Source organism: Pedobacter sp. ASV28 (assembly GCF_016428855.1).
Lineage (GTDB): Bacteria > Bacteroidota > Bacteroidia > Sphingobacteriales > Sphingobacteriaceae > Pedobacter.
The window spans coordinates 1-57,671 of the sequence record NZ_JAELTN010000005.1; the positions used below are offsets into that span (position 1 = coordinate 1).

Consider the following 57,671-nt stretch of genomic DNA (forward strand, 5'->3'; position numbering starts at 1 on the left):
CCCCCCCCCCCCCCCCCCCCCCCCCCCCCCCCCCCCCCCCCCCCCCCCCCCCCCCCCCCTTTTCGGCTCGATCGTCGGCAGCGTCAGATGTGTATAAGAGACAGATCTAATAGAAACCAGATATTTCGTGAGTAGAAAAATCCAAAAATAAGCGCGTAAGCACCAAAAAGTACAGCATAATTATCGGTAAACCGGGAAATAAGAAAGGTGGTTACAGGTGCTGCAAAATCTAGGTAGCTGCTCTCTTCATCAGAAAAGAACAGATCCAAAAAGTTATCTGTAGTAATTTCCGTCTCATGTAGGTTTTTTAACTTTTCTGCATATCTATTTGCATCCATCAACTCATCGTAGATAAAAAAATTAACCCCATAAAATATGATGAAAGCCCAAGCTACATTTTTAACCCAAGGCGCCCTATAATTCCTAAAAGCGACAAAAAGAGATATGATGGGCGATAGAAGAAAAATCACCCAAATAAATATATTCTCTCTAAATTGCTTATACATTGCTATTTAAATTAGGTTAATGAACTTATTGCATACATTTTCTATCCTATACTGATCAGGATCGGGTATATGGAGCTGACCATCATAGTTACCGTTTAGAAATTCCAAGAATGGTCTATTATCAAAACCAAATGTTTTAACCGATAGGATGGGCTTATTAATAATAGCATAGTCTATCAGTTTACTTGGCGATTGTTTAGGTCCAATGTTCTCGAAATTAACCACAAAATCCATCTGCTGCAGCTCGGTCAATAGGGCTAAGCGAGGTAAAAAAGGCTTGAGTTCAATTCTGCCATTTGATTGCTCTTGATATTTTCTAACGTGATCTGGATTATTGGTGTAAACAATAAATTTATAATCGGATTCTATATGACTGATGAATTCAAAAAACTCATGTGGATCCCTGATTTTTGGGATTAGTGTACCTGCATAAGCAAAAGTAGGCACTTTGTTCTTTGATACCTGATCGACAATTTTAACGTCCTCAAACCTAAAACCTTGAGGAATTACCCTTATTTTATGTCTAAACTCCGGATAATAAGCTGTTATAGAGTCGGCTATTGGTACGGTAATGAAATTTGCTTTGCGGCAGAACCATTTTTCGAAGTATTTAAAATAAAACAGCCTTTTAAAAGTATCATTTTCACCCCCCATAAAAGGATCTCCGCAATCAGCTATCCATTTTTTGGCTATAGGATTACCCTTTTTATTGGCCCAAGCGGTTCCCCAATGTACCGGATGCGGAGCGGCGATAGATAAAAGCAGATCGTAAGTGTTTTTTTCCTTTCTTAGCGCCTTGTTCACCAAGAACATGGTCTGGATATCAGGGTACATAAACAATAGATTAAACAGTCTGGCCTGTATCCTAAGCATTAATCTTTTAATACCCGAACCTGAAACCTTAATTTGTTTCCAAGTAGGTGTACCCAAATCTTTAATGCTAATTCGGTGCTGTTTTTCAAACTCATCGTGCAAAGTTCCTTTCCTTGGTGTAATCACGGTAACTTCGTGCCCTGTAGCTGAAAGCTGTTTCGCCAGTTCAGTAGTCCTAAACGCCCTAGGTGTATTTTCAGGATAGAAAGTACGGCTAACAATTAATATTTTTTTCGCTTCCATTATAATTTCAATAACTCCTCCACAATACGCTCAGCAGCCTTTCCATCCCATTTTTCTGGTATACCTCCACTTTTCCATCGACCATTGAAAAGTTTTTCCATTGCAGGGCCAACCCTATTCGGATCTGTTCCCACCAGTTCGTTTGTGCCCACTTCACACGTTTCTGGTCTTTCTGTATTATCCCTTAATGTCATGCATGGCACGCCCAATACAGTCGTTTCCTCTGTAATACCCCCCGAATCGGTAATTACTGCCATGGCGTGCTTAACCAAGTAGTTAAATTCTAAATAGCCCATTGGGGTAGATAAGTGCAGGTTGGGAATTTGCGTAAGATCAATTCCTATATTTTCAATAATATTTCTCGTTCTGGGATGCACAGGAAACAGCAATGGCTTCCCATTTGATCCCATGATAATTGCCGTGAGCAAATCTTTAAATTTTTGTTCCTCATCTACATTACCCGGCCTATGCAAGGTCATCACCAGATAATCACCAGTCGTAAGCCCTAATTCATTCCAAAGGGCAGGTTGAACAAATCTACCTTCGTTCTTTAATAAGGTATCTATCATAACATTGCCTACAAAAAATATCTTATCGTCAGCAATTCCATTATTTTTCAAATTATTGCCGGCCCAAATGGAGGTAGTAAAAAAATAATCGGTAATACTATCGGTAACCATACGGTTAATTTCCTCGGGCATGCTTAGGTCGAAAGAACGGATGCCTGCTTCTACGTGGGCCACTTTAGTATTTAGTTTTTTCGCCACTATAGCGCAGGCCAGTGTAGACGTTACATCACCAACTACCAATACAAGGTCTACCGGATTGGCCATCAATTCCCTTTCAAAGGCAATCATAATGGATGCAGTCTGCTCTGCCTGTGTACCTCCCCCACCTCCCAAATGAGCATCAGGTTCAGGAATATTCAGTTCCTGAAAAAATGTATTACTCATTTTTTCATCATAATGCTGCCCAGTGTGAACCAACCGATAGCCAATATTACTTCCAGCTCTTTCGGCCTTTTGAATAGCGTGAATAATAGGCGCTATTTTCATAAAATTGGGACGGGCACCGGCAATAATCGTTATTTTCATCTGTTTAGTATTGTTAAGGATCATCCTAGTATCTTTTCTTTTGTATCTTGTTAAGTTGTATTCTAATTGCGTATAAACACGACAGTAAATGATAATTCATCTGATAAGGGAATCTTTTCAGGTATGGATAGATATAGGGTTGTGTTGATTGTGGAAAATTCTTCAATGGTCCAATGAGTTCACTTACACTAGAGGCACTCAAAGCATATATCTGGTTAAGCCCTTCGTTAAATTTTGCTTTTCTTTTGGCGAGCCGTAGAAGTATGGGTATTAAACCGCTAGGAATAAGGTTACTTAACCAGTTTTTCGGCTTATGCTTAGTTTTCTTAGGCCTAAGCTCGTCTTCAAATGGTATACCCATTAGCTCAGGTACCAGAATACCTTTTCTTTCAGTAGACAAGAATAAATTTCTTCCTTTACGGTATAATGGGTTAAGTGATAACCAAAACTCAACAATGGTACGGTCCCAGAACGGAAGACCGCTCTCAAATCCAAAAAACTCATAGGTTCTGACGCTATTTACAATAAATTTTGCCTGCCGTTCTTGCCAGTTAAAATATTCCTGAAATTGGGTTGGCTCTACATTTGCCTGGCGGTAAATTCTACTAATATGCTTCAATGATTGGGGCATTTCGTTTTTAAGTAAACTATGTCTTTCAAAAGCTACCCTTACTCCAGATTCCTTATTGTTGCACAACAGGTCTTCATCTTTTAAATGATTACCCGAAATAAAGTCAAGCGTATGCCCCGGTAAAAAAATATCTCCAGCACTGATTATCCCCTTCGATTTTAGTTCATAAACAGCCAAAAAATCTTGAAGATGTGGGGTGGAAACACCATTAGCGGCAACATCGACATATTGATTGATAAGCCCCCTGTCGTGTAAGCTTTTCCATTTTTGCTCATTGTATTCTACAAAGTGCCATTCATAGCCCAGCGCTTCGGCCACACGCTTGCTAACTGCAGACTGGGCATTACCTGCTATTCCGTATGAAAAGCAAATCACATTTTTTACGCCGAGCAGATACAAATAGTTGACCACAATCCGAGAGTCGTGTCCACCGCTAAGCGGTACTATCCAAGAGGCATTAGGGTTGGTTTTACATTGCAGGATCCGTTCAAATACGGAAGTCATTATTCGATTAAATGACGTTGCAAAATCAAGAGGCTTTACTTCCTTGGCCGATGGTTTATATTCAAAGTATCTTTCGGCTGTTACTACGGCTTTCGAAATAGTTATCATTTCGCCCGCTTGTAAACCGAATATTCCCTTGTATAAGGTGGCATTGCCATAAACAAAACCAGCAACAACATACTCCTCCAACCTTTCTTGGTCAATCTCAAGATTGCCCTCTATCTTATCTATACGATCTGCCAAACTGCAGTTATTCCCATCTATTTGATAAAACAAAGGGTAACTTCGTATAATATCACCTACCACCAATATAGAATCTCCTGCTTCAATAACCATCAGGAACCTTCCAGTCGCTTCCAAAAGAATAGAAGTGTTTAATCGGTTTTTGATCTCTTCAAATGCCAGACCTTCTATCAGATCAGCCATATTGGACACTGTATATTTTACATTTTTATAAAAAAGCGCCCCTTTCATAACGACCTTAATGCCATTATCAAGCTGCACCGCAGCACCATCTATATCTATGGAAAACTTAAAGCGCATGATAAATGTGGATTAATTGACGGGTTACGGTCTTGATATCGTGTATGTTCTCTACAAATTTCCTAGACTTTAAGCTGATCGATTTAAGTTTTTCGCGATCGTCTATCAGGTTTTTAATGGATTGGTAAACATGCTCTTTGCTAATGTTTATGATAGGAATTTCGGAGGCAAAATCTATATATTGCAGATATAGCTCATCAATAAAACAGGCCGTTGGACAACCTGTGGCCATCGCTTCAACCGCAGCCGTTCCATACCATCCTATTGAGATCTGGTCTATAAAAATATGCGATCGGCTATATTCTACTATTAGCTCGTTATGAGTTACATTTTTAACCAGGTTGATTTCAATGGGATAACCTTGTGCTACCAATTGATTTAAAGCGTCCAAAATGTATACTGAACCTTTAAACTCCATATCTGTTGGGGCATGCATTATGATCAGCTTTCCGCTAAAATCTTTATCTACGTAAGAAAATTTAGACAGATCAACACCCAGTGGGAGCACTTTAGAACCAGGTACATATTCAGCGTAGCACGGTGCACAAACCAACTGAATATCTCCATATTTATGGTGCTCACGAATTCTGTTCTTTTTATCTTCATCCACTTCTTTGTTTGTCCTTGCAAATCGATGGGTACTGGGCAGATTGTATCTTTTTACTACTGTAGCATAATCGGTAACATCACCACCTAGATATTCAAATACCAGCTTTTTCTTAAACAGTTGGTACAGCGGTAAATCCCACTGCCCAGAAACAAGCGTACTCCCAAAGTAAAAGTGAAAAGTATTATATTTAAAGAACCAGTAAGGAAGCCTGATGCAGTTCCAAGCATGCTTAAATAGCTTGGAGATAAAATTGCCTCCATGGAGCAGTTCTATATCTGTTTGTCTTTTAAATTTATCGTATTTGGTCACCGAAATCGCATCAATTCCTGCATTGCGCAATTCTAGCGCAAATAACCCCGCCTGTGTTCCATAGTTAGAAAATCCATGGAATACCTTCAATTTCTTATTCTTCTTTCTACGTGTCATGGTTCACCCCTTTCTTTACTTCCTGTTTTGTTTCCAATACTTCTATTGAATGCGTAGATGTGAGCTTTCTGTTCTTTTTTTGTTCTTTTTTGGCCTTAAACTGTTTAATCAGCTGTTTTAAGCCCAAACGCTTATCTATTTCGTAAAGGGAGAATGCTGCAGAGCAAATAAAAAGTACAGCACCTATGGGGTAGACCCAAAGACCTTTGATCAACAAGGCTGATGAAAAGCACATTAAACCAATGGTTAACTGAACCATAAAAATCAGGATGAAGAATCGATCAAATGAAAAGCCATACAGTTTTTTTGTAAGTACCGTAATATGTACCAAATACAAGAAGTAGCCGGCAAGAAAAGAAACCCCTAATCCCGTTAAGCCCCAGAAATAATAACCAGCTACATTTAGTGCCAATATATATAGGTTTGCCACCAGTTCATTCCAGAAGAAAACCTTAGAGTCGCCCTTAGCCAAAACCAAAAAAGCAACTGCCCAAGAGCTTGCCTTAAAGAACATGCCCAAGGCCAACCAGAGCATCATATCATTAATGGGAGAAAATTTATGAGAATACAATAAGACCACCAGCCATTTAACTGAGACTAAGAAAAAGCATATAATAGGAGCTATGAGTAATATTCCTGTTTCTGCTTGTTTATTAATTTCTTTTGTGGCCTCGATACGATCGTGCGACACGGCAGAAAGTCTTGGATAATAATCGGCTGACAAAGCAGTAAAAATAAGGCCTACATAAGAATTAATAATAGCAAATCCTGCATTATACAATCCTACATCTTCAATAGACCCCGTTCTGGTAATAAAAATCCTTAGCACATAAGCTGTACCCATGGTGATCAGACCAGTAAGGCTCAACATAAAGCCCATAATGAGCATTCCTTTACCTTCCCGCCAAACAGACTGTAGATCTACTTTAATTCTTTTAACTTTTACTTTCTTGGCAAAATACCAGGTCAACAGTAAGCCGGTAACGGCCGTAATCATAATTGCAGGTACAATACCCCTATTGGCAAAAAAGTAATATAAGGGTATCGATATGATCAAACCAATAACAGCGCCTATCATATCAGATTGGGCCATATATTTCACCTTTCTCATTCCGCGCAACACCACTCCTTGTCCTGCACTGATCTGGGTGATTAAGAGGGTTATAGAAAGCAGGGCAAAACCCAGCGTATAGTCTTTGTTGCCAAATGTAAGTTCACTTAACCATGGAGACAGGATTAATGTGGTAACGAAACCCAGCAAGCCGGTAATCCATACCCATTTTCTAAATACGGCGACAACCAACGAAACCTGTTCATCAACACCTGTTGCATTGGCCGCTGCCACATTTTTTACCGCACTTGTAGATAATCCAAAATTTGTTAATGCGCCTACCATCCCTAAAGTACCCGTCAATAAGGCATTGATACCCATTCCTGCTGGTCCGAGTAATACTGCAATGAACTTAGATCTAATGATATTGATCAATATCTTAAAGACCTGAACTCCACCAAAAAGAGCAGTTGTTTTAAAAATGCCTTTATATGCTTCACTTTTCATTAAAAAACCTACTGATGGTATGGGTTACTATTTTTACCTCTTCCTCTGTCATACCTGGCCACATAGGAATACTCAGACTGGTGTCGGCGAGTTCTTCAGCTATAGGAAAATCGCCTTTAACATGACCTAAATTGGCATAAGCTTTCTGCAAATGTGGAGGAATAGGATAATGGATTAAGGTGCCAATACCATTATCATTTAAATATTGCTGTAATTTATCTCTATGAGCAGTACGAATTACATACAGGTGGTATACATGACTTGCTTCGGTATGTACATGAGGTAGGACAATGTCTCCTACGCCTGATAATTCTCTATTATACCATTCGGCTATTTGCTGACGTTGACTGGTAAAGGGCATTAAATATTTTAGTTTGACCGATAGAAATGCCGCCTGAAGCTCATCAAGCCTCATATTATGGCCAATCTCTTCATTTATGTACTTTACTTTCGATCCGTAGTTACGCAAACATTTCACCTTTTCCACCAATTGTGCATCATTAGTGGTGATTGCCCCGGCATCACCCAAGGCACCAAGATTTTTGCCCGGATAAAAACTTACTCCGTTTAAATGGCCAAAGCTTCCTGTCATTCTTCCCTTAAAGGTAGCGCCGTGGCCCTGTGCATTGTCTTCCACCACAAATAGCCTAAGGGCTTTTGCAATGTCCATTATGGCTTCCATTTCACAAGCTTGCCCATATAGATGAACAGGCATAATCGCTTTTGTTTTAGAAGTTATGGCCTTAACAATATTTTCTGGGCTGATGTTATAAGTCTGCGGATTGGGTTCTGCAAAAACCGGAGTTGCTCCTGTATAAGAAACGGCAAGCGCTGTAGCAATATAAGTATTTGAGGGAACGATCACCTCATCGCCCTCGCCTATGCCCAATGCTTTCAACGAAAGGTACAGCGCATCAAGCCCATTGCTTACACCGATGGTATGGTCCACTTGATTAAAACTTGCATATTCTGCCTCAAAAACAGTTAAATGCTTGCCCATAATGTACCAATTACTATCATATACCTGCTGGAAAGAATTAAATAGTTCCTCTCTTAGCAGGTCATGCTGAACTTTGAAATTTAAAAATGGTATCTTCATATTAAGATCAATTCATTATTTACTATAGTCCACTCCCTATTTTCTTCATCCAGGTATTTATCTCCTGCCTGTTTCATTTTACTGCCAGTCTGATTTACCCAGCCTACAATTCTGGCAGGGTTACCCATTACCATCGCCCTGGCCGGTACATTTTTGGTCACTACCGAGCCTGCGGCAACCAGTGCATATTCGCCAATGATAGTTCCTCCCAATATGATGGCACCTGCACCCAATGATGAGTTTCTATGGAGTATTGTATTTTGAAATTCTTCTGGATATTGCTTAGAGCGTGGATATTTGTCATTTGTAAAGGTCACGTTGGGCCCAATAAACACATTATCGGCTACCTGCAGACCTGTCCACAAATAAGCGCCTGATTTTACGGTAACATTATTTCCTAACCTTACCCCACTTTCTATAAAAGTATGACAGTTGATATTACAGTTTTCGCCAATCACTACATCTTCCATAATGACTGAAAATTGCCATACCCGCGTATTCGTTCCTATCTGTGTACTTTTCACATCAGCTAATGGATGTATCATCATGCTTTATATTTTAAGTATTCTTCATAATCCCTAATGTAGTCTTGTTCATCGTAGGCATGAGAGGCCATCACCAGACAGATTGATCCGCTTGAGAAATTAATCTCTGATGCCCATATTCCCGGCGGAATATGCAGTCCCATATTTGGCCTGTTCAGCATGACCTGACGTTGTGTTTTACCGTCATTTAAAAGCACTTCATAAGCACCGCTTGCCGCCACCAAAAACTGATGACAGTCTTTATGGGCATGTGCTCCACGAGACTCTCCACCAGGTATATCATACAGATAAAAAACACGCTTGACCGGAAAAGGAATATCTTTATTGTTATTAATAGCTGTAATATGGCCGTTTCTATCCCCCAGTTGGTTCAGATAAATCAGCGAACAATCAAAAACAGTTTTAATTTTCATATGATTAATAAGTTGAAATCAAATTTTGATCACGGATATAATCTTCTGCCTGGTATTGCAGACTAGAGAGGTGCAGGCTTAATGAATTGGTCGAGAAATTTTCTGTGTGTCGCCAAGTAAGCGGTGGTAAATACAGACCATAGTAAGACCGATTAAGGTGGTACCTATCTGTGGTACCATCAATATGGGTAATCACCACATCAAAACTCCCACTTAGGGCAACAATCACCTCTTCTTGGTGTTTATAAGCATGTCCGCCCCTACGTTCGCCCCCCGGTACGTCATAAGTCCAAAATACCCTTTGGATCTCAAATGGAATGCAGTTTGGGTTCTGGAGAAAGGTCAAGTTTCCCCTTGGGTCCATCACTTTAGGAAATTCAATTATTCTAACCATTTGTTTTTATCTTATTTATCTGCTAACTGATTGTTTGTAAGGCAACCATCTTCTTAAAATTTTCATTTTCTGTAAAAAGCCCATCAAATGTCCCTACCTGGGCCATTGATCCCTCACTGAGGTAAATGATCTTGTCTGCATTTTTGATGGTAGATAAACGGTGTGCAATACTGATCATGGTCACTTTACCTTTAAGGAGCTCGATGCTTTCTTGTATTTCTTGTTCGGTAAAAGAATCCATAGCAGAAGTAGCTTCGTCCATAATCAAGAGGTCTACCTTTTTAAATAATTCCCTTGCCATGGCGATACGCTGTTTTTGTCCACCGCTCAGGTTAATCCCGTTCATGCCCAGTATTTCTAGTTCTGCCTTTTCTCCAGTCGCTATAAAATCCCAAATTGCAGCGGCCTTACAGGCATCATAAAAATCCCTGAGGTTATCTTTTGTCCGCTCTGCCCAGAGGGTGATGTTATTATAGATCGTGTCATTGAATATGACAGCATCTTGGGTGATGTAACCAATACGCTGCTGGAAAGTTGCCAGATCCAGTTCCTTAAGGCTAATTCCATCTACCCTAACCTCTCCTGGCACTGGTTTCAACAAACCTGTAATAATATTCACCAGTGTAGACTTTCCACTTCCACTCGGACCAACAATGGCTATGCATTCATTTTTTCTAATGGAAAAAGAAATATTATGTAATACCTCCCGCTGTGGATACATATAGCCAACCTGATCTAAAACAATATTGTATTTTAAACCCGAGAAGCTTATTCCTCTGTTTATCTCCCTATTATTTTCAAAATCACCAATCAGCTGTTCGGTATTCTCCAATGAGCCTGCTACGCTCAAAAATGAATTCCAGGTAGTTTGGTATTGCATAAGGGAGGACAGGGCTCGGTAAAAGAAAAGAAGACTGACTAAAATCGTAGCGAAAGGGGCATTTAATAGTGTCACCTGAAGCATGATCACAATACTCAAAACCACAATGCTCAAAGGCTCTCTCGAAGCACTTAGAAAAACAGACATGATTCCTATTTTACTATTGTTAAGTTCAATCTCTGTAGTTTGTGCATTTAATTTAGATTGATATTTGCCAATCGTTCCCGTAGCCTTCAAATATTTATAAGAAGAAATATAACTGGTAATCAATCCCTGAAATAAGCTGTTTCCATCTGTAAGTTGGCGCGAAACCCCTTTAGTTTTTTTATAGATCTTACCGTATAGAACATCAATGACCAATCCACCTGCACATACCATTAAAGCAAATTTCCAGTTCAATGAAAAGGCAAATAGAACATATATAATAATTAAGATAAGATGCTGAAAAGACTGAAAATAAGATTGAACTGCTTTACCCATACGTTCAATCTCGGTAGTCAGTGTATTCTGTATCCTACCGCTGTCCGAAACCGTAAAGTGCTCATAGCTCATCTCACTTAAAGCCCGAATGCCTTTTAACCTAATTTTTTTAATAAAGTATTGTTGCGTAGTGACCTGATAGGCTCCTTTAAAATAATAGGCAACTCCCTTTAGGATAAAAAAAGTAGAGATCAACAACAGCACTAATTTTAGGTCTACTACTAAACCTTGCTTCGCCAGCCAATCTATAAAGATGTTAAACTTGCCTATACCGCCTTTGTTGATCACATCTTCTCCATCGGCCATCTGTAGCAGGGGGAGAAACATGCTTAGTCCAAGGCCATCTAATAGGCCCACAAGCATGTTTAGTATAATGATGAAAAACACTCTCTTTTTAAGATATGCCTTAAAAAACCTGAAATAAAAAAGCCGTTTTTCCAATCCTACCTTCATTACGCCTATTTCCTTGTCAACCAATTAGACATCTTTTTTGACATGGTCTGCTTTTCAATTGCGGCATGATAACCATAGCCATATTGTTTGTTAAAAACCACTTCCATATCATTATAAATCACATAAGCCTTTTTAATCAATCCCTTTTCAATCAAGCTATTCAGATAATCAATGGAATTCCATTCCGAATTCAGGTGCCTGAAAATATAGAAATTGATATCTGCCACCTTGAAAATATCTATAGTTTCAGATACAAAGCCAGCTGGTGGACAATCTAGAATAATCACATCATATATTGCTCTCAGTTCTTTGATCATTTCTAGAAAAGTAGGGCGCACAATAAGCTCTGCCGGGTTGGGAGGTAGAGGCCCCGAAAGTAAAACATCAAGGTTTTGCGATCCAGATGGTTTGATCATATCCTTTAACACTCCGTTACCTATCAGATAATTACTTACTCCTACGTCATTTGGCAGATCGAAATGCTCTGCTATTCTGGGCATTCTAAGGTCCATGCCTACCAAAATGGTCTTTTTACCACTCAAGGAATAAATAGCTGCTGTATTTATAGAACAAAAGGTTTTCCCTTCGCCAGCCTTTCCACTCGTGAAAGAGATGACCAAACTATCTTCTCTTTCATGAAGAAATTGTGTACTTGCACGTATGCTCCTAAAATTTTCACTGATGAAAGCTCTCGGAGAATTGAGTACTACATTACTACCTTCTTTACCAAAATTGCGGAAAACAATACCTACCAAAGGTGCCAGCACCCTCTTTTCAAGCAATTTGACATCATATATTTTATTATCGAAAGAGTTTCTAACGAAAATAATGAGTACGGGAATCAAAATCCCCAAACAAAAAGCTATAATGTAATTTCTGCTAGATATAGGCGATAACATACCTCCAACCTGCCTAGAAAGATCTAGGATTTGGCTGGAAGGTACGTTACTGGCGCTGGTTATCTCAGCTTCGGAGCGTTTCTGAAGTAAATAGGTATAAATGTTTTCGCTAATCGTAAATTGACGTTGAATGCTCAATAGGTTTCTTTCTACCTGTGGCAGCATATCTAATTCTCCCCCTAGTTCAGCTATCCTTTTGTTCACATCCTGTAGAGAGAGTTTAGCTACATTTAAAGATCTCTTTAAGTTCTCTCGAACAGTGGCCAATAAGGTCACATATTTAAATTCAAGGTCTTTTAAAGCCTGATTTTGAGGAGAAAGGACCTGCCTTAATCTTTCCCGCTTATTCTGGTCTTCAAGCAGCTCTGGAATAAGCTTTTCCAAAATGGTTTCTTCTATCCCAATGGACGACGGCACCACCAACTGGCTCACTTTATCCTGCTCTAAATAAGCTAATGTACTTTGATAATACTTTATTTTAAGGCCAATGGCAGCGCTGTTATCCTGTAATGTTGACAAGCGGGAGTACACCACATTTCCTTGCTCCTTTAAGTTGAAGCTTTCATTTTTAGTGCGGTATTTCTGTAGTTTATCTTCAAAAAACACCATCGAGTCGGTAATGCTCTTGAGTTGTTCTTTAATGAATGCTGCGGTATTAATAGAAGTTTGGTTCTTTACCTTCAGTTCTCTATTCTGGTATACCTCGATGAGTTTGTTGATATAGGCCTTGTCTTTTTCTACCATTTGGCTCTCTAGACCTATAGAAAGAATAGAAGATTCCTTTTTAAGGAGTTCTACCTTCATTTTTTTACTGTAAAACTCGGCAAGGTCAAAATCAGATCTCAACCTAAAGGAAAACTCTAAACTTCCATTGGTTTTTGGCTCTATTTGTATCACTTTAAACCTATAGTTCTTACCCTCAATCCATTCATTTAATCGATAATTTCCTACTACATTTAGTTTTTTTAAATCCAGTGCAATTTTTTTATCCTTCGTTTTAGGATCATAAAGCCATAAGGATTCGTTAGCAATATTTAATGAAAACCTATCTTTATCTATAAACTGAACCTCTAGCTCTCCCCCCAAAAGCTGTCGGTGGTTCCAATCTACTTCTACAACATAAGGCAGCGTATGATAGACTTCATAATGTTTCCAAAAATCTTTTTTGAAATATTCTACATTAAAGTCCAGTCCCTTTACCGCATTAAAAGCCAATGTAAAGGAATTCAATATGGCAATTTCGTTATCAATACTATTGGGAACCTTTATTCCAATATTTTGAAACAGGTCTATAGATTCTGCATTTTTATCTTGTTTGATTTCGAGTGTAGCCTTTACCTGATAAGTAGGATTGGTTCTTTTGATGGTGACATAGGCTATACCGAGATTAATAATGACAAAAGCCACAATAACGGGCCATACTTTCAATACATCAATAAACAGTTTCTTGATATCGCTATTCTCGTCCGTGCGTTCTTTTTGTTTAGATAGGGTATGTATATTTTCTGCTTTCATGTTATTTCGTCAGTCCTACAATTAAAGCCGCAGCACTTAAGATCGTTACCAAAATCTGGAAAGTCTGTCCGGTATTTGAACCAGCTCCAAATTCACGTATTTTCATTGGCTCGGCGTACAACTGATCGTTTGGTTGTATAAAGTAATATGGTGACTTGATAATGTCTCTTTTGTTAAGATTAAGCACATGGATCTTAGTGCCATCGGGATATTGCCTCAACAAAATCACCTTGCTTCTTTTAGCTTCAATGGTCATATCCCCAGAATTGGCTATGGCTTCAAAAATGGTTAAGCGCTCTTGCAAAACCACATATCTGCCAGGCTTTTTAAATTCTCCAAAAGTGCTGAATCTAATTCCCCCCAGCCTGATTTTAACATACAGATTATCATCAGACACTTTGTTGAAATAAGCACCTAACCTTTTCGTAATGACATGCTCTGCTTCTTCCAGCGTAAGCCCGCCCACTTTCAGTTTTCCGATGAAGGGCAATTTGATTTCACCTTCCTGATTTAGGGTATAACCTGTCATGTAATAGGCATCCCCTCCAGACTGCAACGTACCGGTTTGGTTACCTAGATTTGTTATTTCATCTGGATTTTTTAATCCAAAAACAGCATTCATCTCTGGAATTGAAGTTTTGATCTGTACATCTACAATATCATTATACTGCAGCCTATAGACCGGAATATTATATCGGATCATTGAATCTTCACCAAGAGAAAGATCGTTCTTATCTTTTTGTAGATAAGCAATGCGTTTATTGGATATACAGGACGCCAACAACATTATACCGGTTAAACACAGTAAGATGGGCAAAAACGAGATTTTATTTTTATACATAATTGGGAAAAAGCTATACTAAAAAGTTTTTGATTTGCATTAAATTGGCTGTTATGAGTGAACAGCATTATTAAATTCATCAATCAGATCATCTCTGATCAATAATTCATCAAGCTCAGAAAATCGAGAATGCATACTTTTGAACTCAGGTACCAACAACTTCAGCTGCCGCACCATTTCCAATTCTTCGTTGGCATTCATGTGTGAAAATATTTTTGTAAAATGCGTGGTAATATATTGGTAGTCATGTGGTCTCACATTGGCCACCTTGATCAATGGATGATAGGTTTGTCGACAGATTTCTGCATCTGCCAACAATTCCTCATATAATTTCTCTCCCTCTCTTAAACCTGTAAATTCTATTTTAATATCTTTATCAGGTTCTCTTCCACTCAACCTAATCATATTGTTTGCCAAATCAACTATTTTGACCGGTTGTCCCATGTCAAAAACAAATATCTCCCCACCTTTACCCATCGTAGCGGCTTCCAAAACCAGATTACAGGCCTCGCTTATTGTCATAAAGTACCTAATCACATCTGGATGTGTAACGGTAACAGGTCCTCCATTTTCGATTTGTTTTTTAAACAATGGCACCACCGATCCGTTAGAACCCAACACATTGCCAAAACGAGTGGTAATAAACTGGATATCATTTGTTCTTAAAGGCGACTGGTTACAGGATTGGATGTACATTTCTGCTGTCCTCTTGGTAGCCCCCATAATATTTGTTGGATTTACGGCCTTGTCTGTAGATACCATAATGAACTTTTCCACTACATGCTGCATGGCCAAATTTGCCAGCAAATAGGTGCCTTCGATATTGCATTTAAATGCCTCATATGGATGCTGCTCTTGCATGGGCACATGCTTATAGGCCGCTGCATGAAATATGATATCTACATCATAAGTCTCAAAAACAATTTTTAAGCGCTGCTCATTCGAAATATCACATAGTATAGGCGTTATAATCACCTTACTATTCATTTTTTTTAGATCGAGATCCAGTTCATATAAGGCCGACTCGGCCTGGTCTAGCAAGATGAGGTGTACAGGGCCATTTTTAACAATCTGCCTACATAACTCGCTCCCAATTGAACCTGCCGCACCCGTTACCAAAACACTTTTGTTTTTCAATAAGGATTGGATTTGGTCATTGTTGATTTTAATCGGGTCCCTTCCCAACAAGTCTGTAATATCGATATTGTTCAGCTTGGTGCTTGTATTGTGATCTGTCAGCCATAATTTTTTATCTGCCAGTACCTTCAGTACCACTCCTGCTTTATTGGCTACATTCAGCAACTGTTCTTTTCTTTCCAAAGACACAACATTAGGAGAAATGATGATCTCGTCAAGCTCCAAGGTTTTAATATAGCGGGCCATGTCATCAGCATCAACAATTGGAATATGATTGATCTTCTTACCGATTCTCTTTTTGCTATCATCAAAATAAACCTTCACATCTGCATGATAGAACTTATTTTTACCTAAAAGATCCAATAATAAAACACCAGAAGAACCTGCTCCAAAAACCCCAATCCTGACCGCTTTACGGCTTTTACTAGACAAAAAGAATAAGAAACGGATAACATAGCGATAAACCACCAGCACAACCAAAGAGATCATGGCGCTTAGCAGATTATAGCTAAAAGCGCTATCATCCCTAAACTTCAGGTACAACCACAAATTATCGGCTACATAGAGCAGTAAAATCTGTAATCCTATACATCTTAAAATACTATAGATATAGGTATAACTGATATGGCGAATTACATAATGGTAACTCTTGGTCAGAAATAAGGCTACTATCCCAAAAACTACAAATTCAATAACGCTGATGTAAGTGACATGAAGCGCATTAATGGACAATTCACGCTGAAAGACAAATACAACTGCTGAGGAGAAAAAAAATACGAGAAAATCAATACAAAATATCAACCACGAGGGTTGAAAATCAAGCCTTGAAACATAAGATCTAAACTTGTCGAGCATAAATCAAATGTATTGCTTTAGCTAAGCACATTAAATTTAAAGATATGCAATGACGTTAATTGTAAACCAAAGGCATCGATCGGCAAACTTCGCAGTTTATTTACATTAAAAAGCAATATACCAATCCCCAAATAAATCTACATGGTTAATTTAATAGATTAGCAAAAAGTAATCTGCGGCGGCTTTAACGATCTCCACAATGACCCACATGAACTTACATTGCGAACCTATGCTATCCGTCCAAAGACAAAATCATAAGCATTCTATTGAACTGGCCCAGCCCCAACTTAACCAGAGTGCCGCATTGCAGGCCATTGAGGCTTTCTCTATAGGGTTTATCCAATTAGATTTTAACTGGAAAATTATGTATTGGAATCTTGCCGCAGAAAGGTTAACCGGGTACAGCCAGGAACAGATATTAAACAAAAACCTGTTTGATGTGATTACGGAAATGAACCACATTGAATTTTACAGAAAATGGCAGGATATCTTGAAAAGCCGTAAAACTGTACAGTTCAGGGACTATTTCTGGCCAACGCAAAAATGGTTTGAGTTTTACCTGTACTCGGCTGGAGAGGATATTATTGTTCACTTCCAAGACATCACCAAAAAATTCGCCACCAGAAAAACGCTCTCAAAGAAGATCAACCAATTGAAAGAAGTTTCGATGTTTAATTCCCATGCCATCCGCAAGCCTCTTGCCAATTTAATAGGACTAACCAATCTACTGGATGAAGATATCAAGTTGGACGATTTTAAAGAATACGTTTCCTACATCAACAAATCCGCGAAAAATCTTGACGAGATCATCTCAAAACTAAATACCATTGTTAGCGACAGCACCGATCATCCCCGTGTACACCAGCTAGAACATTTCCATTTTGAAAATCTTCTTAACGAAATTAAGCAAGAGATTGTCAAAGAAAGTCACGGACAACGATTGGCTATCCAATGCAGTGACGTTTTGTTTTATGGTAATAAGGAAGGAATCAAATTCTGTATAAAGGAATTGGCACTTAAAGCCATAAAGCATTCTATAGCCACAAATGAAGTTAAAATTAACATCACGGTAAAAAATGGCCATCTCTATATCAAGATAAATAGTTTTGGAAAAGCCATAGCAAAAGAAGTACTTGCTAACATCCATGCCTCGCTCATCAACGGCAAGCCAACCAATAACCATAAAAAGCTTTCAAAAATTTCTCAGCTATGCACCCAACACAACGGAAGCTTTTGGATGGAAAACCACAGAAATGAGGGAACAAACTACTTTATGCTATTTCCGCTAAGTAATTTTTCGACATTCAAACCTATCCACAAAAAGGGAATACCGCACAATATCAAGAATGAGATTAATATCCATTTTGATACCGACCACCAATGCCTTCTTGTTAAATGGGTAGGTTATTTTGATAGTTCAAACCAAAAGAAGAACTTTTATCAAATATATGAAGCCATGAAAACACATCAGTGTTCAAAAGTGATCAGCGACGAAACACAGGCCGTTGGTTCGGGTATTAACTGCATCAAATGGCTTGTAAAATATGGCTTCCCCTTACTATATAAAACGCATCTATCACATTTTGTACGAATTATTTCTCAAAATGAATTTGCCAAACTTAACGCACTCGCTGTAAACAAACATTTAAACACTTCTTTTACTATTAAAATATTTACCACACACAAATCTGCTTTAGAGTGGATAGCAAAAAATGCTAAATAATACTATGTTAACTATAAAAAATTCAAAAATTGCAGTAATTGGTTTGGGTTATGTTGGCCTTCCGCTGGCCATAGCATTTGCCAAAAATTACGACGTTCTGGGCTTTGATATTGATGAAGAACGTATTAATGAGCTTAATGAAGGCAAAGATCGTACACAGGAAGCCGATCTAGCTACATTAAACGATGTGATTTCTGCCAGAAAAACGGGGGCAAATGGACTATCCTTTTCTTATTCCAAAACTGATTTGGCTGATTATAATGTATTTATCGTCACCGTTCCTACTCCCATAGATGAGTTCAAATCTCCGGATTTAACGCCCTTGCTCGGTGCATCAAAGATGTTGGCCAGTATTTTAAAACCAAATGATATTGTCATCTATGAATCAACCGTATATCCAGGCTGTACAGAAGAAGAATGTGTTCCTATATTAGAAAAATACTCGGGCCTAAAATTTAACCAGGATTTTTATTGCGGATATTCCCCAGAAAGGATCAATCCTGGCGATAAAGTTAATACCCTAACTAAGATCAAAAAAGTAACATCGGGTTCAACACCCGAAATTGCGCAATATGTAGATGATCTATACGGATCAATTATTACCGCAGGTACCCATAAAGCGCCAAGTATAAAAGTAGCAGAAGCTTCAAAAGCCATTGAAAATGCCCAAAGAGATGTTAACATTTCTTTCGTTAACGAACTAGCCCTCATTTTTGATCGAATTGGCATCGATACAAATGATGTGATCGAGGCTGCAGCTACCAAATGGAACTTTTTAAAATACAAACCAGGTTTGGTTGGCGGACACTGTATAGGGGTAGATCCGTATTATCTAGCCCATAAAGCACAAGCATTAGGCTATCATCCCCAAGTGATCCTTTCTGGTCGCAGGGTAAATGATAACATGGGCAATTTTGTAGCCGACAAGGTCGTAAAGCTGATGATACAGAAAGATCAAAAAATCAAAGGAGCAAAAGCACTCATCATGGGAATTACCTTTAAAGAAGATTGCCCAGATGTAAGAAATACCAGAATTGTAGATATTTATTCTGGATTAAAACAATTTGGATTACAGATAGATATATACGATCCTATAGCTGACCCATCAGAAGTCAAAAGAGAATATAATATCAACATTAAAAGTTCTCTAACCGAAGTTCCTACGTACGACGCTATTATTGTTGCTGTGGCACATCAGGAATTTTTGACTTTCGACTTTCAGAAAATAAGTAACAACAACTGTGTTATTTTTGACACAAAAGCATGTTTAGATAGGACATTGGTAGATGGAAGATTATAAAAGTGTAAGCTAGTATAGTTCGAAATAACGCTAGCTTATCTTATAAGAGAGATGTAAATCGATTGATGCTTAATTAATAACATCAGGGTAACATTATGGTATTTGACTAATTATACTCAATAAATTATTTTAATATACTGATGATTTCATTCTTTCAAAGAAACAACTATGTAAATGATATGGCATGGCTCGGCGTTGACATGCACAATCATATACTACCAGGCATTGATGATGGGGCCGCCAATGCGGCCCATTCTGTCCATTTTATTAAAACACTCAGCAATTTAGGCTTTGACCAATTTATCTGCACTCCACACATCTTTACCGATTTATATCCAAACACAGCACAAACCATTGCCTCGGCCTTGGCAGAGGTTGAAACTGCCCTAGCCATGGCAGATATATGTATAAAGATCAGTGCTGCTGCAGAGTATATGGTTGATGATACTTTTAGGGTGAAAGAAAACTTGATCTGCCTGCCTGGCAAGTACCTCTTGATGGAGATTCCCTATCTTGCAGAAATAGAAAAGATGGATCAGCTCATTTTTGAGCTGCAAATCAAAGGGTTTAAGGTGATCTTTGCACATCCAGAACGATACTCTTTTTATTACCATAAGTTAGATCGATATTTTAGATTAAAACAAATGGGCGTACTGTTTCAGTTAAATCTATTATCTTTAAACGGATACTATGGTAAAACGGCCAAGTTCCTGTCCAATTATCTCCTCAAAAAAGAATGGTATGATTTTGCGGGAACTGATATACATCACCACCAGCACCTGAATGAAATTCAACTTTTAATTACCAAGGGATATTTTCATAAGACAATAGGCGGTTATCCCTTTAAAAACCAGGAATTATTTAAAGCCTGATCTATCTTTTAAAACTTAATCTTAAAATGCTCTTTAGCTTGCCCTTTACGAAAATAAACCAGGCCAATCCAAAATAAATCAATGGTTACCGTAACCTGTGGGTGTAACTTGATCTCTTCCCATGCTTCTTTCATCCCTTCACTCCAATAAATATCATCAAAAATGAACAGGCTATTTTCAGCTATTTTAGGCAAACACCAATTAAAATAATTAAGCGTAGCTTCTTTGGTATGGTTACCATCTATATAGATAAAATCTAATTGGCTGCGTTCTTCAATGGCCTTCGGCAACAGATCGTTAAAATTTCCGACTTGCAGCTCTACATTCTGCAATCCCAGCTCCGTAAAGTTATGATAAGCCACAGCAGCAGTCTGTGGGCATCCTTCAATGGTAAGAATATCGGCTTGTGGCCAAGCTTTGGAGAGATAAGCCGTAGTAATGCCCAAACAAGTGCCTAACTCTATCATATTACTGGGCTTATGGTGGGCTGCCAGTCTATAGATCAATTGCGCTAATCGTTTATTTTTCAGCGCATTTTTTGCAATCTGACTTATTTTTTTGGTCCTGTTCTTATTGAGGTGTGAGCCAGCGCCAAGATCCGTTACCGTGATAAGGGTATGGTCATTTAAAAGTTTTTTTCGCTGCGCCTCTATTTCATCATATACTTTTTTCCTAGAAAAATCGTAAATTACCTCATCAGCCAACTGATAAACAAAAGGAGAATGTGTACCGTGTCTAGTTTTAGCTGTCAGTCGGTGCTTTAAGTAATCGGCAAAGAATTGTAGAACCATAGCACAAAAATAGACAACATAATTGTAATTGTACATCAATGAAACCATCGGGAATATATTCCATTCATCATCAACCATATAGGTATTCTTGGTGGTTTTATAATTGATAAAAATTTATTCTGATGAAACGAGCATAAGCGTACCACTCACTTACCTATTACAGGTAGTGAAGAAAGCAGAATTATATGCCATGCTGGCTTTGTCGACCATTAAAACAAAATAGATGCTGATGAAAAATATGGCGGAAATAGATGCATTGGTAAAGTTATTAGACGATCCTGATGAGGAAGTGTTTTTGCATGTACAGGATAAACTACTCGAATATGGAGACCAAGTAATTACCTATCTTGAAAATGTATGGGAAAAATCATTAGATACCCTATTACAGGAACGTATTGAGAATATTGTACATACCATACAGTTCAACAATGTAAAACAGGACCTTAACCTTTGGTACCAAAGTGGAGCCTTTGATTTGCTACAGGGTGCACTGATTATTAACCGCTATCAATTCCCTGACCTAGACGAGCAGCATGTGATCAATCAAATTGAAGGCATCAAACGTGAGATTTGGGTAGGCTTGCAATATGAAATGAGTTCTATTGAAAAAATAAAACTGATCAATCATGTTTTTTATAATCAATATGGCTTTAGTGGCAATACCAAAAATCATCATGACCCGCAAAACTCTTACCTTAATCAAGTACTGGAAAGCAAAAAGGGCAATCAAATTTCATTGGCCATTATCTATTCCACATTGGCACAGAAACTCGACATACCGGTATATGGTGTCAACCTGCCACAACATTTCATTTTAGGTTATATAGACGAGAGCAATGCCGATAAAGAACACGGGGTATTGTTTTACATCAATGCCTTTAACAAAGGCGCTATTTTTGGAAAACATGATGTAGACCAGTTTCTGCGTCAACTGAATCTTGACCCTCAACCTGGGTTTTATTCGCCCTGTAGCAATGCCGAAATTGTTCGCCGTATCATTAGAAATCTAATCTCTGCGTATGAAAACCTGGGTGCAATAGATAAAGCGGCCGAACTGAAAGAGCTACAGGACATTCTTTCAGATACTACAGTTTAATTAATTGCAATTCTTGCTGCGGCAACCATGCCCTAAAACCAAATTGAAAAAACAATAATGGTTATGATAAATCTTATTTTTGAAGATGAAGAAAATCATCTGTTTTGGAGAAATATTATGGGATAATTTGCCAACTGGACGATTAGCAGGTGGTGCTCCCATGAACGTAGCCTATCATTTAAGAAAATTAGGCATTGATGCCTCACTCATTAGTAGAGTGGGCGATGACCTTGCCGGAGAAGATCTAATTGCCTTTATTTCCTCTATCGGAACACCCACCATAAACATACAAATAGACCCATTTATCAGCACCAGCGAGGTTGTTGCCGAGCTAAAGACCAACAACGAAATGAGCTATACCATTAGCTATCCAACGGCTTGGGATTTTATTGAATGGCGAAAGGAATATGAACAGGAAATCTTAAAAACAGATGCACTTTTATTTGGCAGTTTAGCCTCAAGGCACCCCATTAGTCAAGCCACGTTATTGCACCTGCTTACTTATGCAAGGTTTAAAGTGTTTGACGTTAACCTTAGGCCCCCATATTATGACAAAGAAACTATCTATGATTTATTGCAACAGGCTCATCTCGTAAAGTTAAATGAAAATGAAATTAAGATCTTAGGAGAATGGTTCACTACATCTACCGAAGAACAAGACCAGGTGAACAACTTGTTTGAACAATTTAACTTTGATGAAATATTGGTAACTAAAGGTGCTGAGGGTGGTACTTATTATCGCCGCAAAAAAACAATACACTACAAGGCACCTGAAGTTAAAGTAATGGATACCGTAGGAAGCGGAGATTCTTTTCTTGCTGCCTTTTTAAGCAAGAAACTGAACGGCGAGCCTATTGAAAATTGCTTAGATTTTGCCGCTAAAATGGCTGCATTTATTACCTCCCTAAAAGGTGCCTGTCCTCCTTATGAAGTTGAAGACATTAAATAAAAGTTTGCTTCTTTCTTTCAATTCATAAGGCTAACTTAGCACTTAAGTACGTAATATATGAGAGCGGTAATACAGAGGGTAAGCGAGGCCAGTTGTAAGGTTAACGGGCAAACTACAGGAAAAATAAATGATGGCTTTTTAGTTTTATTGGGTATTGAGGATATTGATACCCAAGAGGATTTAGAATGGTTGGCTCCAAAAATTGCCAACATGCGAATTTTTGGAGATGAGAATGGCCTGATGAACAAATCATTGGCAGATATTAATGGCAATATCTTGCTTATTAGTCAGTTTACCTTATTTGCAGCCACCAAGAAGGGCAATCGACCTGGATTTACCCGTGCCGCCAAACCAGAAAAGGCCATTCCCCTTTATGAGGAGATGAAAAAACAGCTCTCCAACCTTATAGGCAGGCAGGTAGAATGTGGTATTTTTGGTGCCGACATGAAGATTAGCTTGCTTAATGATGGTCCAGTTACCATACTGATAGATACAAAAAATAAAGAGTAGGCCAATGGTGATAGACCTCTAAATAATAATAAGGCTAAAAACATAACTTTTCCTTATAACATTCAAACTAAACGCAATGTCATGACCATTACAGAAGCACAGCAAATTATAGATCACTGGATTAAGACCACAGGAATACGCTATTTCAATGAACTCACCAATACAGCCATTCTAATGGAAGAAGTAGGCGAGGTAGCCCGAATTATGGCGCGGAAGTATGGTGAACAGTCTTTCAAAAAGAGTGACGAAGAAATTAACCTTGCCGATGAGATGGCCGATGTACTGTTTGTACTGATGTGCCTGGCCAATCAAACAGGGATTGATTTAAACGAAGCATTGGTGAAAAATTTAGAGAAAAAGTCCATTCGTGATGCAGAACGGCATAAGAATAACGAGAAGTTAAATCCCTAAATTATTCTTTACCCTCTTATAAACCCTACTGTTTCGAAGAATAGCGGGCCTTAAAAATCAGAAGAGATTTCTTTCCTAATTTTATTGGCTACTTCTGCCAATTGTTCTTGGCTAAGTTTTAATTTCGGGTTGGCAAAATTCATATCGTTCATTTGGTTTATGGGAATTAAATGAACATGGGCATGTGGAACTTCCAGGCCTATAACAGCCACTCCAACCCTATCGCAGGGAAATGCTTTCTTAATCGCCAAGGCTATCTTCTTGGCAAACAACATTAAACCCTGATAAAGGTCATCTTCTATGTCAAATAGATAGTCTATTTCTTGTTTCGGGATCACCAGAGTATGCCCCATGGTTAATGGGCTGATATCTAAAAATGCTAAAAAATCATCCGTTTCGGCCACCTTATGCGCCGGGATGTCGCCCGTTACTATTTTAGAGAAAATGCTACTCATATTGGTTGCGAGTTATGAGTTATCGGTTATGGGCTAAAGGTGCAGATTTCGTAACATTCAACCCATAACTCGTAACAACTATTATCTAGATATTTCCAAAATTTCAAATTCGATTTTGCCTGCAGGCACTTGTATTTCGGTTTTATCGCCAACAGATTTACCTAGCAGGCCTTGCGCAATTGGCGATTTCACGGAAATCTTACCAGATTTCAGATCAGCCTCGCTCTCTGCTACCAGTTGATAGGTCATGGTAGCTCCATTGTTTACATTTTTTATCTTAACAATAGACAGCGCCAATACTTTTGAAGTATCCAATTTAGATTCGTCCAACAGCCTAGAACTGGCTAAAGTTGATTCTAATTTGGCAATCTTAGCTTCATGTAAACCTTGCGCTTCCTTTGCTGCGTCGTATTCTGCATTTTCAGATAGATCACCTTTATCTCGGGCCTCGGCAATAGCTTTTGCAATGGACGACCTTCCTTCAGTTTTTAAATAGTGTAATTCTTCTTTAAGTTTATCTAACCCTTCTTTGGTATAGTATGTAATCTCTGCCATAACGCTATTTCTTTTACTTTAATCCTCATAAAAAACAAACAAGACTACATCGGTAATTAACCTACATAGTCTTGCTCTGTTAAAAACGAAGATATAAGCCTTAAATTACAAAAGCAAATAATTGAAATAATTTTTACTGGTCATTAGCATTAAGTAAATAACTATTGTTTAATCAATTTATATCCTTTATCGGATGTTTTCAAGATATAAACACCTGGAGACCAACTAAAATTAGAAAAAATATTTTCACCCGACTGTAATTGCTTTTTCCATATCTGCTTTCCGTTAACATCAAATACTTCAACAAATTGCTTTATTCTTGATTGTATGATTAGCTTATCTGCAATAGGATTTGGGAATATAGTTAAATCTCCAATCTCATTTCTAACAAAAGCAATATTGCTATAAGCAATTACCCCACTAAGTTCTGTTTGTTTAATGCGATAATAAGTAATCGGGTTATCTTTTAAAAAAGGGGCATTGTCAACAAATTGATAGTAGTTGGTACCATTTCCTGATGATTTAAGTGTTTCTAGCTTTTCGAATGTTTTTCCATCGCTACTGCGCTCAATTTCATAAGCGGCAACTTCCCTTTCTTCCACGCTCCAGTTCAACCTGGCCTTTTTATCAAGTCCCAGCTTGGCATTAAACTTTAGCCATTTGATGGGCAGTACTTCCGATGAAAGTTCTAACGCCCAAAGCTCCGTTCCAGCTATGCCATCATCTGCCCTAAACAACAAAAGATTATTTAATCTAGTAAGGAATGTAGGAGAAGCATTTCCTATATCAGTTCTGATATTATACACCATTTGTGTGCCCGCCATGGTGCCATCGCTTTTCCAAAGTTCCAAACCATCGATGCCGTTGGTAGCTGAGAAGAATAAAGCATTACCTATACTAACAAGCTGTGATGGAGCAGAAGAACCGGCTCCACTAAAAATATCTTTCACCATCACGGTACCCGCGGTAGTACCGTCACTTTTCCAAAGCTCACTACCATTTATGCCATCGTTTGCTGTAAAAAACAAAGTTCCGTTATGATTAACCATATTGACAGGGCTTGCCCCAATACTACCACTCCAAATATCTTTTACCATTACAGTACCTGCTGTGGTGCCATCACTTTTCCAGAGTTCATGACCGCTAATGCCATCACCAGCTGAAAAATACAAAATGGAACCTATACTAACCATATTAGTTGGAATTGAGCCAATTGTACCAACACGTATATCTTTCACTAATGTTGTACCTGCAGCAGTGCCATCACTCTTCCAAAGTTCTTGGCCGTTTACACCATCATTAACAGCGAAAAACAGTGTTCCATTCACATTGGTCAAATTAGAAATCCCACTATCATACGGTCCACTATAAATGTCTTTTACCATAATGGTACCTGCAGCAGTACCATCGCTTTTCCAAAGCTCCCTGCCACTTACCCCATCACTGGCCACAAAATACAGGGTCCCATTTACGTTTATAAGAAGATTTACATAAGCATCTCCACTACTCGGATAAATATCTTTTACGATGACCGTTCCTGCAGCCGTGCCATCGCTCTTCCAAAGTTCCGTGCCTTGAGTTCCGTTATTGGCCGAGAAATATAAGGTACCATTGATATTGGTCAGATTTGAAGGATTAGACCCTAGACCACCTGGATAAATATCTTTTACCATAACCGTTCCTATGGCCGTGCCGTCACTCTTCCAAAGTTCTTGGCCTTGAGGTCCGTTATTGGCCGAGAAGTATAAAGTACCATTGACATTGGTCAAATTTGAAAGGTTAGGGATACCGTTACCTGGATAAATGTCTTTTACCATACTTGTACCGCTCAAGGTACCATCTGTTTTCCATAGCTCATTTCCATCTACACCATTATCCGCAGCATAAAACACTTGATTGCCTACCAAAGTAAGTAGTTGAGGATTAGCACTCCCTGTGCCTATGTAAATATCCTTGATCATCACCGTACCAGCGGTAGTACCATCACTTTTCCATAGCTCAACACCATTTACCGCATCATAAGCGGAGAAATATAAGGTGCTGTTAAGTGTTGCAAAAGCACTAGGGCTAGATCCAATGTTTCCAGAGGCTATATCTTTTACCATTACGGTTCCCGCCAACGTACCGTCGCTCTTCCAAAGCTCACGATTGTTCACGTCGTCAACGGCAGAAAAATACAAGGTACTCCCCAACATCAAAAAATTGAAGACCTGATTGGACAAATTTCCAGCATATATTTTTTTGATAAGTGTAGTGCCAACAGTGGTGCCATTACTTTTCCATAATTCGGCTTCACCTGTATTATTATTAATCGCAAAATAAAGGTTATTGCCATTGGCGGTTAAACCATAAGGACTACTCCCACCATAGCTAAAATCTTTAACAGTAACCGTTCCTACTGCAGTACCGTTACTTTTCATTATTTTGCTTGCCAACGATCCGATCCCCAAAACAAAGTATAGTGTACCATTCACATCAATCAAACTTCTTATATCTGAATTGCCCGTGCCAGAATTCAAATCGCTCACCATTACCGTACCCGCAGTAGTCCCATTGCTTTTCCAAAGCTCAATGCCATTGGTACCATTATCTGCCGTAAAATAGAGCGTCCCGTTTACATTCAAAAGATTTTCGAGAGTACTCGTCCCAACACCTGCATTGATATCTTTTACCATCAAAGTCCCACCAGTGGTACCGTCACTTTTCCAAAGTTCTTCACCATTGGTACCATTATCAGCCGCAAAAAACAAAGTGCCATTTACGTTGATAAATAGGCGGGGGAATCCCGAATTAATCCCACTATGGATGTCCTTCACCATTACTGTTCCTGCTACAGTACCATCACTTTTCCATAGCTCTAATCCGTTAACACCATCGTCTGCAGCAAAAAACAAGGTACCATTTACATTGGTAAGTGAGTAGGGGACATATCCTCCAATACTAGCTCTAATATCTTTTACCATTACCGTGCCCGCAGCGGTGCCATTACTCTTCCAAACTTCATAGCCATTTACACCGTCGTCAGCAACAAAGTACAGCACACCGTTTACGTTGGTTAAAGATTGCGGATTTGAACCCAAACTACCCGACCTAATATCCTTTACCAAAACAGTGCCTGCTTCTGTCCCATCGCTCTTCCAGAGTTCAGAACCACTAGCAGCATCTATGGCAACAAAGTATAGACTTCCTCCAACTTCAATGGTAGAAGTTGGGAAAGAGGACACCGAAGCACCAGAGAGATTTGTATCTTTTACCAAATAAGGGACTTGGCCCTTTACATAAGTGGTAAGAGCAAAAAACAGAAAAAATAACACCCTTTTCATACTGTAATCGATAACTAAATAACAGTAAATATGAAAGATTAGGCTATCTCATACAATACCTATTTTTAGGTATTTCAAGGCATACAAAATTTAAAATACCTTATTTATCTATAGCGGTACAGCTTGCCTCATGCTTTACCGGAAAATTCAATGAGTTGGCTATAAAGCACATTTTATTTGCCTCTGCATGCAGGGAGTTTGCCCAGGAAATATCTTCCTGCTTAGAAATTAATACTTCTGGCTTCAACAGTACTTCCTTAAACTTTCCGCTACCGTCAGCATATTCCTCCATAATGCCAACAGCATTATCTTTATAATCGATAACTACGATACCATTTTTAGAACACAAATGTAAAAACCACAGCATGTGGCATGACGATATGGATGAAAGCAGCAGATCTTCTGGGTTATATTTCGATTTATCTCCCAAAAACACCGAATCTGAAGAGCCGGAGATGGCTTCTTTTCCTTGTATTTCAATCCTAAAATCCCTGTCATAAGAGCGGTAATCCATTGTACCAGAACCTTTGTTACCTACCCAAACCAAATTGGTTTTATATTGATGTTGCTTAGCCATAAGTTTAATGTTTTGTTCTTAAGGCCAATTTAAGGAATTATATTTTGATTTCGGAGAGCTTTTGCGCCAGTACTTCAGAAATTTTACGGTATGAATCAAAAGTCCATCCCGCCACATGCGGAGTCAAAATTACTTTCTCGCTGTTTTTCAACGCATCATACCATGGTTGCTCTGCAAGTGCCGGAAATTTTTCTTGTTCCAAAACATCCAAACCCGCACCTAGAATTTTGCCACTAGCAATATGATTTAAAACAGCTTGGGTATTCACAATCTCTCCCCTGGCGGTATTGATAAAAAAGATAGGCTTTTTGAAGTGAAAGAAATACTCATCATTCACCATTTGTCGGGTTTCACTAGTTAAGGGAATATGTAAGCTCAGCACATCGCTGTGCTTTACAATTTCCTCCATGCTTACTTCCCTGGCATACTCATCGCTGAAACCAGTTTTATACTTATCGTAAGCCATGACGTTTACACCAAAGCCAGCAAGTTTTCTGGCAAAGCTCTGTCCCATAAAACCGTAACCAATAATCCCCACGGTTTTAGCTTTCAACTCATAGCCACGACTTCCTTCCCTATCCCAAATCCCTTTTCTAATTTCTAGGTCTGCTTTTCGGAAATTGTTCATCAGCGACAGCAACAAGCCAATGGCATGTTCGCCTACCGCATCCATATTGCCCTCATTAGCGGCCAATAATGTAATTCCTCTTTTAGCAGCAATTTCTACATCTATATTATCTAATCCTGCCCCAGCCCTTGCCACAAATTTGAGCTTGGGTGCGACATCGAAAATTTCTTGATCAATATTGAATTTGGTACGCACAGCTATGCCATCATACGCTTTAATTCTTTCTAAAACTTCTGCCTTGGTAATTTTGGGCTCATCATCAACTTCAAAACCTAAATTTTTGGCCTTTTCCTTAAAAATGGGATGTAGGTCATCCACAATCAATAGCTTTTTAGACATGTTGCTTCTTGCTTAACTTTTCCAAATGATTGGTTAAGGTGATAAAATCCTGCACCGTTAATTGCTCGGCCCTTTTTTCAAAGAATGGATGCTCATCCAATTGATCCTTTGGCAACACCACAGACAATGCATTTCGCAAAGTCTTACGTCGTTGGTTAAATCCTGCTTTTACTGTACGCCAAAACAATTTTTCGTCACAAGGCAAATTTTCAATCTTATTTCGGCTCAATCGTATTACGCCCGAATTTACTTTGGGTGGCGGATTAAACGTTCCTGGCTTTACCGTAAACAGGTAGTCGATATCATAATAAGCCTGGATCAGTACACTTAAGATTCCGTATATTTTCGTGCCTGCCTTTGCCGCACAGCGTTCTGCCACCTCCTTTTGGAACATGCCCACCATTTCCACAATATTTTGTCTATTCTCCAGAATTTTGAACAGAATTTGTGAAGATATGTTATAAGGGAAGTTGCCGATCACCGCAAACTTTCCAGGAAATATAGATTCAAAGCTAAGCTTCAAAAAATCTCCATTGATCAACCGGTCGCCAAGCTGCGGATACTTCGAATGCAAATAGTTAAAGGAATCAACGTCAATATCAATCAAATACGTTTGTAAATCTTCTCTGGATAGCAAAATATCGGAAAGGATGCCCATACCTGGCCCCACTTCCAACACTTGATGGTACTGATCTGTATGGATCAACCCATTTACAATTTTTTCCGCGATGTGCTTATCCGTTAAAAAATGTTGTCCTAAATGTTTCTTTGCTTTTACTAAACTCATACCTGAATAACGATCTTTTCTTAACTACAAAATTTACCAAAGAATTGTTGTTAAGCCTACAAAGATAGGCTTATTTTTCTTTGCCACATCTTCAGCATTCATTGAGGCTACTTTTTCTGCTCTTTTTGCGGTTAAACTTTATAATCGCTATTTTGCGCTAAATTTTAAACATTAACATGAGCAACAAAGTTAAGTTAGGCATAAGCATAGGCGATATCAATGGAATTGGGCTAGAGGTCATCTTAAAAACATTGGCCGAAAACAAAATACTAGATTACTGTACTCCTATTGTTTATGGACATACTAAAGTTGCATCGTTCCACCGTAAAGCATTGCGCTTGAATGATTTCATGTTCCATGTTATTCCCGATGCAGAAGCTGCGGTTGCCAATAAAGCCAACATGATCAACTGTTGGGAGGAAGACGTGAAGATAGAGCTTGGAACTGCCAATGAAACTGGAGGCAAATATGCATTTATCTCCCTGCAAAAAGCAACCGATGACCTGGTTAGGGGCGCAATAGATGCCCTAGTAACCGCTCCGATCAATAAGAGTAATATACAATCTGCCGATTTTAAATTCCCTGGCCATACTGAATACCTACAAGAAAGAAGCGGAAGTAATGATGTACTGATGTTTTTGATTAGCGACACTTTACGTGTAGGCGTCGTAACCGGACATATCCCAATATTGGCAGTTCCACAGGCCCTAACCAAGGAAAAGATCGTAAAAAAACTACAGCTCATTAACGAAAGCTTAAAAAAAGATTTTTGGATAGAAAAACCAAAGATTGCGGTATTGGGCCTTAACCCACATGCTAGCGACAACGGATTGTTGGGCAAGGAAGAAGCGGAAATTATAGCTCCTGCTATCCAAGAAGCATTTGACAAGGGCATTATCAACTTTGGGCCCTATCCGGCCGATGGTTTTTTTGGCAATAGCACCTATAAACAATTTGATGCCGTATTGGCCATGTACCATGACCAAGGTCTCATCCCTTTTAAGACCATCGCGTTTGACACTGGTGTAAACTATACAGCTGGCCTTAAATTCGTGCGTACTTCTCCAGATCACGGTACCGGCTATGATATTGCTGGTAAAAACCTAGCTGACCCTACTTCTTTTATGGAAGCCCTATTTGCGGCCATCCATATTGTTCAAAATAGAAAAGAGCAGGAAAGCATGTTACGCAACCAGCTTAAAACAGGTGGCAAGATTGTAGAAACCGCTACCGATGTAAAGGATGATGCCAATTAAGCCTCAAGCCATCTTTTTTATAGTTGTTAACGATTTTGTTCCAAATAATCCAGTCCGAGAGGTGTAATGGATGCCGCCCATTGTACGCTATGCCGGTCAATTTTTATGTAGCCCAAACCTTCCAGTTCCTCATAATCTTCTTCTCTACCACCTAGTATAGAGGAACTTACCTGTTGGTCGATAATCTCCAACAATTCAATGATATCATATTTTTCCATGACATTGCTTTTAGCATTAAACAGCAAACACCATACGAAAGTTTAGGGAACTCCTAAAAATATATGTTTTTTAAATCAAACCCTATTAAGTACAATGTAACTCCTACTTGAATGACAGCAAACTTAATTACAGTTTGCCTTTACATAAGCCAGGTATTCGGTATAAGGCGGCTCGTTAACCATTTTTTTCAATGCCCTAACATGTGGATCATCAAGGGCATTGCTTTCACTTCTCAGCTTCATAAATCGTAGCCCTGTTTTTAGGGGCAGGCAGTCTTTATTAACAGCCATCTCCTTTGTTTTTAACAGTGAATATTCAAATGCAGCCTTCTCGCTATCTTCGGAATTCCACTTAGAACGCGGCGTACGGTGGTAATAATAGAAATGTCCGATTTCATGATATAAGACCACCAACAACCTGTTATCATCAAAGTTCGGCTTTTTGCCTTTAAAGTAATCGAGGTTTATGGTCATTACGCCCTTGGCTGAAGCAAATGCTGGTCCAGTTGATTTCTTGTCAATAAACACGACTTGTTTCAATAGATCTTCACCTTCCAATGCCTGTTGAAATGCCTTACAAAACTTAGGGAAATACAATTTATTATCGGTAATAATACGATAGCCCATTGTATCTGTAATTTTATGCTGCTGGGCAGATATGGACATGCCACAAATGGCAAAGAAAATGGTCAATAACAGCTTTTTCATAAGTTGGTCATGGTTGATGTATAGACGGGAACAGGTTTTGATAGTTTAAACCTACCATTCCCCGCTCCTATTTTTTTAGGGCAATTCCAGCCAAAATACCCGTGTAGCTCCCTCTTTCAATAGCTGGTTTACCATTTACGAAAACATATTGCATTCCCTGGGCGTACTCAAAAGGGTTATCAAAATTGGCAGTATCTTTTAGGGTTTGGGGATCAAACAATATCACATCGGCATAATAGCCAACTTTTATGGCTCCTCTCTTATCTATACCAAAAGTTTGGGCAGTTAAATATGTGGCGTTGTTGATGGCGCGTGTCATGGATATTATTTTCTTGTCCAGCACATATTCACGTATTTTTTTGGTAAAGGAGGCATATTTTCTGGGATGCCCAGACGTACCATCAGAACCGGTCATTACCCAAGGTTGTTTCATGATTGCCTGCACATTTTCCTCGTTCATGCTATGTGAAATGATTTTGGGGCTGCTATATTGTTCCAACAGGCTCACCACCACGTCTTCAGGAGTTTTGCCCCATTCTTTTGCTACCGTAGTCAACGACTTTCCGTTAAATTCTGGCGCTGCTTTAATATAGAGTACAATATTACTTGGACCACTCCTCCCCTTAATGTTTCTATTGATCCCCTTTTTGATCGAATCTAAAAGCACTGGATCTTTGAACCGTTGCAGCAAAGCTTGTCTACCTCCATCTTCGGCCCACCTGGGCACGGTTGCCGCAGAAAGGCCTGTACTAGATGCCGTAAAAGGGTATTGGTTTGCATTAAGCTTAAGCCCCGAATCGATGGTTCGATTGATCAGTTCCAATACCTCCTCCGTTTTTTTCCAGGCCTCAATTCCCGAAAGCTTTAAATGGGATATATGTAATGGTATGCCTGTCCGTTCTCCAATTTCTATAGTCTCCCTTATCGACTTCAGCACATCCGTACCTTCTGAACGCATATGGGTGTCATAAATTCCATTAAAACTTTTAACAACTTTAGCCAATGCCACCACCTCATCCGTTTCTGCATAACTACCTGGAGCATAATATAAACCTGTAGACATACCAAAGGCCCCATCTTTCATGCCCTGGCCAAACAGCTCCTTCATCTTTTCTAATTGGCTTTCGTTTGGCTTAACATTATTCCTGCCCAAAATCTTCGTTCTTATTGTTCCATGGCCAACCAACAAAGCGGCATTTGTACCAATCCCATTTTTATTCCATTCGGCCAGCTTCTGCGCAATGGGATATGGACTAGCCCCATCATTTCCATCTACTACCGTGGTTACTCCCTGAAAAAGATAAGGTAGGTTTGCCCTGGTTTCTTTTTCTTTGGCAGAAAGATCTGCCTCTGTATGTGTATGTGGATCGATAAATCCTGGAGAAAGATACAGACCTTTGGCATTGATAAGCTGTTTGCCTTTAATCTTATCTTTTTGGGAATTGCCTATGTAGCTAATTTTATCTCCTGTAATGCCTATATCGGTTTTCACCGAGTCTTTTGAAAAACCATCAAAAACCCAAGCGTCTTTAATTAAGTAATCTACTTGAAGAGGTTTACTTTGGGCAGAAATCATTAAAGGGCAGACTAATGCTGAAAAAAGTAGTTGGCAAACAAGCCTATAATAGTTTTTGTTCATCATTTCTAACTTATTTAATAGTACATAGACTCTATATTTCATTGCTAAGACCGTTCAATTTCCCATTTGTCTCTCCAACATTCTATATAGAACTGTATAAAGCCCACTAATTTATATCATTTCATTTTTCTAAAAATATTTTCTAATCAAAAAATAATTCCTACCTTTGCAGGCTAAAATTTAGTTACAATTGAAAGCATTAAAACAATTTTCTATCCCGTTTACAGGTTTAAAATTGGGCAAACATCAATTTGAATTTGAAATTGATCAGCGCTTTTTTGATGCATTTGAGCATTCTTTAGTTAAAAATGGAACGCTAAAAGCTGAGGTAGAATTAGACAAACAAGAGACGATGCTAATCTTGGCCTTCCATGTCGAAGGCACGATACAGCTTAGTTGTGATAAATGCTTGTCTGATTTCGACCAACCAATTGAACTAAACGAAAGGCAGATTGTAAAGTTTGCAGAGGACGAAGAGGAAGGAAACGATGATTTGGAAATTCTGATTTTGCCTAGAAAAGAAACAGCAATTGACGTTTCTGAATTGATATACGAATTCATTACTGTTGCTATTCCTTTTATTAACAAATGCGAACAAGCGGGCAAAACCTGCGACGAGCAAATGTTGGCCACTTTAGACAAGCTTGCCTCTAGTAACGAAGAACAAGAAGAACAAAATGACGACCCACGATGGGAAGCCTTAAAAAAATTAAAATAGTAATTAAAAAAATCAAGTAATGGCACATCCAAAACGCAAGATTTCTAAACAAAGAAGAGATAAAAGAAGAACTCACTACAAAGCGGTAGCACCTTCATTAACTACTTGCCAAACTACTGGTGCGGTACATATTCCACACACAGCTTACAACGTTGACGGTAACCTTTACTACAACGGTAAATTAGTTATAGAAAACACTTCGATAGGTTAATTTTCTTAAAAATTTTTGTGTTTTCCGTTAGTTTAAGTTTAACTTAGTCTGATAGAAATATAAGGCATTACGGCTTTATCGCAAAAGATTTTTACTATGAAAATAGGTCTCGATATTATGGGCGGAGACTATGCTCCCAAGGCAATTGTCTTGGGAGCTATGGAAGCCCATCAATCCCTAGCTCCCCATGAGCACTTAGTGCTAATTGGAGATACCCAGCAGATTAAACCTCTACTCTCAGAGAAAGGATTCAACCCCGATCACTTTGAATTCGTACATACCGACGAAGTGATTGGTATGGGCGAGCATGCTACAAAAGCAATTCTTCAAAAACCAAATTCCAGTATTTCAGTAGGCTTCCAATTATTAAAGGAAGGCAAAATCGATTCATTTGCAAGTGCCGGCAATTCTGGTGCCATGCTAGTAGGTGCTGTTTTCAGTGTAAAAACCATTCCTGGCATTATCAGACCCTGCTTATGTACCATTGTACCCAAGCTCAAAGGTGGCGTTGGCCTTCTTTTAGATGTTGGGGCAAATGCCGATTGTAAACCAGATACTTTGCTTCAATTTGGCACTTTAGGCAGTCTATATGCAGAGCACATCATGCAGATCGACAATCCCAAAGTGGCATTGATGAACATTGGGGAAGAAGATGAAAAAGGCAATATGCTTTCATTGGCTACCTTTCCTTTGATGAAGGAAACGCAGCTCTTTAACTTTGTAGGCAATGTGGAAGGCAGAGATTTGTTCAACGATAAGGCCGACGTTATTGTATGTGATGGTTTTACAGGAAATATCATGTTGAAACTGGCCGAGTCATTTTATGTGTTGACCATTAAGAAAGGTCTTAAAGATGAGTTCTTCGACCGGTTCAACTATGAAAACTATGGCGGAAGTCCGGTATTGGGTGTTAATGCACCTGTTTTGATTGGCCATGGCATATCTAGTCCAGAGGCTATAAAAAATATGATCTTCCAATCGAGGGATATGATTAACACTGGATTGGTCAATAAAATACAAGCCGCATTCCAATAATTAAAAAATTAAAAAATGAGTAAAATTCACGCTGCAATTACTGCAGTTCACGGTCACGTTCCAGATTACGTTTTAACCAACAAAGAACTAGAAACCATTGTCGATACCTCCGATGAATGGATTATGACCAGAACGGGTATAAAAGAGCGAAGAATATTAAAGGGCGAGGGTTTAGGGACCTCAGATATGGCGGTCCATGCCGTAAATGGTCTACTTAAGAAAAGAGGGATTGATGCTAAGGATTTAGACCTGATCATATTTTGTACCACTACCCCAGATTTTACTTTTCCTGCAACAGCAAATGTTCTAGCTGATAAAATTGGCGCTACGAATGCATGGGGTTATGATTTGCAGGCGGCCTGTTCGGGTTTCCTCTTTGGACTGACCACTGGAGCTCAATTCATAGAATCGGGAAAACATAAGAAAGTTTTGGTAGTGGGCGGCGATAAGATGTCATCTATTATCAATTACGAAGATCGAACCACTTGTATCATTTTTGGAGACGGTTGTGGATGTGCCCTACTCGAGCCTAATGAAGAAGGTTTTGGCATACAGGATTCCATATTAAGAACTGATGGTTCTGGCGGAAAATATCTTGGTATGAAAGCTGGGGGTTCTGTTAAACCCGCAAGCCACGAAACAGTAGATGCCAAAGAACATTTTGCCCATCAAGAAGGCCAAACGGTATTTAAGTTTGCCGTAACCAATATGGCCGACGTTGCCGCTGAAATCATGGAAAGAAACCATCTCTCTTCAGAAGATGTAGCTTGGCTGGTGCCACACCAAGCCAATAAGCGCATCATTGATGCTACAGCATCCAGAATGGGCGTAAGTTCCGAAAAGGTAATGGTCAATATTGAACGTTATGGCAATACAACAAACGGAACCATTCCTATTTGTTTATGGGAATGGGAAAACCAGCTTAAAAAAGGCGACAACATTATCTTAGCAGCTTTTGGCGGCGGTTTTACTTGGGGTTCCGTTTATTTGAAATGGGCTTATAATAGCTAATTAGTTTTCTAGTGGATTGGATGGTTTGTTGTTTAGCAATTACAATGTGCCTATAGTCTAAAAAAGACACAAAAAAAACTAAAAAACCAAACACCTAAAAAACTATATAAAAACCTTAACTTAGTTAATTCAAACAAGACACCAAATTATTTAACATAACAACAAGAGAATGGATATTAAACAAATTCAGGAACTTATAAAATTTGTTTCTCGGTCGGGAGTAAATGAAGTTGCCATTGAACAAGAAAATTTCAAGATTACTATTAAAACTAACCAAAATCCAGTTTATGTAAATGCAGCAATTCCCGCTGCTGTTCCAGTTGCAGCCCAAGCCGTTGCACCAGTTGCAGCACCAAGTGCCGCAGTACCTACTCCGGCAGCCCCTGCGTCCGCTGCTGTTGAAGATACATCGAAATATATCACCGTTAAATCTCCCATGATTGGTACCTTCTACCGTTCTGCCAGTCCAGACAAACCATCATTTGTAAATGTTGGCGATGAAATTGGCATTGGCAAAGTGGTTTGTATTATCGAAGCGATGAAACTTTTCAACGAAATCGAAAGTGAAGTATCTGGCCGTATCGTTAAAATTTTAGTTGACAATGCCTCACCTGTAGAGTATGACCAACCATTATTTTTAGTTGAACCTATTTAAACTTCTATTGCTATTAACGTCACCCTGAACTTGTTTCAGGGTCTCTTTTTTTAAAATCATTTTAGATGCTGAAATAAATTCGGCATGACGACAGTACTTTTGAGAAAGACTGACGAAAAGGAACGAGACTATGTTTAAAAAAATATTAATTGCCAATAGAGGCGAAATTGCTTTGCGTATTATACGTACCTGTAAGGAAATGGGCATTAAAACTGTAGCGGTTTACTCTACTGCTGATCGGGAGAGTTTACACGTGCGTTTTGCCGATGAAGCTGTTTGTATAGGTCCGCCGCCAAGTAAGGATTCTTATTTAAGCATCCCCAATATTATCTCTGCTGCAGAATTGACCAATGCAGATGCTATCCATCCTGGTTATGGTTTCCTATCTGAAAATGCTAAATTTTCATCCGTTTGCCGTGATTATGGAATTAAATTTATTGGGGCTACGCCCGAGCAAATTAATGGCATGGGCGATAAATCATCTGCCAAAGAAACCATGAAAATTGCAGGTGTGCCAACTATTCCTGGCTCGGAAGGTTTACTGGGAAGCGTAAAGGAAGGCATTAAGCTAGCCAATGAAATTGGTTATCCTATTATCTTAAAAGCGACTGCCGGTGGTGGTGGCCGTGGTATGCGTGTAGTTTGGAAAGATGAAGATTTTGAAAATGCATGGGATAGCGCCCGTCAGGAGTCAGGTGCTGCTTTTGGCAATGATGGTCTTTATCTAGAGAAATATATTGAAGACCCTCGCCATATCGAAATTCAGGTTATTGGTGACCAATATGGAAAAGCTTGCCATCTTTCAGAAAGAGACTGCTCTATCCAACGCCGTCACCAAAAACTGGTAGAAGAAGCCCCATCTCCTTTTATGACACCAGAATTGCGTGAAAAAATGGGAGAAGCTGCCATCAAGGGTGCTTTGGCTGTAAATTATGAAGGTGCCGGAACCATTGAATTCCTTGTAGATAAACATCGCAATTTCTACTTTATGGAAATGAATACCCGTATCCAAGTAGAACACCCAGTGACAGAAGAAGTCATCAATTTTGACCTGATCAAAGAACAGATCAAAGTAGCTGCAGGCATCCCTATTTCAGGCAAAAACTATATGCCAGATATGCATGCCATTGAGTGTCGTATCAATGCTGAAGACCCTTTTAACAATTTTAGACCGTCTCCTGGCAAAATTACCAATTTCCACTCTCCAGGTGGTCATGGAGTGCGTGTAGATACCCATGTGTATGCAGGTTATCAAATTCCACCTAACTACGACTCGATGATCGCAAAGCTCATTACGGTTGCGCAAACAAGAGAGGAAGCAATTTGCACCATGGAACGAGCCTTGAGCGAATTCGTAATAGAAGGAATCAAAACTACTATTCCTTTCCATTTAAAGCTGATGAAAGATCCCAACTTTAGAGCGGGTAATTTCACCACCAAGTTTATGGAAACTTTCGATCTTTCTGAATAAGAATAAAAAGGGCGATCAAAATGATCGCCCTTTTATATTTATATGCCTCAATTTATTTAGACCCAAATCTTACTTCTCGCTTGTAGCCTGTATTAGATAATCAAACAAACTCATTTCCTGAGGCACCTGTATTTTTTTTCTAAGCCTATATCTACTTACTTCTACCGCCCTACTGCTAATCCCCATCAACTGTGCTATTTCTTTGGAAGACAGATTCATTTTAAGATAAGCACAAAGTTTTAGATCATTTGCCCCTAAATTTGGAAACTTTTCCTTTAGTTTACTTAAGAAATTAGAGTGTACATGGTCAAAATGCATAGAGAACTGTTCCCAATCGGCATCGCCTTTTTCTGCTTCATTAAGAAGTCTTATAACCTTTTTGATATAGCTATTAAAATCGACACCTGCTGGGCTCGTCTTTCCTATTTGTGAAATTTCCTCACGAACTTTGGTCAGCAATTTATTCTTTTGTACCAAGTTCATCCCCATGGTAGCCAACTCTTTATTCTTAAAATTCACCTCGGCTTCGAGCTTGTCATTTTGCAGTTTTACAATTTGCTTTTCATTACTGTCAATTTCCAATTGGTGCATATGCTTCAAATGGTCCTGCTCTTTCTTGTGTTTCCTCTTTTGACGTTGTATTAAGAAATTAACCACGCCTACCATTACTGCCGCATAAAATACATATACCCAAAATGTTTCGTACCACGCAGGTTTGATGTAAAAAGTATAGGTAGCTATTTCAGATTCGCTTCCAAGATTGTTTCTGGCTTTTACCTTAAAGATATAATCACCGTAAGGCAGATTGGTATAGTCTTTTTCATTCTTGCCACTCCATTGAGACCAAGTTTTATCAGACCCAACCAATTGGTAGCTAAACTCTATATTATTCTGCTGTTCATATAGTGTAGAGGAGTATTCGAAATGTAGGGAATTAAATTGCTTATCGAGCTCTACACGCTCCTTAATATTTTGGGTCTTGGTCATTTTGCCATCACTTAAAAAATAGCCTCCAAAAATGACGTTATTCTTTTCCCCTATAGCTTTCACCAATGAAAGATTAACATTCACTGGTCTGATATTTTTACTGTATTCTTTATAATTGATATGTATGAGGCCTTTCTTTGCCCCTATAAAAACATTTTCATCATCGTAAGGATAGATATGTTCAAAACCTGCAACCACCAAGGAGTTCAACTCTGGAAGATGGACAATGGTATAAGCCTTGTGAGGTGTTTTTGCATGAAAATCTATCAAGCCTACTTTTTTATGGCTAATAAACCAAATGTTACCACTTTTATCCTCTTTGAGATAATGATAAATATTGTCCTTCAGTATGGGCCTTAGAAAGGCCGAATGTACAAATCTATCAGTTTTCTCTTCATACTCAAAAATTCCTTTTTGTGTAGCCACCACGACCCTATTTCTGATCTTCGCCACAGAGTTCCCCAGCAAAGAAGGTAGTCCGCTACGTTCATCGTAGAACTTTGTCTCTATAACTTTTCTTTTGTCTGCGCTAAGCTTTAACCTAAAAATTCCCCGATAAGGGTGCGAAGCCCATAACATATTGTGATTTACCACTAAAAATCTCAGCGATTCGTTTAATCCCTGTATATTCCCTGCATTGGTAAACACGCCATTTCTATATGCTATCTTGTGCAGCCCAAAATAGGTTCCTGCAATAATGGTACTGTCGCCCCAAGGCTGTGTAAAAAGCCAGGTACCCGGAGATGAATAAATCCTTTTAGCCGACTTTCCTTCTATCACCAGGGCCCCTTCTTCATGGCCAACAAGAATCTGCCCATTAATTTTAGATAGTTCCCAAACCTGTCCGTTTGTATTTTCAACTTCTTTAAAGAAATTCCGGCTATAGCTAAGGTCTCGAACGTTGCTTTGCAGTGGAGTACGATAAACCCCATTAGAAGTGCCTACATATAGTTGATCTTGATCAATTAAAGAAAAATAACTACTTGTTTGCTTAGCTTTGTCTGGGTATACGTATTTTATGGCATTATTAAAAGCTATAAAGTTAATCCCGTCATCAAGTCCCAGCCAAAAATTCCCATTTCTATCCATAAAAATACTACGGATATTATTCTTATATAGCCCCTCCTCTGACGAAAACTGCTGTATCATTTTCCCCGATCTGTCCATTATATAAGTCCCGCCGGCCGAAGTAGCGATAGCTATCCAGTTGTTTTTGATAGCTATGGCCTTATACATCTTATTGCGTAAAAGCTCTTCTTCCTTTTCCAGCACCTTCTTCATCACAAAGTCTTTTCCAACCAAAAAGGCGCCTTTTCTCAAGGTTGTTACTAAAAGCGTATCTGGAGAAAAATTTAAGATAGCAGTTACATAATCATCCTGTAGTTGATGCGGAGCCGCTATATTTTGCCACTTTCCATTCTGGTATACATTTAATCCTGTAGCAATATCTTGGGCATAAATTTTATGGTTACATTCTCCCATAAATTCCCAAAGCATGCGAGGCTTATGAACCGTTATTTTTCCATTTTTTAGCTGCAATATCTTATTGGTCGATCTAAAAAATATTTCATTATTTATAATGCTGATATCCCAGATATCTGAAAACTTACGTTCCTGCTCAGGAATAATATTCCGGATGGAATGATAAACAAGTCTACCGTTCTGATCTGGGAAAAAATATCCGATCTCATCTTGTGCACCAACATAGATCTTACCATCGCTGGCAATCTTTATCGATCTTACTACCGTTTTATGTGGTAGGGAGTATAATTTCCAGTTACGACCATCAAAAACCAACAGCCCTTCGTTGTTGGCAAAGTATAACAGTCCATTCTGATCCTGATCAATATCCCAATTTTGCGACCCGCCTTTATAATCTAAACTGCTGTACATATTAATCTGGGGAATACCAATGGGATTTTGTGCAGCTACCCGCAAACAGCCAATAAAAATTAGGATAAGGAAACTGGTGTACTTCATACTATTTAATGTTCAATTCTCTTAACCCATAAAGCATATTTATTGCAGGGAATTAAAAGCATGATGAAAAATTACAGATTGTTTTAGGTTTGTTTTCCGGTCTGCTTGAAGCCGTTAAAATTAAATTTAGATAGATTTTACCTTAAATCATCAAAGAGTATTAAATATTTCGTTATAGAAAAACTGGCTGCTCACTTGTGCAGTACGCTCAAAACAATAACAAAACATTGTAAAACAATATTTTAAATAAAAAAAATCGATTTTAATTCCTCACTTTTTTTCTAATTGTTGTGGTTTTGTGCAGTCGCTTTTTTAGGCATTACAATCATTTTATCGAATATTTGCTAAAGAATGCTTCGAAAAAGCAAGCAAAAAATGCCTAACCAGCATGAGCTTGCCATACTGATTTTCGTTGTACACCAATTAACCAAATATAAACCAAGTATGAAAAAACTAGTGCTACTATTGGCATTATCATTTTGGGTGTACCTTACCCATGCACAAAATGTAAAGATTTCTGGTACCGTAATAGGTTCAGATGACGGCCTACCCTTATCAGGAGCAATTGTATCGCTCAAATCTATGCCAACTAAGGCGGTAACTACCGATTTGGATGGTAAGTTTCTTATTGATGTACCCATTAATGAAACCCTTCTATTTTCAATGATTGGTTACACCGCCCAAGAAAGAAAGATAAGTGCTAATAGCACTACACTTAGGATTAGTCTTGCTCCAGATGTTAAGCTATTAAACGAGGTAGTAGCCATTGGATATGGCACTGTTAAAAAGAGCGATTTAACCGGATCGGTTGCCTCTATTAAAGCAGAAGACCTTAAGAAAACACCCGCTGCCAGTTTAGACCAAGCTTTACAAGGTCGTGCCGCAGGCGTTACGGTAAATGCCAATACTGGGCAACCAGGTGCCCCAGCCGTAGTAAGAATTAGAGGTATTGGAACTGTTAACGATAGTTCCCCTATTTATGTAGTGGATGGAATTATCTTGGGAGATATCTCTTTCCTTAGTCCTAATGATATTGAGTCAACAGAGATTTTAAAAGACGCTTCCTCTACGGCCATCTACGGATCTAGGGGTGCCAATGGGGTAATCTTGGTCACCACAAAAAAGGGAAAACAGGGAAAAACAACCGTCACTTTTGATGCCTATGGCGGTGTACAAAATAGATGGAAGAAGTTAGATTTAATGCAAAGTGCAGAATTTGCCAAAACGATCATCAACCTTAATAATATAACCTCTGAAAAAGACTATTACCGTGATTATGGTTTTAACCGCTGGCTATATGCTTATCGTTTGGGCAGCTCTCCCTACTTTCCGGTAATTAGATCTACCGCCAACCCTAATGGCGTGAACTATGCTAGTATAGAAACCGATTGGCAGGATGCAGTATTTAATAAGAATGCCCTGATCCAGAATTATTACCTATCTATTGATGGAGGTAGCGAAAAAAGCAACTATTCATTAAGTGCCAGTTATTTTAATCAGGATGGTACCATTATCGGTTCAAACTATGAGCGGTTAACACTCAGGTTAAACTCAGGACATCAAATTAAAAGTTGGCTAAAAGTTGGTCAAAACTTAACTTTTGCCCCATCCGAAGGTAGAAATGCCATGAACAATAATGCCAGCCCTGGTGCTTCGGTGCTATCGGCAGCCTTGGCCATGGCACCTTGGGACCCTACCCATTATCCTTCGGGTGCCGTAAACCTAAATGGTAAAAACTTGAGCAATCAAATCAGTGCTTCTTCCAACTTCAGAAATGTGACCAATCCCTTTTCTATGGTGGAGCATTCGCATCCCTCTGATAAGAACGAGCGTCTAGTTGGTGATATCTACGCTGAACTAAAACCTTTTGCTGGCCTAACGTTCCGTTCGGATGTAAGCATGGACATGAACAACAACAGAAACAAGATGTTTAAGGATGCTTACAGGTATTCCGATTACGACGGCAACAATAAGAACTTCATCTCTAGCAGCATGTCCCGTTCTTCGGTGGTGAGATTCGAAAATATCCTTACCTATGCTAAAGACATCAAAAAGCATAGTTTCTCTATCATGGCGGGTTCAGTTAGTGAGCAATATAACTATTATAGTATTGGCGGTTCTGGAGCATCTATTTTAAACCCTAGTGAAACCAATTGGTACCTGTCGCAAACAACAGAAGATAGAACTCCTACTTCAGATGCCGTAGCCCGTACCAGGATGTTCTCCATGCTTGGAAGATTACAATACAGCTATGACAGTAAATATTTGGCAACTTTCAATTTCAGGGGCGATGCCTCAAGTAAATTCCAAGAAAACCTATGGGGATATTTCCCTTCCATGGCCCTTGCATGGCGCATTAGCGAAGAATCATGGATGAAGAATATTTCCAACCTTGATTACTTAAAAATACGTGCAGGTTATGGACAAATTGGTAATGAAAAAATCGGTTCTGATAATTTCATCTTAAAAATGTTCAACAACGGGCCAACCTTTGTAGACTACGTTTTTGGCGTAGACCAACAGTTGGCGAGTGGCGCTACAATCTTAACCTATGTCAACAGGGGTGGAAAATGGGAAAGAACAGAGCAATACAACTTTGGAGTTGATTTCGGTTTATATAAAAACAAATTCACCGGTACCATAGATGCTTTTATCAGAGATACAAAAGATATGTTGCTCAGTGTAAAAGCACCTGCACATGTGGGTAATCGTTATGATGCCATTGCCAATGTGGGCACGGTACGCAATAAAGGGGTAGAGCTTACCCTTACCTATCAAAATAATGCGACGCTAAAAGGCAAAGCTTTTAACTACAACATTACAGGTAACGTTTCTTTCATTAAAAATGAATTAACGGCACTTAATGGAGGAGAACGTGTATTTGGAACTTACACTTTAAGTGATCAGGGCATGCCTTTGTTTTCTTTGTGGGGCTATAAATATGAAGGTATTTACCGCAGCGATCAAGAGGCATTAAACCATTTACGTGGTTATACGGCCAGTTCCATTTCTTACCATGCTGGCGACGCCAAATACCAAGATCTTAATGGCGATGGTTTAATTGACGACAAAGACCAACAAAAAATTGGCAACCCATTTCCCTGGTTAACTTATGGTTTAAACCTAGGTGCCAATTGGAACAATTTTGATTTGCAAGTCTTCTTACAGGGCGTATATGGTAACGACATTTTTAATGCCGTACGCATGAGGACAGAAGGAACAGGTACCGAAGCTACTTTAAGCACCTCCATGCGCAATGCTTGGTCTCCTACTAATCTTAACGGTGATATTCCAAATCCATACAGTACCGTTAACCGCTTTGCATCCAGTCGCTTTGTAGAAAGTGGCGCCTATTTAAGGCTTAAAAACGTACAGGTTGGGTATACTTTACCTGCATCCATAAAAGGTCTTAACAAGTGTAGGATATATGTAGCAGGCAATAACCTGTTAACCTTTACCAAGTATACAGGTTACGATCCAGAAATTGGTAGCGGGGTAGATTTTGGCAATTATCCTCAATCTAGGACTTTCATGTTGGGTGCCCAAGTTAACTTCTAAATCTAATGGTCATGAAAAAAAATAGTACACATAAATATATTTTAGCAGCGGCACTTTTAATGGGTGCAATGAGCATTTCTTCGTGCAAAAAATGGCTTACCGAACCTACACCTGGGGTAACCAAACTTGAAGACTTTTTTACTTCAGGACAAACAGCTATACAGTCAGTAAATGCTTCTTACGCTCCATTGGGCTGGGAGTTTAACAGTACCTATTATAGTGAATGGTTTATTGGCGATGTAGTTTCTGATGATGCTTTGAAAGGTGGGCAAAACATTGCAGACATGTCTGCTGTATATGACATGGAAAACTTCAAAACACAAGCCAACAACCCATACCTTTTAGATTATTACCGTTCACAATATCAAGGCATTGCACGATGTAATTTGGCACTGCAGCAAATTCCTTCCGTAGTACCAGATGCAACGATGGACCAAAGGCTTAAAGACCGCTTAATTGGTGAGGCGAAATACCTAAGAGCTTTTTATTACTACCGGTTGGTTAGGGTTTTTGGCAGTGTTCCAAAGGTAGATTTTGTGATTGAGAGCGCCTCGCAATGGAAACAACCTAAAGCTCCAGTGGCTGAAATCTATAAGCTCATTACTACCGACTTATTAGATGCAGAAGCTAAGCTTTGGAAAAAAAGTGAATATGCTGCAGTAGATATGGGCAGGGCAACCAAAGGTGCGGCACAAGCTATGTTATTAAAAACTTACCTGAGCCTTAACAATAATATTGAGGCAGAAAAATGGGGTGCTGCTATAGTAGCTCAGGCAGAAAATGAGTCTCAATATCGTCTTACTACTAATTATAAGGACAACTTTACTTTATTGGGCGAAAATGGTTCAGAGTCTGTCTTCGAAATCCAGTATATGGAAGACCCCACCAGCGATTATGGGCAAGGCTTTGGTTTTACCCGTGGCACATTTTCAGTGATCCTTACCAGGTCCCGGTCTTCGAAACTTGGCGGTGGTTGGGGCTTTAACAAACCAACACAAAGCCTGTACAACGAATACGAAACAGGCGATCCCCGTAGAGATGTTACCATTTTAAATCCCAGTACGGCAGATATAGAAAATGCCGAACAGGAAATTTATTTGGGCAGCCGATACCTTAACAGAAAATATGCCATGATGAATGATGGCCCTGGGAATACCCTGTTCCCATTAAGCCATAATAGTCGTGGCCCGATCAACAACAAAGTAATAAGGTATGCCGATGTGCTCTTGATGTATGCAGAAGCCTGCATAGAAAACAACAATACTACTACCGCAAAATGGGCCCTCGAAAAAGTGCGAAATAGAGCGAGACAAGGCAACAATGCCATTCTTCCCACTTTTCCAAACTATAGAGGTTATGCCGATAACAAAGACGATTTGAGAAAAGCAGTAAGACACGAAAGGCGTGTTGAATTGGCCATGGAAGGCCACCGTTGGTTCGACATCTGCAGATGGGGTATTGCCAAAGAAATTATGGATGCCTACAAAGCAACGGAAACCGCAGAAGCCAGACAACAGATGGCCGATTTTATTAAAGGCAAACATGAGCTATTCCCCGTTCCGGAAGAAGAGATCAATCTAGGCTCATTGGGCAGTAACTAAAATTGCAAAAACAATAATCAACTATAAAAACAGTATTTAATCAAACTAAATGTCATGAAAAAACAATCCGTATTATTAATGTTATTAGCTGTGCTGTTCACCGCTTCAGTAACCACTTCATGTAAAAAAAGCAGCGATTCGCCAAAAGAAGAAGAAGAGAAGCCAGGAACCGGCAATCCAAACCTTTCAAGGTATCTAAAAGGAAGTGATTACTATTTGATTACGCTTGATGCCTCCAGCGAAAAAAATATCCATTCGAAGGTCAAAAAAGACTATCGTACAGACGATGTTAACTCATTCCTTTACGTTTGGGACAATACTTACTTAGCAGGAAGCTCTAGTGGCCCGAATTCTTTCGGAGAGGTAGAAGGCTGGACCAGTTTAGTGGTCAACAACATTGGCTGGTCTGGTTGTGGTTTTGTGACTGCTACAACTATCAAAGCAGACCTAAGCGGCGTTACCGATCAGCATGTATTACACTTTGCCATGAAAGGAAAAGACAATGCATCACATATGATCATCTTAAACGATGGTACCAAAGATGTGAAGATTGTAATTGGTGCAACTCCTTTTGTAGATAATGGTGTGAACTACCAGCCCTACAAAAACTTTACCCGCAATGGCGAATGGCAACACATAGAAGTACCTATGAGCTATTTAAAAGATCAAGGTTTGAGATACACCTCTGCTGGATTTAATGCCAATATTGTAGCTATTTTAAGCGGAGGCACTGCCGGAACAACCTTAGACATAGATGGTATCTTCTTCTATAAACCTGCTCAATAACCAATAGAGCAAAACACCTTCCTCTTTTGCAACTATGCAAAAGAGGAAATAAACAAATCATTACAACGATGGAAATAATGGTAAATGTCCTATCCAATGTTTGTATAAAACCGCATAAGCAATGAAGTTCATGAATTATAATATTTTTTTTAGCCTGCTACTGATCATTTTCGCTGCCTGTGGCAGTAAGAATAAAACGGATGCGAAACCAGAAAATAAAGAAGTAGGTTCTGGTGAAACAGGCAATTACAAGCTGGTTTGGGAAGACCTCTTTGCAGATGGCAGCTTAAACAAAAACAATTGGACCATCGAGGTAAATGGTGATGGGGGAGGCAATAATGAGCTTCAATATTACAAAGAAGAAAATATCTCTTTGGGGAAAGAGCCCGCTACAGGTAAGAGCTGCCTGATCATTACTGCTAAAAAAGAACAATATCTGGGCAAAAGTGCAACATCTGGTCGTTTGATCACCAAAGGTAAAAAGTTCTTTAAGTATGGAAAAATCGAAGCAAGTATCAAGCTCCCAAAAACAGCTAACGGTTTATGGCCTGCATTCTGGATGATGGGCAATGATCACAGTACCGTAGGATGGCCAAAGTGTGGCGAAATCGATATCCTGGAAATGGGTAATGCCAATGGCATAAAAAACGGCACGCAAGACAAGTACTTTAACGGAGCTTGCCACTGGGGACCTGATTGGAATGGCGGTGCCTATCCAAATTATGCCAAAGCCACTACCCTTAACTATGGTATCCAAGATGACTTTCATCTATTTACGGTGATATGGGATGAAAATGCCATAAAAATGTACCTAGATCTTGATAAAAACCCAAATGCGCAACCTTATTTCGAAATGGCCATTACCGATAAGGCCAATGTGAATTCGCCGGGCCTTTATTTCCATAAGGACAACTTTATCTTGTTAAACTTAGCTGTGGGCGGGCACTTTACCGGTATCCTAAACATTAACCAGATTACTGCATTAAACAACGGACCTGCTAATATGTATGTGGATTTTGTTAAAGTATATCAAAAAACCAATTAAAAATGAAAAAGACGATATATTTTATAGTTTGCCTATTCCTTGCTATCGGCATCTTATCTTGTAAGAAGAAAAGTACCGCCCCAAAAGAAGAAGATGAAACCATTGTAGAAGTAAAGAGCCTTCAAAAACGCAGCGAAAAAAGAGGGGTTTCCTATAATTTCCAAATCATGGATGATGTTGACCTTTTGGGCGGTGGGGTTTCGTGGTTTTACAATTGGGCCAATGACATTTCTACCGATCTGGACCAAAAAACTGCAGCCAAGAACATTGCTTTTTTTCCCATGACTTGGAACGGAAACTTCAGCAAGGATAAGATACGTGCCTACAAAGCTAAACATCCTTCGTGTCAGTACTTATTGGCTTATAACGAGCCCAATCTAACCGATCAGGCCAATATGACCCCGCAACAGGCCGCTGCTATTTTTAATGAGGTTAAAAGCCTAGCCGATGAGCTCAACATGAAAATCATCTCTCCGGCGATGAATTATGGCACACTTGCGGGTTATAGCGATCCCATTAAATGGTTAGATGAGTTTTTTCAATTGGTGCCTCTTTCTTATTTCGACGGAATTGCCTTGCATTGTTATATGGCCGTTCCTGCAGCTTTTAAAAGCTATGTAGAACGATTTAAGAAATATGGAAAGCCAATTTGGATGACCGAATTTTGTGCTTGGGAGCCGAGCATTACAAATGCCAATCAACAAATGAGGTACATGTGCGATGTGTTGAACTATATGGAGGCCAATCCTAATGTGGTGCGTTATGCCTGGTTTATTCCACGTACTTCTGGCAGTGTGGACAGCTACCCATATATGCAATTGCTTACTAAAACACAGCCCTATACCCTTACCAATTTGGGTAAAGTATTTGTTAATATGTCATCTTTTGACAAAACAACTTATTACGGCAAAGGAATGGTTATTCCTGCAGCACATTACACCGCCTTAAATTCTACGGCAAATGCCACACAAGAAAATACCTGGTCACCCAGTGTTTACCTACGCCCTACTACAGACAAGTCGGGGGCAATTGAAGTGTACGATTTCCTAAAAGATAGGTGGATGGAATACCAAATTGATGTTCCAAGTGATGGCAGTTACAAATTAAAATTTCGACATGCTTCCTATAGTGATGCTACTATAGCCCTTACTATTGACGGACAAGCCAATAAAACTTGGAATTTAGCAAAAACGGGCGAAGATAACATTTGGAAAACCTCAGATACAGACATTACCTTATCAAAAGGGAAGCACACCATTAGATTAACCATGCAAAGCGGAACCACCTGTTTAAACTGGTTAAGTTTCCAGTAGACTCTTGTAATGTACCTAAGACATAAACAAATGAAAAAGATAGTCTACTGCTGTTTATTTTTCATTACAGTTTTTGCAAGCTGTAAAAGAGACAAAATAAAGCAGGAAATATCACCCGAATTTTTGGCATCGCTTGCATTCAAGTTCGATGCCAAAAATAATCCTAGTATTGGCAAAGATGTAATTTGTGAATTCTATGGGAATGAGATACGTGCAGTAATTCCTTTCCTAAACCCCGATAAAAAAGCACTCGTACTATCGTTCAACAAAGATTTGGTAAGCTTTTGGCTAAACGGCACCAAGCAGCAGAGTGATATTTCGATAAACGATTTTACCCAAGTGCAAAACTGTCATCTGGTTTTTTCAAATGGAGAAGAACGGAACTTTATTATCAAGGTTAAAGAATTTACAGGACTGCCCGTTTTCAAAATAGACACGGAAGGTAAAGCGCCTATTGTTTCAAAAGATGTTTATCTAAACGGAGTACTTTCTGTTAATCCTAATCTTGATTTTGAACAGGAAGCAAACAACTTGCAGATGGAAATCAAGGGAAGAGGAAACTCAACTTGGGGCATGCCCAAAAAACCTTACAGAATCAAGTTGAAACAAAAGGCAAAAGTACTGGGCCTTCATGAGGCCAAAAATTGGGTACTGTTGGCCAATTATTCTGACAAAACGCTACTAAGAACGGCAGTAGTATTCGATTTTGGACGAGCCATTAACGCTAATTTTACACCAGAATACCGCCAAGTAGAAGTCATTTTAAACAACAGCTATATAGGTACCTACACCCTCACCGAACAGATAGAAGTTAACCCAGGAAGGGTAGAGATTACCGAACTGAAATCGGGCGATACAGGAAGTGATAAAATTACAGGAGGCTATTTGGTGGAACTAGATAAGCGTGAAGATGAGGCTTACATTGTAAAAACCACCATCAGAGCCCTACCTTTTGCCATAAAATCGCCAGATGACATAACAACCGAAAGATACAACTACATCAAAAAATACCTTACAGACACAGAAAATGCCATTTATGCCGAAAATTTTGCAGACCCAATAAACGGTTATGCAAAATATATCGATGTAGAATCTTTCATCAACTGGTTTTTGGTACAAGAGCTGGTAAAAAACCAAGATGCACAAAATTTCAGTAGTATATTTTATTATAAAGACAGGAATGGGAAACTAGGAATGGGTCCCCTATGGGACTTTGACCTAAGTATGGGCAACATCGATTATTCTATTACCGTTGACCCCCAAGGCTGGTGGATTAAACATGGCCCTTGGTTTACCCGTCTTTTCGACGATCCAGTTTTTGAAGCAAAGGTTAAAGCCAGATGGAGAGAAATAAGGCATAAGGAAGTGGAAGACATGCTGAAAAACATTGATACACAAGCCTCAAAACTGGCCCTCGCCCAAAAACAAAACTTCGCCATATGGAAAATATTAGATAAAAAAGTATGGCCCAACCCCGAGATATATTACACCTATAATGGAGAGGTTAACCAAATAAAAAAATGGCTAAAAACAAGAATAGAATGGTTGGACAGTCGTTTGTAGCAACATTAAGCTTTTGAAATATGTGACTATTGAGAGGTCTTAAAACAATATTATCAATCTAAACCAAAAAAACATGAAATTAAAATTTACTTTATTGATGAGCTTGTTGTGCTTTGCATTTTTCGCTTGCGCACAAACCAACGTGGCCTTAAACAAACAGGTAGTGGTATCTGCCGGGGGCGGCGCTAATGCTATAGTTGATGGCAGTACTACTGGTGGTAGATGGGAAAGCCCTCATGGTGCTTTTGTACAATGGGCCTATGTAGATCTTGGTGCAGTCTATAACATTAGTCAAATTAAGATTACCTGGGAAGCTGCCGGTGCTAAAAATTATCTGGTAGAAGTATCAAACGACATCAACAACTGGGGTACGCCAATACAAAACATCGTAAATAATACTACTTTGATAAACGATTATACCAATCTGGCTGTATCGGGTCGATATGTGAGAATATATTGTACAGAAAGAATGCTGCCCTATGGTTATTCCATTTACGAACTGGAAGTGTATAGCACAACCGTACCTGTCAACCTTGCGCCTAAGGTTAGTTTAGTCTCACCAGCAAATAATGCCATTTATGCCACACCAGCTACCATTCCTTTGGAAGCAACGGCTAGTGATGTAGATGGAACCATAGCCAAAGTAGAATTTTACAATGGCAGTACTAAATTAGGCGAAGATTTAGATGCTCCATACACCTATAACTGGGAAAATGTTAACGGAGGAAATTATAGCATTACTGCAGTAGCCACAGATAACAGTGGAAATGTAACCACTTCTGGGGCCATTAACGTAACTGTGGAATTGCCTATTGTTGCTCCACAATGCGGCGGATTGGGTATGGATAGTGATTACACTTATAAGTTCTCATGGAATAACAGTAACCCGACCATCACGTTTATTCCAAACCCTAATCGCCCAACCAACGGAAGTAGCACACTGATTTTCTATTATAACACTACAGGTATAGATCCTATGCCTGGTGTCAACATACAACCCAATGTTCCTTATCAGCTTAATGCTACAGATGGACAAACTATACACTTCTATTTTGTATACAGCACCACAGGCGGCGAAAAGAACAATATAGCAGCTAAACATCAATTTGTAATTGGTAGCTGTAATTCATCTCTCAATCTCGCTTTGCACCAGTCTATTGTTTCTTCTTCATCTTTAGGTGTGGCAGGTCTGGCTACTTTTGCCAATGATGGAAATAATGCCACCAGATGGGAAAGCGCACACAACGCCAGCCAAACTGATGCGCAGTGGATCTATGTAGATTTGGGAGATACCTACAATCTTTCTGCAGTTAATATTCTTTGGGAAGGCGCAAAAGCAGAAGAATACACTATACAAACTTCCAACAATACTTCTACCTGGACTGATGTGTTAACCATTACTGGAAATACAGCGGCAGAGAATAATCAGCGCAACCATACCCTATCGGGAACCGGTCGTTACTTAAGAATATATTGCACTAAGAAAACTGCTCCATTTGCACCCTACGGCTATTCTATATATGAGATACAGGCATTTGGTACACCTGCAAACGGAACTTTACCTGTAAGCCTAATTAACTTTAACAGCAAATTGACAAATAATGGAACCGTGAATTTGACTTGGGCTACTTCATCGGAACAAGATAATGCCCATTTCTTGGTAGAGAGAAGTGCCGACGGTAAAAATTTCACTTCTTTACAAAGCGTAGCTTCTAAAGGTAGCAACAGCCGCATTAGGTTAGACTATCAATATGCTGATGGTAGCCCCTTAGTTGGTCAGAATTATTATCGACTAACACAAGTAGACCTGAACGGAAGTAGCAAAGTGGTAGGACATACCGTACAAAACGTTGCGTTTACTGTACAGAACCTTAAATTATCCCCAAATCCATTGGCCGGTTCCGAATTTAAAATCAACTTAAGCGGCAACAATGCTAATGCTGCACCTGTTGTAATCAGTAATATCTATGGTGTGGTGATTTTCAGCCAAACGGTAAATATTGATCACGGTATTGCCAAAATCAACCTAAACAATAAACCTACTTCAGGCATTTATTTAGTAAAAATTGCCGATTTACCTGCTCAAAAACTAATCATCAAATAACAATTCTCTACTCCTTCCCTTTTTTGGGAAGGAGTTTTTTAACACACAAACCCTGAAATTATACCGAAGCATTAGGAATTTAACACATGAAAAAAACATTTTTAACGGTTCCACTTATTGCACTGTCCTTATTTGCATCTGCACAACAAAAGACCAATCCTGTTATCGACCAAAAGGTGAAAGCCTTATTGGCTAAAATGACTTTAGCAGAAAAGGTAGGTCAAATGGCCCAGATCACCATGGATGTACTGACCAATGGTAAAGATAGATATAGTAGCTATGAGCCCATAACATTAAATCAGCAACAGCTAGAACATGCCTTAATAAAGTATAAGGTAGGTTCTGTGCTCAACACGGCAAACAATAGGGCTCGTACCAGGGAAGTATGGTACCAGATCATTAATAAAATACAGGAAACGGGTAAAGGTCGTTTAAATATTCCCGTACTTTACGGCATTGATGCCATACATGGTGCCACCTATACCGCCGATGCCACCATGTTTCCCCAGCAAATTGGACAGGCCGCAACCCGTAATAGAGATTTGGTTTACAAAGGAGCAGAAATTACCGCCTATGAAACCCGGGCAAGTGCCATTCCCTGGAATTTCTCGCCAGTGTTAGATCTTTCCCCAGATCCGCGCTTTCCACGTCAATGGGAAACTTTTGGCGAAGACCCTTATCTCATTGCTGAACTAGGCCTACAAATGGTAAAGGGATTTGAAGGTAACAATATTGCCGACCCTTATCGGGTAGCTTCTTGTATCAAACACTTTCTGGGCTATCAAGTAGCTACTTCTGGTAAAGATAGAACTCCAGCCTATATTCCAGATCATGTACTAAGAGATTACCATCTTCCTCCATTTAAAGCCGCTATAGCAGCTGGAGCTCATAGCATTATGATTAACTCTGGCATAATTAACGGTGTACCAGTACATGCCAATTACCAGTTATTGACCAAACTTTTAAGAGAAGAACTGGGCTTTAAAGGCCTAATTGTTACCGATTGGGGGGATATAGAAAATCTACATACCAGAGACCGCGTAGCTAAAGACCATAAAGAAGCCATTATGTTGGCCATTAATGCTGGAATTGATATGTCAATGATTGCCTATGACTATGAAAGATTCTGCGATAACCTCATTGCACTGGTCAAAGAGGGAAAGGTTAAAGAATCCAGGATCAATGATGCTGTTACACATATACTAACCTTAAAATATCAATTAGGTTTATTTGAACAACCCGTCCACGATTTTAAACAATATCCAAAATTTGGCAGCAAAGAGTTTGAGCAAGCTGCTTATCAAACTGCGGCAGAGTCGATAACGCTATTAAAAAATGTCAAGAGCATACTTCCCCTAAAAAAGGGCACAAAACTATTAGTGACAGGTCCAAACGCCAACTCCATGCGTACACTTAATGGTGGCTGGACCTATTCATGGCAAGGAGAAAAAGTAGAGGAGTTTGCGGCTAAATACCACACTATTCTAGAGGCAATTACACAAAAAACAGGACAGGACAATGTAACTTTTGTAGAGGGGGTAAGCTATAAAATGGAGGGCAAATATTTCGAGGAATTTGAAAATGGAATTGACCATGCCATAAAAGCAGCCAAAGATGCTGATGCCATTGTGCTTTGTCTGGGAGAAAACTCTTATACCGAAAGTCCAGGCAATTTAAGTGATTTATATATTTCTGACCTGCAAACAAAGTTGGCATTGCAATTAGCGGCCACTGGCAAACCAATCATTTTGGTACTCAATGAAGGTAGACCTAGGTTGATCAGCAAATTTGAACCACAAATGGCTGCTGTTATACAAACCTATTTACCTGGAAATTATGGGGGCGATGCTTTGGCTGATATTATTTTTGGTGAGGTTAACCCTTCTGGAAAACTACCCTATAACTATCCTAAGTTCCCTAATTCGCTAGTAGGCTACAGCCATAAACCTTCCGAAAACAGAGAGGTAATGCAAGGGGTTTACAATTACGATGCGGACTATAATCCGCAATATGAATTTGGCTTTGGCTTAAGTTATACCACTTTTAAATTCGATAACTTAAAACTAAGTGCCGAAAAAATTAAAGCCGATCAAGAACTAATCGTTTCTGTTGAAGTAAGCAATACGGGCAGCAGAGAGGGTAAAGAAGTAGTTGAACTTTATCTGAGTGATCTATATGCCTCGTTAACACCAGATGTAAAAAGACTTCGTGGTTTCGAAAAAATTAACCTTAAGCCGGGTGAAAAGCAGACCATAACTTTCAAACTCAATAAGAAAGATTTCTCATTCACCAATCTTCATCATATTACGGTGGTAGAGCCTGGAGAATTTAAGGTACAGATTGGCAACCTAAGTAAAAACTTTAGGGTAGAATAGCTTCTCTCTGTAGTTTAAATGTTAATAAATTATCCTATTGGATATTTTTATATTCTTAATACCATTCCATTTCAAATAGAATGGTATTTTTGTTTATAAATAAATGCAATGAGCAACAATAGAACCAAAGATTTAATCGATTCGATAAAGAACAAAGGAAAAAGTTTAGAGGCAGAAATGTCCTTCTTCGATCATTTAGATGTATTACGCAAACATTTGCTGAGAGCATTGGCCGTTATTACATTGTTGGTATGTTTGGCTTTTTATTTTACTGATTTTATTTGGCATGATGTAATCATGGCACCTAAAAACGCAGATTTTTGGACTTATCGTATGATGTGTAAGCTCGTAGAGGCATTCCCTTCCATTGGCAACGAATTCTGCATTACGGACATTAAGGCAAAAATCATCAATACCGAAATGTCGGGGCAGTTTACCCTTCAAATGAACTCCTGTATTATGGCGGGCATCATCTTGGGCATTCCTTATTTATTATTTGAAATATGGTTGTTTATCAAACCGGCCTTATTGGAAAATGAAAGAAAATCTGCCAGCGGCTTTGTTTTCTTTGCTTCATTCCTATTTGCATTAGGCTTATTGTTTGGCTATTACCTCATTTGCC

The 57,671-nt window shown here is 39.1% G+C and carries 48 protein-coding genes (1 of these 48 running past the window's edge); 23 read left to right on the top strand and 25 right to left on the bottom strand.

The features are described 5' to 3' along the window. Positions 1-83 precede the first annotated feature (83 nt). The 14 genes from JHD79_RS02710 to JHD79_RS02775 all read right to left on the bottom strand — a co-directional run bounded on the left by JHD79_RS02710 (position 84) and on the right by JHD79_RS02775 (position 16,499). A complete protein-coding gene (locus JHD79_RS02710) occupies positions 84-506 on the bottom strand; it encodes a hypothetical protein (protein ID WP_199117570.1) in 423 nt (140 codons plus the stop codon). 6 nt (positions 507-512) lie between these two features. Continuing rightward, entirely contained in the window at positions 513-1,622 is a 1,110-nt protein-coding gene (locus JHD79_RS02715) for a glycosyltransferase (RefSeq protein ID WP_199117572.1), read from the bottom strand. Beyond that, the gene (gene wecB, locus JHD79_RS02720; protein WP_199117573.1) at positions 1,622-2,716 is read right to left on the bottom strand and encodes a non-hydrolyzing UDP-N-acetylglucosamine 2-epimerase; all 1,095 of its coding nucleotides are present in this window, start codon (positions 2,714-2,716) and stop codon (positions 1,622-1,624) included. The genes JHD79_RS02715 and wecB overlap by 1 nt, the downstream gene beginning before the upstream one ends. A 25-nt stretch (positions 2,717-2,741) precedes the next feature. After that, positions 2,742-4,394, bottom strand: coding sequence for an asparagine synthase C-terminal domain-containing protein (locus JHD79_RS02725; protein WP_199117574.1), 1,653 nt, complete (start codon positions 4,392-4,394; stop codon positions 2,742-2,744). Next, positions 4,384-5,430, bottom strand: coding sequence for a glycosyltransferase (locus tag JHD79_RS02730; protein ID WP_199117576.1), 1,047 nt, complete (start codon positions 5,428-5,430; stop codon positions 4,384-4,386). Before JHD79_RS02730 ends, JHD79_RS02725 begins: the two co-directional genes overlap by 11 nt. After that, complete coding sequence (locus tag JHD79_RS02735) at positions 5,420-6,988, bottom strand: oligosaccharide flippase family protein (RefSeq protein ID WP_199117578.1); 1,569 nt, start codon at positions 6,986-6,988, stop codon at positions 5,420-5,422. The genes JHD79_RS02730 and JHD79_RS02735 overlap by 11 nt, the downstream gene beginning before the upstream one ends. Then, on the bottom strand, positions 6,978-8,087 hold the full coding sequence (locus JHD79_RS02740; protein WP_199117580.1) for a DegT/DnrJ/EryC1/StrS aminotransferase family protein: 1,110 nt from the start codon (positions 8,085-8,087) through the stop codon (positions 6,978-6,980). The genes JHD79_RS02735 and JHD79_RS02740 overlap by 11 nt, the downstream gene beginning before the upstream one ends. After that, on the bottom strand, positions 8,084-8,635 hold the full coding sequence (locus JHD79_RS02745) for an acyltransferase (RefSeq protein ID WP_199117582.1): 552 nt from the start codon (positions 8,633-8,635) through the stop codon (positions 8,084-8,086). The genes JHD79_RS02740 and JHD79_RS02745 overlap by 4 nt, the downstream gene beginning before the upstream one ends. Beyond that, entirely contained in the window at positions 8,632-9,045 is a 414-nt protein-coding gene (locus JHD79_RS02750; protein WP_199117584.1) for an FdtA/QdtA family cupin domain-containing protein, read from the bottom strand. Before JHD79_RS02750 ends, JHD79_RS02745 begins: the two co-directional genes overlap by 4 nt. 4 nt (positions 9,046-9,049) lie before the next feature. Then, a complete protein-coding gene (locus JHD79_RS02755; RefSeq protein WP_199117586.1) occupies positions 9,050-9,439 on the bottom strand; it encodes an FdtA/QdtA family cupin domain-containing protein in 390 nt (129 codons plus the stop codon). Between the two features lie 22 nt (positions 9,440-9,461). Then, positions 9,462-11,162, bottom strand: coding sequence for an ABC transporter ATP-binding protein (locus tag JHD79_RS02760; RefSeq protein WP_199117587.1), 1,701 nt, complete (start codon positions 11,160-11,162; stop codon positions 9,462-9,464). Positions 11,163-11,257: 95 nt separating this feature from the next. Then, positions 11,258-13,666, bottom strand: coding sequence for a polysaccharide biosynthesis tyrosine autokinase (locus JHD79_RS02765; RefSeq protein WP_199117589.1), 2,409 nt, complete (start codon positions 13,664-13,666; stop codon positions 11,258-11,260). A 1-nt stretch (position 13,667) separates the two neighbouring features. Beyond that, positions 13,668-14,507, bottom strand: coding sequence for a polysaccharide biosynthesis/export family protein (locus JHD79_RS02770; RefSeq protein ID WP_233164532.1), 840 nt, complete (start codon positions 14,505-14,507; stop codon positions 13,668-13,670). 51 nt (positions 14,508-14,558) lie between these two features. Beyond that, positions 14,559-16,499, bottom strand: coding sequence for a nucleoside-diphosphate sugar epimerase/dehydratase (locus tag JHD79_RS02775; protein WP_233164533.1), 1,941 nt, complete (start codon positions 16,497-16,499; stop codon positions 14,559-14,561). Positions 16,500-16,698: 199 nt separating this feature from the next. Between JHD79_RS02775 and JHD79_RS02780 the strand changes: the two genes are divergently transcribed. The 3 genes from JHD79_RS02780 (at position 16,699) to JHD79_RS02790 (ending at position 20,394) form a co-directional block, all read left to right on the top strand. Continuing rightward, on the top strand, positions 16,699-18,222 hold the full coding sequence (locus tag JHD79_RS02780) for a PAS domain-containing protein (RefSeq protein ID WP_233164534.1): 1,524 nt from the start codon (positions 16,699-16,701) through the stop codon (positions 18,220-18,222). A gap of 4 nt (positions 18,223-18,226) precedes the next feature. Continuing rightward, positions 18,227-19,522: a nucleotide sugar dehydrogenase gene (locus tag JHD79_RS02785; protein ID WP_199117597.1), complete on the top strand. Its 1,296-nt coding sequence runs from the start codon at positions 18,227-18,229 to the stop codon at positions 19,520-19,522. 140 nt (positions 19,523-19,662) lie between these two features. Beyond that, positions 19,663-20,394 (top strand): tyrosine-protein phosphatase, encoded by a 732-nt coding sequence (locus tag JHD79_RS02790; protein WP_199117598.1) that lies wholly within the window; start codon positions 19,663-19,665, stop codon positions 20,392-20,394. Between the two features lie 8 nt (positions 20,395-20,402). Here JHD79_RS02790 and JHD79_RS02795 read toward each other — a convergent pair whose 3' ends face one another. Further along, complete coding sequence (locus tag JHD79_RS02795) at positions 20,403-21,185, bottom strand: O-methyltransferase (protein WP_199117600.1); 783 nt, start codon at positions 21,183-21,185, stop codon at positions 20,403-20,405. A 229-nt stretch (positions 21,186-21,414) separates the two neighbouring features. Between JHD79_RS02795 and JHD79_RS02800 the strand changes: the two genes are divergently transcribed. From JHD79_RS02800 to JHD79_RS02815, 4 genes are all read left to right on the top strand, one after another. Next, complete coding sequence (locus JHD79_RS02800; protein ID WP_199117602.1) at positions 21,415-22,281, top strand: transglutaminase-like domain-containing protein; 867 nt, start codon at positions 21,415-21,417, stop codon at positions 22,279-22,281. 85 nt (positions 22,282-22,366) lie between these two features. Further along, positions 22,367-23,230 (top strand): carbohydrate kinase family protein, encoded by an 864-nt coding sequence (locus JHD79_RS02805; RefSeq protein ID WP_199117604.1) that lies wholly within the window; start codon positions 22,367-22,369, stop codon positions 23,228-23,230. Between the two features lie 57 nt (positions 23,231-23,287). After that, positions 23,288-23,740 carry a D-aminoacyl-tRNA deacylase gene (dtd, locus tag JHD79_RS02810; RefSeq protein ID WP_199117606.1) on the top strand — a complete coding sequence of 151 codons (453 nt, stop codon included), beginning with the start codon at positions 23,288-23,290 and terminating at the stop codon, positions 23,738-23,740. Between the two features lie 81 nt (positions 23,741-23,821). Further along, complete coding sequence (locus JHD79_RS02815) at positions 23,822-24,151, top strand: nucleotide pyrophosphohydrolase (protein ID WP_199117608.1); 330 nt, start codon at positions 23,822-23,824, stop codon at positions 24,149-24,151. Between the two features lie 50 nt (positions 24,152-24,201). Here JHD79_RS02815 and JHD79_RS02820 read toward each other — a convergent pair whose 3' ends face one another. From JHD79_RS02820 to rsmA, 6 genes are all read right to left on the bottom strand, one after another. After that, entirely contained in the window at positions 24,202-24,606 is a 405-nt protein-coding gene (locus JHD79_RS02820) for an HIT family protein (protein WP_199117610.1), read from the bottom strand. 81 nt (positions 24,607-24,687) lie between these two features. Further along, positions 24,688-25,161 carry a transcription elongation factor GreA gene (gene greA / locus JHD79_RS02825; protein WP_199117612.1) on the bottom strand — a complete coding sequence of 158 codons (474 nt, stop codon included), beginning with the start codon at positions 25,159-25,161 and terminating at the stop codon, positions 24,688-24,690. A 161-nt stretch (positions 25,162-25,322) separates the two neighbouring features. Next, positions 25,323-28,484, bottom strand: coding sequence for an ELWxxDGT repeat protein (locus JHD79_RS02830; protein WP_199117613.1), 3,162 nt, complete (start codon positions 28,482-28,484; stop codon positions 25,323-25,325). Between the two features lie 100 nt (positions 28,485-28,584). Next, positions 28,585-29,061, bottom strand: coding sequence for an OsmC family protein (locus tag JHD79_RS02835; protein WP_199117615.1), 477 nt, complete (start codon positions 29,059-29,061; stop codon positions 28,585-28,587). A 37-nt stretch (positions 29,062-29,098) separates the two neighbouring features. Then, positions 29,099-30,028: an NAD(P)-dependent oxidoreductase gene (locus JHD79_RS02840; RefSeq protein WP_199117616.1), complete on the bottom strand. Its 930-nt coding sequence runs from the start codon at positions 30,026-30,028 to the stop codon at positions 29,099-29,101. Beyond that, a complete protein-coding gene (gene rsmA, locus JHD79_RS02845; protein WP_199117618.1) occupies positions 30,021-30,815 on the bottom strand; it encodes a 16S rRNA (adenine(1518)-N(6)/adenine(1519)-N(6))-dimethyltransferase RsmA in 795 nt (264 codons plus the stop codon). Before rsmA ends, JHD79_RS02840 begins: the two co-directional genes overlap by 8 nt. A 176-nt stretch (positions 30,816-30,991) precedes the next feature. Here rsmA and pdxA point away from each other — a divergent pair, with 176 nt between their 5' ends. Then, the gene (pdxA, locus tag JHD79_RS02850) at positions 30,992-32,071 is read left to right on the top strand and encodes a 4-hydroxythreonine-4-phosphate dehydrogenase PdxA (RefSeq protein WP_199117619.1); all 1,080 of its coding nucleotides are present in this window, start codon (positions 30,992-30,994) and stop codon (positions 32,069-32,071) included. A gap of 26 nt (positions 32,072-32,097) precedes the next feature. Here pdxA and JHD79_RS02855 read toward each other — a convergent pair whose 3' ends face one another. From JHD79_RS02855 to JHD79_RS02865, 3 genes are all read right to left on the bottom strand, one after another. After that, a complete protein-coding gene (locus JHD79_RS02855) occupies positions 32,098-32,289 on the bottom strand; it encodes a hypothetical protein (RefSeq protein ID WP_199117622.1) in 192 nt (63 codons plus the stop codon). A 123-nt stretch (positions 32,290-32,412) separates the two neighbouring features. Further along, a complete protein-coding gene (locus tag JHD79_RS02860; protein WP_199117624.1) occupies positions 32,413-32,997 on the bottom strand; it encodes a hypothetical protein in 585 nt (194 codons plus the stop codon). Between the two features lie 67 nt (positions 32,998-33,064). Then, complete coding sequence (locus JHD79_RS02865; RefSeq protein WP_199117626.1) at positions 33,065-34,678, bottom strand: amidohydrolase family protein; 1,614 nt, start codon at positions 34,676-34,678, stop codon at positions 33,065-33,067. A 148-nt stretch (positions 34,679-34,826) separates the two neighbouring features. Between JHD79_RS02865 and JHD79_RS02870 the strand changes: the two genes are divergently transcribed. The 6 genes from JHD79_RS02870 to accC all read left to right on the top strand — a co-directional run bounded on the left by JHD79_RS02870 (position 34,827) and on the right by accC (position 39,737). Next, on the top strand, positions 34,827-35,354 hold the full coding sequence (locus JHD79_RS02870; protein WP_199117628.1) for a DUF177 domain-containing protein: 528 nt from the start codon (positions 34,827-34,829) through the stop codon (positions 35,352-35,354). 19 nt (positions 35,355-35,373) lie between these two features. After that, on the top strand, positions 35,374-35,565 hold the full coding sequence (gene rpmF, locus JHD79_RS02875) for a 50S ribosomal protein L32 (RefSeq protein WP_199117630.1): 192 nt from the start codon (positions 35,374-35,376) through the stop codon (positions 35,563-35,565). A gap of 96 nt (positions 35,566-35,661) precedes the next feature. Further along, positions 35,662-36,600, top strand: coding sequence for a phosphate acyltransferase PlsX (plsX, locus tag JHD79_RS02880; RefSeq protein ID WP_199117632.1), 939 nt, complete (start codon positions 35,662-35,664; stop codon positions 36,598-36,600). A 15-nt stretch (positions 36,601-36,615) separates the two neighbouring features. Then, complete coding sequence (locus JHD79_RS02885; protein WP_199117633.1) at positions 36,616-37,611, top strand: beta-ketoacyl-ACP synthase III; 996 nt, start codon at positions 36,616-36,618, stop codon at positions 37,609-37,611. 169 nt (positions 37,612-37,780) lie between these two features. Next, on the top strand, positions 37,781-38,266 hold the full coding sequence (gene accB, locus JHD79_RS02890) for an acetyl-CoA carboxylase biotin carboxyl carrier protein (RefSeq protein WP_199117635.1): 486 nt from the start codon (positions 37,781-37,783) through the stop codon (positions 38,264-38,266). 130 nt (positions 38,267-38,396) lie between these two features. Beyond that, complete coding sequence (gene accC / locus JHD79_RS02895; protein ID WP_199117637.1) at positions 38,397-39,737, top strand: acetyl-CoA carboxylase biotin carboxylase subunit; 1,341 nt, start codon at positions 38,397-38,399, stop codon at positions 39,735-39,737. A gap of 69 nt (positions 39,738-39,806) precedes the next feature. On the opposite strand, the gene JHD79_RS02900 is transcribed toward accC, so the two are convergent. Next, the gene (locus JHD79_RS02900; RefSeq protein ID WP_199117639.1) at positions 39,807-42,704 is read right to left on the bottom strand and encodes a triple tyrosine motif-containing protein; all 2,898 of its coding nucleotides are present in this window, start codon (positions 42,702-42,704) and stop codon (positions 39,807-39,809) included. 444 nt (positions 42,705-43,148) lie between these two features. On the opposite strand from JHD79_RS02900, the gene JHD79_RS02905 reads away from it, so the two are divergent. From JHD79_RS02905 to tatC, 9 genes are all read left to right on the top strand, one after another. Further along, a complete protein-coding gene (locus JHD79_RS02905) occupies positions 43,149-46,262 on the top strand; it encodes a TonB-dependent receptor (protein WP_199117640.1) in 3,114 nt (1,037 codons plus the stop codon). 11 nt (positions 46,263-46,273) lie between these two features. Continuing rightward, positions 46,274-47,863 (top strand): RagB/SusD family nutrient uptake outer membrane protein, encoded by a 1,590-nt coding sequence (locus JHD79_RS02910; protein ID WP_199117642.1) that lies wholly within the window; start codon positions 46,274-46,276, stop codon positions 47,861-47,863. A gap of 54 nt (positions 47,864-47,917) precedes the next feature. Beyond that, entirely contained in the window at positions 47,918-48,649 is a 732-nt protein-coding gene (locus JHD79_RS02915; protein ID WP_199117643.1) for a hypothetical protein, read from the top strand. Positions 48,650-48,779: 130 nt separating this feature from the next. Continuing rightward, complete coding sequence (locus JHD79_RS02920; RefSeq protein WP_233164535.1) at positions 48,780-49,694, top strand: family 16 glycosylhydrolase; 915 nt, start codon at positions 48,780-48,782, stop codon at positions 49,692-49,694. 2 nt (positions 49,695-49,696) lie between these two features. Beyond that, complete coding sequence (locus tag JHD79_RS02925) at positions 49,697-51,007, top strand: cellulase family glycosylhydrolase (protein WP_199117645.1); 1,311 nt, start codon at positions 49,697-49,699, stop codon at positions 51,005-51,007. Positions 51,008-51,037: 30 nt separating this feature from the next. Further along, positions 51,038-52,570 carry a CotH kinase family protein gene (locus JHD79_RS02930; protein ID WP_199117647.1) on the top strand — a complete coding sequence of 511 codons (1,533 nt, stop codon included), beginning with the start codon at positions 51,038-51,040 and terminating at the stop codon, positions 52,568-52,570. Positions 52,571-52,643: 73 nt separating this feature from the next. Further along, the gene (locus JHD79_RS02935; RefSeq protein ID WP_199117648.1) at positions 52,644-54,674 is read left to right on the top strand and encodes a discoidin domain-containing protein; all 2,031 of its coding nucleotides are present in this window, start codon (positions 52,644-52,646) and stop codon (positions 54,672-54,674) included. Between the two features lie 86 nt (positions 54,675-54,760). Continuing rightward, positions 54,761-57,049, top strand: coding sequence for a glycoside hydrolase family 3 N-terminal domain-containing protein (locus JHD79_RS02940; protein ID WP_199117650.1), 2,289 nt, complete (start codon positions 54,761-54,763; stop codon positions 57,047-57,049). A gap of 108 nt (positions 57,050-57,157) precedes the next feature. Beyond that, on the top strand, positions 57,158-57,671 hold the 5' portion of the coding sequence (tatC, locus tag JHD79_RS02945; protein WP_199117652.1) for a twin-arginine translocase subunit TatC. Its footprint extends 368 nt past the window's final position; 514 of the gene's 882 nt are visible here — the first part of the coding sequence; the start codon lies at positions 57,158-57,160; the stop codon falls past the right edge of the window.

Coding starts and splice junctions, on each gene's coding strand:
- JHD79_RS02735 (WP_199117578.1), bottom strand. CDS start 6,988: ATGAAAAGTGAAGCATATAAAGGCATTTTTAAAACAACTGCTCTTTTT.
- JHD79_RS02760 (WP_199117587.1), bottom strand. CDS start 11,162: ATGCTTGTGGGCCTATTAGATGGCCTTGGACTAAGCATGTTTCTCCCC.
- JHD79_RS02730 (WP_199117576.1), bottom strand. CDS start 5,430: ATGACACGTAGAAAGAAGAATAAGAAATTGAAGGTATTCCATGGATTT.
- JHD79_RS02920 (WP_233164535.1), top strand. CDS start 48,780: ATGAATTATAATATTTTTTTTAGCCTGCTACTGATCATTTTCGCTGCC.
- JHD79_RS02770 (WP_233164532.1), bottom strand. CDS start 14,507: ATGTATAAAAATAAAATCTCGTTTTTGCCCATCTTACTGTGTTTAACC.
- JHD79_RS02915 (WP_199117643.1), top strand. CDS start 47,918: ATGAAAAAACAATCCGTATTATTAATGTTATTAGCTGTGCTGTTCACC.
- JHD79_RS02795 (WP_199117600.1), bottom strand. CDS start 21,185: ATGGTTCTACAATTCTTTGCCGATTACTTAAAGCACCGACTGACAGCT.
- JHD79_RS02910 (WP_199117642.1), top strand. CDS start 46,274: ATGAAAAAAAATAGTACACATAAATATATTTTAGCAGCGGCACTTTTA.
- JHD79_RS02790 (WP_199117598.1), top strand. CDS start 19,663: ATGATTTCATTCTTTCAAAGAAACAACTATGTAAATGATATGGCATGG.
- JHD79_RS02800 (WP_199117602.1), top strand. CDS start 21,415: ATGAAAAATATGGCGGAAATAGATGCATTGGTAAAGTTATTAGACGAT.
- JHD79_RS02815 (WP_199117608.1), top strand. CDS start 23,822: ATGACCATTACAGAAGCACAGCAAATTATAGATCACTGGATTAAGACC.
- JHD79_RS02750 (WP_199117584.1), bottom strand. CDS start 9,045: ATGAAAATTAAAACTGTTTTTGATTGTTCGCTGATTTATCTGAACCAA.
- JHD79_RS02865 (WP_199117626.1), bottom strand. CDS start 34,678: ATGAAATATAGAGTCTATGTACTATTAAATAAGTTAGAAATGATGAAC.
- JHD79_RS02835 (WP_199117615.1), bottom strand. CDS start 29,061: ATGGCTAAGCAACATCAATATAAAACCAATTTGGTTTGGGTAGGTAAC.
- pdxA (WP_199117619.1), top strand. CDS start 30,992: ATGAGCAACAAAGTTAAGTTAGGCATAAGCATAGGCGATATCAATGGA.
- wecB (WP_199117573.1), bottom strand. CDS start 2,716: ATGAAAATAACGATTATTGCCGGTGCCCGTCCCAATTTTATGAAAATA.
- JHD79_RS02745 (WP_199117582.1), bottom strand. CDS start 8,635: ATGATGATACATCCATTAGCTGATGTGAAAAGTACACAGATAGGAACG.
- dtd (WP_199117606.1), top strand. CDS start 23,288: ATGAGAGCGGTAATACAGAGGGTAAGCGAGGCCAGTTGTAAGGTTAAC.
- JHD79_RS02780 (WP_233164534.1), top strand. CDS start 16,699: ATGACCCACATGAACTTACATTGCGAACCTATGCTATCCGTCCAAAGA.
- JHD79_RS02805 (WP_199117604.1), top strand. CDS start 22,367: ATGAAGAAAATCATCTGTTTTGGAGAAATATTATGGGATAATTTGCCA.
- accC (WP_199117637.1), top strand. CDS start 38,397: ATGTTTAAAAAAATATTAATTGCCAATAGAGGCGAAATTGCTTTGCGT.
- JHD79_RS02765 (WP_199117589.1), bottom strand. CDS start 13,666: ATGAAAGCAGAAAATATACATACCCTATCTAAACAAAAAGAACGCACG.
- JHD79_RS02725 (WP_199117574.1), bottom strand. CDS start 4,394: ATGCGCTTTAAGTTTTCCATAGATATAGATGGTGCTGCGGTGCAGCTT.
- JHD79_RS02820 (WP_199117610.1), bottom strand. CDS start 24,606: ATGAGTAGCATTTTCTCTAAAATAGTAACGGGCGACATCCCGGCGCAT.
- JHD79_RS02715 (WP_199117572.1), bottom strand. CDS start 1,622: ATGGAAGCGAAAAAAATATTAATTGTTAGCCGTACTTTCTATCCTGAA.
- plsX (WP_199117632.1), top strand. CDS start 35,662: ATGAAAATAGGTCTCGATATTATGGGCGGAGACTATGCTCCCAAGGCA.
- JHD79_RS02840 (WP_199117616.1), bottom strand. CDS start 30,028: ATGTCTAAAAAGCTATTGATTGTGGATGACCTACATCCCATTTTTAAG.
- JHD79_RS02740 (WP_199117580.1), bottom strand. CDS start 8,087: ATGAAGATACCATTTTTAAATTTCAAAGTTCAGCATGACCTGCTAAGA.
- JHD79_RS02900 (WP_199117639.1), bottom strand. CDS start 42,704: ATGAAGTACACCAGTTTCCTTATCCTAATTTTTATTGGCTGTTTGCGG.
- greA (WP_199117612.1), bottom strand. CDS start 25,161: ATGGCAGAGATTACATACTATACCAAAGAAGGGTTAGATAAACTTAAA.
- JHD79_RS02905 (WP_199117640.1), top strand. CDS start 43,149: ATGAAAAAACTAGTGCTACTATTGGCATTATCATTTTGGGTGTACCTT.
- rsmA (WP_199117618.1), bottom strand. CDS start 30,815: ATGAGTTTAGTAAAAGCAAAGAAACATTTAGGACAACATTTTTTAACG.
- JHD79_RS02710 (WP_199117570.1), bottom strand. CDS start 506: ATGTATAAGCAATTTAGAGAGAATATATTTATTTGGGTGATTTTTCTT.
- JHD79_RS02925 (WP_199117645.1), top strand. CDS start 49,697: ATGAAAAAGACGATATATTTTATAGTTTGCCTATTCCTTGCTATCGGC.
- JHD79_RS02755 (WP_199117586.1), bottom strand. CDS start 9,439: ATGGTTAGAATAATTGAATTTCCTAAAGTGATGGACCCAAGGGGAAAC.
- JHD79_RS02785 (WP_199117597.1), top strand. CDS start 18,227: ATGTTAACTATAAAAAATTCAAAAATTGCAGTAATTGGTTTGGGTTAT.
- accB (WP_199117635.1), top strand. CDS start 37,781: ATGGATATTAAACAAATTCAGGAACTTATAAAATTTGTTTCTCGGTCG.
- JHD79_RS02930 (WP_199117647.1), top strand. CDS start 51,038: ATGAAAAAGATAGTCTACTGCTGTTTATTTTTCATTACAGTTTTTGCA.
- JHD79_RS02775 (WP_233164533.1), bottom strand. CDS start 16,499: ATGCTCGACAAGTTTAGATCTTATGTTTCAAGGCTTGATTTTCAACCC.
- JHD79_RS02885 (WP_199117633.1), top strand. CDS start 36,616: ATGAGTAAAATTCACGCTGCAATTACTGCAGTTCACGGTCACGTTCCA.
- JHD79_RS02830 (WP_199117613.1), bottom strand. CDS start 28,484: ATGAAAAGGGTGTTATTTTTTCTGTTTTTTGCTCTTACCACTTATGTA.
- JHD79_RS02855 (WP_199117622.1), bottom strand. CDS start 32,289: ATGGAAAAATATGATATCATTGAATTGTTGGAGATTATCGACCAACAG.
- JHD79_RS02940 (WP_199117650.1), top strand. CDS start 54,761: ATGAAAAAAACATTTTTAACGGTTCCACTTATTGCACTGTCCTTATTT.
- JHD79_RS02860 (WP_199117624.1), bottom strand. CDS start 32,997: ATGAAAAAGCTGTTATTGACCATTTTCTTTGCCATTTGTGGCATGTCC.
- rpmF (WP_199117630.1), top strand. CDS start 35,374: ATGGCACATCCAAAACGCAAGATTTCTAAACAAAGAAGAGATAAAAGA.
- JHD79_RS02935 (WP_199117648.1), top strand. CDS start 52,644: ATGAAATTAAAATTTACTTTATTGATGAGCTTGTTGTGCTTTGCATTT.